Genomic DNA, 52,506 nt, shown 5'->3' on the forward strand with positions numbered 1-52,506 from the left:
CGGAGGGGGGAAAGGTGGCGCTGCGAAGCAGCGACGGATTGGGGGAACCACCTGGCAATCAAGCCTCAGGTCGATCACTCACGCCAGTCACAGAGGTTGTGTGCGTAGCGTAGCCCATTTTGTGGGGCCGGGAACCCAGGCTTGCGAAGGCCGCGCGCTTGGCGATTGGGGAAGCGCCGCCGGCGATTGCGCACGACGTCAGAGTGCCGCTATCCCTTATCGCCGCCGCTGCCCCACAGCGCGCGCTGCAGCAAGCCCGGCGCGCGCTTCTTCGGCGCGAGCTCGACATCGCTCACCAGCCGCGCCCCGCCCTCACGCCTCTCCAGCGTGATCTTTCGCGTGTGGAAGGCTTCCAGCTCGGCGCGGTGGGCGACGCTGATGATGGTGACCTGGGGCAGCACCTTGATCACCGTCCGCATCATCTTGTCCTGGCTCTTCTCGTCCAGCGCCGAGGTCGCCTCGTCGAGCACCACGATGTCCGGCGCGTGCAGCAGCAGGCGGGCAAAGGCGAGACGCTGCTTCTCGCCGCCCGACAGCGTCTGGTCCCAGGGCGCCTCTTCCTCCAGCCGGCTCTTCAGATAGCCGAGGCCGACCTTGTCGAGGGCCGCATTGATCTCTTTCGTCTTCCAATTCTCGGCGGGGGCGGGATAGGCGGTGGCGCGGCGCAGCGTGCCGGACGGGATGTAGGGGCGCTGCGGCAGCATGAAGAGGCGCTTGCCCGGGTGGAAATCGACGCTGCCGCTGCCCCAGGGCCAGAGGCCTGCGATGGCGCGCACCAGCGTCGACTTGCCCGAACCGGATTCGCCCGAGACCAGCACGCGCTCGCCGGGCGCGATCTCCACCTCGGTTTCCTTGACCACGGCGGTGCCGTCGTCGAGCGTCACGGAAACATTGTTGAGGCTGAGCATCGCGCCGTCTGCGGTCTCGCCGCGCTGGATGCGGCCGAGCTTGTCGTTCTCCTCGGCGCGCTCCAGCCCATCCAGCGACATCATCAGCGAGGCGATGCGGTGGGCCGAGGCGTTCCAGTCGGCCAGGCGCGGATAATTGTCGACCAGCCAGCCGAAGGCGCCCTGCACGATGGCGAAGGCGGAGGCCGCCTGCATCACCTGGCCCAGCGTCATCGAGCCGTCGAGGAATTTCGGCGCGCATAGAAGCACCGGCACCACCGGCGCGAACAGGCTGGAGCCTTGCGAGACCAGTGCCGTGCGCATGTGCTGGCCGGTGAGCCGCGCCCAGCGGCCAAGCACGCCGGCGAAGGTGCGGTCGATGCCGGCGTTCTCCTCCTCCTCGCCGCCCAGCAGCGCGATGCTTTCGCCATTCTCGCGCACGCGCGTCAGCACGTAACGGAACTCGGCCTCGGCCTGGTTCTTGTCCTCGGAAAGCTGGACGAAGCGGCGGCCGATGGCGAACATCGAGGTCGAGGTGATCGCTGCGTAGATGACCGCGGTGACGACGAGGAAGCCGGGCACGGTGATGGTGGAACCGCCCAGCGAAAAGCTCAGCGCGCCGCCGATCGTCCACAGCACCACGATGAAGGTCGAGGCCGACAGGAAGGCGTTGAGGACACCGGCGATGAAGTCGACCGGCGATTCGGTGGCGATGCGCAGATCCTCGGTCAGGCGGGCCTCGGGGTTGGCATGGTCGCCCTTGACGAGGTTGAGCTGGTAGTAGCGGCCGCTGGCCAGCCAGCGCTGGATGACGGCCGTGGTCAGCCAGGAGCGCCAGCGGCGCTGCATGGTCATGCGCAGGTACACTTGCGCGACCACCAGGCTGATGCTGCCGGCGACCAGCGGCAGGAAGACGGCGCTCAACCAGTAGACGGTGTGCGCGTCGCGCAGCTCGATGGCGTCGAAGATGGCGCGGTTCCAGCGGTTGATGCCGTATTGGAAGCCGACATTGACGCAGATCAGCGTGAGCAGCCCGATCGTCAGCGGCCAGGCAAGCCTGTCGCCGCGCAAACCCCAATAGCCGCGCCCGCTGATCCAGAAGCGCCGCAGCAGATATCTCTTGCGCGCCCGCACGGCCTCCTCGGGCGAAAGCTCGGGATCCGGCTCGATCGCCTCGGGCGGCGGCGACCCGGCATGGCCGATGGCTTCCGGCGCGGCGTCAGCGGATGCCTTTTCTTCGGCCTCGCCGGCCTGCGGCTTGCGTTGCTGTGCCTTGTCGTCTTTCAGCCGGTCTTCGTGCCGTGTGTCTTCCCGCGCCCTCTGCGCGCGCGGCTTCGGGGCACCGCGCGGTTCCGACTGGCGCGGCTTGTCCTGGCGCGGCGGCGCCGAACGCGGCTTGCTTGCACCGCGCTGCGTGGCGCTGTCGGCCGGTTTCGGTTTGTGCTTGGCCGGGGACATCGCGCCACAACGGCCCAAAAATCAAAAGGTTTCACGCGGGTCGCGGCTACCCTGTCCTTCCGATGCCGGTTGCCCGCCAAGTCAATGAATGCCCTTGGCGGTGGCCAATCAGGCGGCGCTGCCGCTCTTGGGCGTGCGCCGAGGCTCGAAAAGGGCCTCGGTGGCGGAACTACCGGTCGCGTCGAAGGCGAGCGCATCGCCCAGGGGGAGCGCGGCCGAGAAAAGATAGCCTTGCCCAATCACGCAGCCCAGCGAGCGCAGGATCATACGGTCGGCGTCGGTCTCGACCCCCTCGGCCATCACCTCGATGCCCAGCGTCCGGCCGAGGCCGATCACCGCCTCGACCACGGCCTGGTCCTCGAGGGATTTCGCCAGGTCGCGCACGAAATCCTTGTCGATCTTGATCTTGCGGATGCGGCTGTCCTTGAGTGAAACCAGGGTCGAGAAGCCGGTGCCGAAATCGTCGAGCACGATCGATATGCCCGCATCCGCCAGGCGCCCGACCTTTTCGTCGACCCGGTCGCGGTCGACCGGCGCCTCCTCGGTGATCTCGATCTCGAGCATCGCGGCAGGCACGTCCTTGGCCTTCAGGCCGTCGAGGATCATGTCGTCGACATTGCCGGCCTCGAGCTCGCGCGGCGAGAGGTTCATCGCGACGCGAACATCGCGGCGCCCATGCTTCACGAGCTCCGCGATGATGGCGCAGCAATTGAAGAACACCGTCTCGGTCAGAAGCGAAAGCAGCCCGGTTTCGCGCGCGGCAGTGACGATCTCGGGTGGCGAGATGGCGCCATGGACATCATGGTGCCAGCGCAGCAGCGCCTCGAAACCGACCACCGCGTTGGTATCGAGCCGCACCAAAGGCTGGAACCAGGAGCAGAGCGTGCCGGTTTCGATGGCGCCGCGCAGGTCGCGCTCGATGCAATTCTTGCGTTCCAGCGCGGCGTCCAGCCCGGCGTCGAAGAGACAATATTCGTTCCTACCGCCGCGCTTGGCGGCATAGAGCGCGAAATCCGCCTTGAGCAGCATCTCGGTCAGTCGCGGCTTTTCCGATTGGTAGATGCCGATCGAGGCGCCGACGCGCACCGAATTCAACTCCGGATCCGGATTGGCGATGGCAGCGATGATGGCGGATGCAAGCTCGCCGGCCGCTTGCTGCGACCTGCCGGCGGAGAAAAGCAGCACGAACTCGTCGCCGCCGATGCGCGCGATCGTGGCACCTTGCGGAGCGTGGTCCTCGATCCGGCGCGCCACCCTGACCAAAAGGTCGTCGCCGATGTTGTGGCCATAGGTGTCGTTGACGGATTTGAAGCCATCGAGGTCGATCAGCATGGCCACGAACGGGCCGTCGGAGAGCCCGAGCTTGGCAATCGCCTGCTCCAGCCCATAGCGGTTGAGCAGATTCGTCAGCGGGTCGCGCCTGGAGTTGCGCTCCATCTCGGCGGCGAATTCGCGCGCCTCGTATTTGAGCCGGCTCGTCTCGCGGAAGCGGAATTGCCCGAGCAGCGCGCTCCTGACCATGCCGCCAAGGAAAAGCAGCACGGTGAAGGCGAGCACGTAATTTTCAACGCCGCCCTTGGCAAGCACGCAGCCGGCGGCGGTGAGGAGCGGCAGGATAATGAAATTGATCGAAGCCGGCGCATAGGAGGTTCCGTAGGTGACCGAACCGGCCGAAGTGCCGGCGAGCACGATCAGATAGAGCGGCGCCTGGCTGGTCGTGTATCCGTCGCTCAGCAGCGCCAGAAAAGACCAGGCGACACCCGAGGCAAGCGCCATCAGGCCATAAAGCGAAAGCCGGGCGCCCACCGCCCTCGGGTTGTCACCGGCGGCTTCCGATTGGGTGACGGCAAGCGCCACGCGCGCGCCGTTGATCAAGGCGATCGCCACGAACCACAGCACCGCGGCGAGGCCGCCCCCCGACAAGAGCTGCACCGCCAGGATCAAGGCCGAGAGCACCGTGCCGATCGGCATCGAGATGAAGACGCCCTTGCTCAGATCCGCAAGCTGGTCGCGCAGGATGCCGGCTTCCACGGCTTCGCTCCTTCCCTCGGATGAGGGACCCGACACCAGCCGCTCGTCATGCCTTTTCATGTCTCTAATGGGTAGGCGAGCGGAATGAAAATCGTGTTAAGGATTTCAGCGGTTTACGTGGCATTTCTTGCACGAATTCGCCGATGGACTATTTGAAATGCTCGGCATGGCACGGCGCGAGAAAAGCCCTATCGTGTTTGGTGTGACCCGCAAGCCGATCGGAGCCCCAACCCATGACCCTGACCAATCGAGACATCGTCGAGCTCACCGAATGGCGGCGCAAGCTGCACCGCCACCCGGAAATTTCGAATGAGGAGGAAAGGACCGCGAAAGAGGTGGTGAATTTCCTCGCCGATACCGGGCCGGACAAGGTGCTGACCGGGCTCGGCGGCCATGGCGTGGCGGCGGTCTATGACAGCGGGAAGGCCGGCCCGACCGTGCTGTTCCGCTCGGAGCTCGACGCGCTGCCGATCGCGGAGCTTTCGGGCGTCGCCCATGCCTCCGAGGTGCCGGGCAAGTCGCATATGTGCGGCCATGACGGGCACACCGCGATCCTGGCCGCGCTCGGTCGCCAATTCGGACGCGAAAGACCGGCGCGCGGCCGCGTCGTCCTGATGTTCCAGCCGGCCGAGGAAACAGGCAACGGCGCGGCGGGGGTCGTCGCCGATCCGCGCTTTGGCGAGATCCAGCCGGATTTTGCGTTTTCGCTGCACAACCTGCCGGGCGTGCCGTTCGGCGAGGTGCGGCTGAAGGCCGGCACCGTCAACTGCGCCTCGCGCGGCATGCGCGTCGTGCTCGAGGGCAAGACAGCGCATTCCTCGATGCCGGAGACAGGTGTATCGCCGATGCCGGCGGTGAGCGAGCTGATGCCGGCGCTGCCGGCGCTCGGGCGCGGGACCTTCACCGACGACGATTTCGGCATGGTGACCGTCACCCATTGCGCGATGGGCGAAGCCGTGTTCGGCATCGCGCCCGGCTATGCCGAAGTGTGGGCGACGCTGCGCACCCGCCGCGACGAGCGCATGGCCGAGCAGGTCGCCGCGGCGGAGGCGCTCGCGGCAAAAATCGCCGCGAAGCACGGCCTTGCCGTTCGCTTCGACTATCACGAGATCTTCCTCGCCAGCGTCAATGCGCCGGACGCTGTGGAGCATCTCAACCGCGCGCTCGACGCGGAAGGCATTGCGCGCAGCGAAGACGCGCTGCCGATGCGCGCCTCGGAGGATTTCGGTATTTTCGGCCACAATGCGAGGTCGGCGATGTTCTTCCTCGGCGCCGGCGAAAGGCACCCTTCCCTGCACAACCCCGACTATGATTTCCCGGATGATCTTATCCCGATCGGCTCGCGGATCTTCATGCGCGCGGCGCGCAATCTTTTGGGCTGAGCGGACGGCGATGATGAGCTGTCCGAACGACGCCGATCGCCATGCCGCCTAGTGTCGGGCCCGATTTCTTCGCCCGCGACGCGGTTATCGTCGCGCGCGCCCTGATCGGCGCCAGGCTTGGGCTCGCCGGCGTCGGCGGGATCATCGTCGAGACCGAGGCTTACCGGCCCGACGACCCCGCATCGCACAGCTTTCGCGGCCGCACGCCGCGCAACGCGCCGATGTACGGCGTGCCCGGCGACGCCTATGTCTATCGTTCCTATGGGCTGCATTGGTGCCTGAACGCGGTGTGCCTGCCGGGCAGCGCCGTGCTGATCCGCGCCATCCAGCCGCAATCCGGCATCGCCGCGATGCGCGAGCGGCGCGGAACGGATGACGACCGGCTGCTCTGCTCCGGTCCCGGCAAGCTCTGCCAGGCGCTGGACATCGACGGTTCGCATAACGGGCTCTCGCTTACCGCGCCGCCGTTCGAGTTCGCCCGTTCCGAGGCCGACCCGGCCGCAATCCTCGCCGGTCGCCGGATCGGCCTCACCAAGGGCGTGGAAGCCGAGTGGCGCTTTGGCCTCGGCGGATCGGCCTATCTCAGCCGCAGGTTCTGAGCCGCGACCTATCCGTTCCCTGTCCCCGTCACGGATCATTCGCGGCCAGCGCGCGTTTGAACAGATGACGGAGGATCGGACAATGGCGACCGACAAATACGAACGCATCAAGCGCCGCGCCTATGAGATCTGGCAACGCAGCGGCGAAGCGAATGGCCAGGACGAGGAGCACTGGCATCAGGCTTGCGAGGAAATCGAGCGCGAGGACAACGGCTTGGGCGAACAGCCGGGTGCTGCGATGCCCGGCGCGGTCACGATACCGGCCGGCAATCCGGACCGGTCGGCGGCCGAGGCGCTGGCGCGCAAGGCCCTGGCAAATCGTCCGGACAAGCCGACCGCCGACGATCCGGCGCCGAACAAGCGCAGCCGGCGCAAAGGCTGACCCGGTCATGGTCAAAAACGTCGAACAGGCATTGGACGACGCGTTGCTGGCCATGCGCATGCTTCGCAAGTCGATCGTCGATCACGGCCATCTGGAAGCGATGGCCGATCTGGATGCCGCGATGGAAACCGCGATCGCCGTGGCGGAGCAAAAACGCATCGACATCGAGCGGGCAAAGTCGACATGAGCAGCGACGCGGCCGCGGTTCTCGGCGGCCGATCGTCCTGTCTCGGCCGCGGGCTCAAACTTCCCTGCTGTCGAAGAGGAACATCTGGACCCCCGATTCATCGGGTGCGTAAAGCCGGCGGTCCGCCCCGGCCGCCTTTCCCTCCGGGCTTGCGAAAGCCCTCTTCATCGCTTCGAGATCGTCAAAATAAATTGTCCCGATCAGGTAGACATCGGATGGGCCGGCCACCACCGTGATCGGCCCCTGGCTGACCTCGTATTTCCTCAGACCCGGGATTTTCTTGGCCAGCGGTATGTGCGTCTCGAAATAATGCTTGTCGAACGCCTCCGCGTCAACCGGCTGCTTGTAGATGACGACCATTCCAGCCATTGCGGTTCTCCTTTTTCGGTGGGACGGAACCAAGGACGAAATGGTGGGGGCAAACGGAACGGGACGTTGAAAAAATCTCGGGAGCGCCGAAGGACGACGATGGCGGCTATCCCGCCCTGCCCGTTGCTTTTCGCTATCTCGCTTGTGCGAAGGAGCGTTCTGTGTTCTCTCCGCCTTGAATTAGCAGGGACTCAAACGATGAGAATTGCGGTGCTCGTTGCGCTCTGCGCGGCAGCGGCGGGATGCGTGTCCTCTGCCGCCGATAATGGCGCTTCGCTGTCGCAGCAGGATCCGAAATGGGCATCGCCGGAATGCCAGCAGGCCCGCGCCGCGGCATCGGACTACGCCCAGCGCGAGAAGGACCATCCCGGCTGGGGGTTCGGTGTGCTGCTTGGCCCTTACAGCATGGGGATGGTGGCGGCGGTCAAGGAGCATGAGCACCAGCAGCGACGGCTTCTCGCCCGCCAGATGCACCTGCAATGCTCGAGCCAGCCGCTGCCGAAGGAGCTCGATTTCGATCCGGCAAGCTACGCGCCGAAGAAAACGCATTATCCATAGAGGAAGGACCGCGGGTTCCGGTTATTCTGGCCGCTCCGCCGCGGCCTTGCCATCGAATGCATAAGTGAGGATCGCCACCCCCGTCGCGGTCGACACCTGGTTGGACAGCTTCAGCATCGAGGGCGCCTGCCCCGGCTCGAAAAGGCGCGAGCCTGTGCCCAGCACCAGAGGGTGGACCATCAGCACCAGCTCATCGACAAGCCCGTGCCGCATCAGCGCGCGCAGCAGCTTGCCGCTGCCGAACACAATCAGCGCCTCGTCGTGACCTTGCTTCAGCGCGCGCACCGTCTCCCCGGCATCGCCGGCAAGCAGCGCCGAATTCTCCCAGCGCGGCTCATAGCCGGCGTCATGCGAGGCGACGAACTTCCGTGCGCCGGTCAGCGCCCCGGTCATCGGACTGGCCGGCTGACGAACAGCCCAGGCTTCGTGAAGATCCTCATAAGTCGTCCGGCCGGCGAGCAACGACCAGCCGCCGGCCATGGCGCGTCCGATGACCTCCTGCATCTTCGAGTCGCTGCCTGGATTGCCCCAACCGCCGTGCGCAAAACCATTGCGTGTGTCTTCGTCGGCGCGCCCCGGCGCCTGGAAGACACCGTCCAGCGTCACATGTTCGATGGCGACGATGCTTGCCATTTCAGCCTTCGCTCCAGGCTTTCAGCAGCGGCCCGTCGCCGCCGAAGAGCGGATCCTTGTCGGGCCGGCCGACCGTCGGGATGCTGCGCAGCGCCTCGGCATGCTGCTCGGGGTCGCGGCACAAATCATAGGTGCCGAAGGGCGGATAGGCGCCGACGACGAGAAGATCGGCGGAGCCGGACAGGCGCTGATGGCCGGTGCCGGCCGGCAGGACCGCCACGTCGCCCGCCTTCACCTCCAGCACCTTGCCTTTATCGCCGCCGAAGCGGATGTCGGCGGTGCCGCGCGCGATGCCCAGCACCTCGTGAATGCGCGAGTGATAGTGGACGAAGTCGTAGATGCCGTTGCGCCAGCTGTCGCCCCAGCCATTGGCGCCGAAAATATCCTCGAAAACGGCAGCCGGATCGCTTTCGTCCGGCAGCTGCACGGCGCCGGGATAGAAGAGCATGGGCCAGCGCGGATGATTGGGCACCAGCCCATCATCGGCGAAGCGGAAGGCGAGCGGTTCCTGTTTGTCGACAGATTGTGCCATCCTTGCGGTTTCCTGCATGGTCTTAATGGGACCTAACGGTTTCCCGCGGGTTTTGCTCCGGCCAGTCTGAGGAGGTCACAATGACCGCATTTCGTCTTCCGGCAATCGGCCTTCTTGCATCGGCACTTGCCTTTACCGCCGTCGCCGCCGGCAACGCCGAGACGATGGCGGTGATCGTCGCAGCGCTTCGGCATCGAAAATGATCTAGGCCTGCCGCAGGCACATTCAGCCCGTAGCAAACCGCTACGTGGGACGCCGCCCATTGATAGATTGCGTGCGGCTTCTAACTGAATTATAGATGTCGTACATAATCTAAAATATGGAGGTCGACGATGCGCGTGAGCCGCATTCAGGCTGAGCGGAACCGGCAAACCGTGATCGATGTCGCAAGCCGGCTTTTTCGAGAGCACGGCTTTGACGGTATCGGCCTTAAGGACCTGATGAAGGGCGCCGGGCTGACCCAAGGCGCTTTCTATAAGCAGTTCGCGTCAAAGGAGGACCTTGCCGCGCAAGCTTCCAGGCGCGCGATGGAGAGCGCTGCCGACAGATGGACGGCGGCGACCGCAGCGAATCCCGGCGATCCGCTTGGGGCGGTGATCGAGTTCTATCTCAGCATGGGCCATCGTGAGGAAAGGATGGACGGCTGCCCGGTCGCGGCGCTCGGGTCGGATGTGGCCAGACAGGGGACCGAGGTGAAAGCGTCGTTCGAAGTCGGCATCAAAGCATATCTTGAAGTGCTCGGCAGGATGATTGCCAGGACTGAGAAGGAGGAAACCGGTGAAAAAGCCATGGCCGTCCTCTCGACGATGGTCGGTGCGGTGGTTCTCTCGCGCGTCGTCAATGATCCCGACCTCGCCCAGGCCTTTCTGGATGCAGCGGCCGAACAGGTTCGCGACACCGTCAGCGTCTGACCGGCGCGGGCTGGCTACTCAGTTCGATAGGAGAATAGATGCGACGGATTGTTATCACGGGCATGGGCGCGGTCACGCCCCTTGCCGCAAATATCGAGGCGTCGTGGTCGCGTCTCCTGGCCGGCCGCTCGGGCATCCGAAGGCTTCCTGAGGACATGGTGGAAACCCTGCCGACAAAGATCGGCGGAACGGTTCTTTCCCTGGAGGAGGATCCCGAGGCCGGCCTCGATGCGAATGCCTTCCTGGCGCCGAAGGATCAGCGCAAGATCGATCGCTTCATCCTATTCGCGCTGGCGGCGGCGGAAGAGGCGCTTGCCCAGGCGGGATGGAAGCCGGAGTCGGAAAAGGATCGGCTTCGCACCGCGACGATCATTGCTTCAGGTATCGGAGGGTTCCCCGCCATAACCGAGGCGGTGCGGACCGTCGACCAGCGCGGCGTTCGGCGTCTTTCGCCGTTCACGGTGCCGTCTTTCCTGGTGAACCTCGCCGCCGGCCACATCACGATTCGTTACGGCTTCAAGGGCCACATCGGCGCGCCGGTAACGGCGTGCGCCGCCGGCATTCAGGCGATCGGCGATGCGGCGCGCATCATCCGCGCCGATGAAGCCGACATCGCCGTGTGCGGCGGCACGGAAGCCTGCATGAACGTCGTCAGTCTGGGCGGCTTCGCGGCGGCACGCTCGCTTTCAACCTCCTTCAATCACCGTCCCGATCAGGCCTCGCGTCCGTTCGACGTCTCTCGGGACGGCTTCGTCATGGGCGAAGGCGCCGGTATCCTGGTCATCGAGGAATTGAACCATGCACTGGCGCGCGGGGCACAACCGCTCGCCGAGGTCGTTGGCTACGGCACGACGGCGGATGCGCATCACGTCACGTCCGGCCCTGAAGACGGGGACGGCGCGCGCCGCGCGATGGAGATCGCGATTGCCCAGGCCGGCATTTCACCGCACGAGGTCCGCCATCTCAACGCGCACGCGACCTCCACGCCGGTGGGCGATCTGGGAGAAATCGAAGCGATCAAAACCGTCTTCGGCACGGATTTCTCCATAGCCGTCAGCGGAACGAAGTCGGCGACCGGACACCTGCTCGGTGCCGCCGGCGGGATTGGCGCGATCTTCACCATCCTGGCGCTGAGGGACCAGGTGGCGCCGCCGACCCTCAATTTGAGCGCCCCCGATCCGGCCGGCGACGGAATAGACTTCGTCGCAAACCGGGCCCGGCCGATGGAGATGGACTACGCGATCGCCAATGGCTTCGGCTTCGGCGGCGTCAATGCCAGCGTGCTGTTCCGGCGCTGGGACAAGCACGGCGTAAACGGTCGAGCCGCTCGTGGTTGACGCTCTTTGCTCCAGCCTTTCCTGCTTTCCAGTCCAACCAAAGAAAGTGATCTCCATGAACAGGACCAATCCTGGCGTTGCCATTGTCACAGGGGCATCCAGCGGAATCGGGCACGCAACGGCCAAGGCGCTGCAGAGCGCCGGCTTTCGCGTGTTCGGAACCAGCCGTCGCGCGGCCTCCAAGAAAAGCGACGGTATTACCATGCTGACCTGCGACGTGACCGATGACGCCTCCGTGGCGAAGCTGATCGATGAGGTGCTGGCCGATGCTGGGCGCATCGACGTGCTGGTCAACAATGCCGGCATCGGCCTGCTCGGCGGCGCGGAGGAATCCTCGACTGCACAGGCCCAGGCTCTGTTCGACGTGAACGTCTTCGGTGTCATCCGTATGATCAACGCGGTGCTGCCGATCATGCGACGTCAAGGAAAGGGCAGGATCGTCAACTTGAGCTCAGTGCAGGGGTTCATCCCCGCCCCCTATTTCGCGCTTTATTCATCGACCAAACATGCCGTTGAGGGGTATTCCGAATCGCTTGACCACGAAGTGCGGCCGTTTGGAATTCGCGTCGCATTGGTCGAGCCGGCCTATACGCGTACCTCCTTCGAAGACAACCTCGCCAAGCCGGACCAGTTGCTCGAGATCTATGACGCCGCGCGCGCCGGCATGACCGTAGCCGTGCGGAAGGCAATGGACAAAGGCGATGCGCCCGAAGTGGTGGCCGACACCGTTCTGGCGGCTGCGATCGATCCCGCTCCGAAGCGGCGCTATGCGGCGGGAAAGACAGCGCGCCAAGTCAGTTTCCTGCGCCGTTTCGTCCCCGCATCGGCATTCGACAAGAGCCTGCGAAAGCAACTCGGGCTGCCGGCCTGACAACGGAGCCTTTCACTCCAGCCACCCTGCCTCCTGGTCAAAGCGCCGGCAGCAATTAGCTGTTCGTCACTGACCGCATATAGGCATTCCCTATTGCAATCCCCGGAAGAGAAAGGTTGCTTAGAATCTCCGGGGAAACGAAATCGTGAATAGAGGCGTGGTGCGGCTTCTTCCGAAGCCCAAGGTTTCAATATTCATTTTGCGGATGCGGGCATACGGGGTCAACTTTGCTCGCCCGGATACTGGCTGCGCATCCGGAAATTTTCTCTGTCCGCTGCGAGACAAGCGCGTTTGTCTCACGCGATGGGGCGCGATGGACCAAGCTAAGCGCGGTTTTGCTGCAGGCAGCCATTTCACGCCGCAGCGTCTGGGTCGAAAAGACCCCGAACCATATCCACTATACGAGGCAGATCATCCAGACGATCCCGGGCGCGCGCTTCATCGTCGTCACGCGTGACGGCAGGGACATCGTGGCCTCGCTCGGGAAGCGTTACGAGGGCGATTTCGACAAGGCTTTCCAAAGATGGATCGCCGACAGCAAGGCCTCGATGGAGCGTATCGAAAAGGGCGAAAGCATCCTGTGGCGTTATGAAGACTTCATCGAATCGCCTGCGCTTTCCATCGAACGGCTATGCCGCTTCATCGGCGTGGCCTTCGATCCAGGCATTCTGAACTATCACCAACAGCCCGTCATATGGGGGCGCGAAAAGGCGGTGCGCACGCCGCATTCCGCTCGCCGGCACGCCCAGGTGAACCAGCCGATCACCGACTATCGGCAAAGCTGGCGATCCAGCCTGCCTATGAACTGGCTTGCCGTTTCGACGCCGGCGAAGCGCGGGAAATCATGGGCTATTTCGGATCCGCGCCGGCCGAGCGTCCGGCGGGTGTCGATCACCAGACCTAAGCGTAGTCGAGAAGCGACCTTTTGTGCTGCGACAGATCGGAAGCAACTGTCCGAGAAGCAGCAGCCTGCGCCGACGTATTGGCGAGCGCCCGCGCCTGCCATGAACCAGCAACGTCTTCAGCATGGATTGGGCGCGCCCGGTAATCAGCACCGACCGCCGAGAACTGGTGGCGGCCCGACTGATCCGCGAATTCGCACAGCAGCCGGCTGCCGATCGCATAAAAACCCAAGAAATTCGACCAATGCCGATCCGGTCAACGGCGGGAACGCGTATCGCAGGCCAAACTCGACGATGCGCCGATAAAGACGCTTGACTCACCCTCCCCCTTACGGACAAGTTGCGTTGTCAGACATCTTACATACGAGAGGGAGGTTTCGTGAGGAGATTTATCGCTTGTTTCGCGCTGGCTGCCGGCGCGCTCGCATTTGCGTCGGCAGCGTGGGCGGGAGAAACCCTGGATCGCGTCACAACCAAGAAGGCCATGGTGGTCGCGACCAACAGCGGCTGGCCACCGCAGAGCTTTCTCGACGAGAGCAACCAGTTGGTCGGCTTCGACATCGACGTCTCGAAAGAAATCGCCAAGCGCCTCGGCGTCGAGGTCAGCTTCGAGACGCCCGATTGGGCGACCATGACCGGCGGCCACTGGCAGGGCCGCTATGATCTTGGCGTCGGCTCGGTGACGCCGACCAAGGCCCGGGCCAGGGTGATCGATTTCGCCGGCATCTATTATTACAGCCCTTATGTCTATGTGGTCCACAAGGACAGCAAGGCAAAATCGGTGAACGATCTGAACGGCAAGGTGATCGGCGTCGAGACCGCCACCACTTCGGAAGATTTTATCCGCCGCCAATTGGAGATCGACGCTCCCGGCCTTCCGCCAATCGAATACAAGCTGCAGCCTGGCGAAATCCGGACTTTCGCCGATTCCATGCTGCCCTTCGACGATTTGAGACTTGGGGACGGCGTGCGGCTCGACGCGGTCATCGCGCCCGAGCAGACCGCGCAAAACGCCATCAAGAACGGTTATCCGCTGCGCATCATCGAGGGCGACTACGCCTTCCGCGAGCCGCTGGTGGTGATCGCCGACAAGGGCGATGCCGAGTGGACCACCAAGATCGGCGGCATCATCGACCAGATGAAGAAAGACGGCACGCTCGCCACGCTGACCACCAAGTGGTACGGCAAGAACTACAGCGCCGATTGACGCTCATCGCGGGCGGCCCCTCAAGGCCGCCTGCTTCCGTCAGAACCTATCATGACTTATCCCGACACCTATTATCGCCGTACACTTGCCGACGAGAAGGTCAGACCACCGCTCGCGGGTCCGGCCGAATGCGACACGGTCATTGTCGGCGGCGGACTGGCCGGTCTGACGACGGCGCTGCAGCTGGCGCGCGCCAGGCAGCAGGTCGTGCTGCTCGAAGCCGAGAGCATCGGCTTCGGCGCCTCGGGCCGCAACGGCGGCTTCGTCAGCCCCGGCTTCGCAACCGGCAGCGACAAGATCGCCGCGATGGCCGGCGCGTCGGCGGCACGAGAGCTGCATCGGCTGTCGATCGAAGGCGTCGATTTCGTGCGGCAGACGATCAAGGATCTCGACATCACGGTAGCGAAGCTTCGCCCCGGAATCATGGGCGTGCTGCGCCATGACGGCGGCGCCGAACTGAGGGCTCATGCAGAGAAACTGGCGCGGGATTTTGACTATCCGCTCGAATATCTCGAGCGCGACCAGGTGCGCGCTGTGCTGCGTTCCGAGCGCTACTACCAGGGCCTGCGCGATGGCAACGCCTTCCACATGCATCCGCTGAACTATCTGCGCGCCATCGGGGCGGAGATCGAGCGGCTGGGCGGCAGGATTTACGAGGGCTCCAGCGCGATCGAGGCTAAACTCGATGGCCCGCACAAGACGCTACGCACCGCAAGCGGCGAAGTACGCGCGCGGCAAGCGGTGTTTGCCACCGGCGGCTATACAGGGCCGCTGGTCGGTCGGCTGAAGCGGGCCATGTTGCCGATCGCGACCTATGTGATGCTGAGTGAGGAAGCCCCCGATCTCATCGCCGGCGCCATCGCGACGACGGATGCCGTCGGCGATAACCGCCGGGCCGGCGACTACTACCGTGTCGTGGAGGATGGAAAGCGGCTGCTCTGGGGCGGGCGCATCACTACGCGGGCCGCTTCGCCGGCGGCGCTGGCCAGGGAATTGCGCCGGGAGATGGTTGGAACCTACCCCCAGCTCACGGCGCTCAAGACCGAACTAGCCTGGTCGGGGCTGATGGCCTATGCCCGCCACCTGATGCCCCAGATCGGGCAGCTGCAGCCAGGCGCCTGGTATCTCACCGCGTTTGGCGGGCACGGTATCAACACGACGGCCATAGCCGGCAAGGTGGTCGCCGAGGCGGTACTCGGCCAGTCGGACCGCCACCTTCTGTTCGCGCCGTTCGGACTGGCCTGGGCAGGCGGACCGGTGGGCCTTGCCGCGGCGCAACTCACCTATTGGAAGCTGCAGGCGCAAGATTGGTGGCGCGAACGCCCCCGCTAACCAGAAGGGATATCAACAGGTGATCGGCAGACTGCTGCTCAATTATCCGGACGCCACGCGCCGCATCGGCGTGTGCCTGGCGCTCGCCGCTTTCGCCGCGGGCCTCTACGGTCTCGGCATCAAGGCAGACTGGATCGGCAAGCTGATCCCGAGCTCGATCGAATGGCTTGCGGCCAATCCCGCGGTGGCGCGAGCCGTCTCGGCGGTGCTGATCGCGCTGATCGTGGCCGCCAACTGGAAGGCGCTGCAGCAACTCGGGCGCAAGCAGCAGATCGTGGCGGTATGGATCGAGCTGTTCGTGCTGCTGATGCTGTTCTTCTATTCCTTTGACCTGTCCTTTTCTTTCATCGCCCGGAAGATCGGTTTCCTCATCTCGCAGGGCGTGGTGACCACGCTCTATATTTCCGCCATTTCGATCGCCATCGCGACGATCATCGCCTTCATCGGCGCCATAGCCAAGCTCTCCAAGAACGGCATCGTCTATGGCCTGGCAACGTTCTACACTTCACTGTTCCGCGGGCTGCCATTGCTGATGCAGATCTACATCATCTATCTCGGCCTGCCGCAGGTCGGTTATGTGATCGGGGCCGTGCCTGCCGGGATCATGGCGCTGTCGCTTTGCTACGGCGCCTATATGACCGAGATTTTCCGCGCTGGCATCGAAAGCATCCCGCGCGGCCAGACGGAAGGCGCCACCGCACTTGGGCTCAGCCCCAACCAGACGATGTTCCTGGTGATCCTGCCGCAGGCGATGCGCGTCATCGTGCCGCCGACGGGCAATCAGTTCATCGCGATGCTGAAGGATTCCTCCCTGGTCTCGGTGGTCGGGGTCTGGGAGATCATGTATCTGGCGCGCACGCAGGGCCAGACCGAGTTCCGGCATATCGAGATGCTGATCACCGCCTCGATGATCTATTGGCTTTTGTCCATCGGGCTCGAATTCCTGCAGTCCCGCATCGAGGAACGGTTCGGCCGCTCGCTCAAACGCTGAGCTTCAATGGGGCATCCCCTCCTGGGGAAAGCCGCCGAGATGGCAGCAGGCCAGAGCGGCATGATCGCGGCCGCTTTCGAGGCATTGCACCAGCGGCTTCCTCGCCAGCCAGGCATGCAGGAAACCGGCGATGAAACTGTCGCCGGCGCCGGTCGTGTCGACGACCTCGACCGGGCGGATGCCGGTCTCGGCGCGCTCGCGGGCCGTCAGCGCCATCGACCCCTCGGCACCGCGCATGATGACGGCGCAGCCTGCGCCGCGCGACAGGAGATCGGCGGCCATCGCTTCCGCCACGTGGCGATTTTGGCCGGTCGAGCAGAAAACTATGCTCAAACCCTCCACACCGAGATCGGCGGGATCGGCGTTGACCGAGATATCCTGCGAGACGCTGACCCCGGCCCGCGACAGGCGCCTGCGTAAAGCGCCGCCGTCATCCAGCCAGCCGATATGGACGTGATCCATCGTCCCCAGGATCGCCAGTTCGACCTGGTCCGGCGCATAGCCGGCGCAGGCGCCGAAATCCTCGGCAGCGATCAAACGCTCGCCGGACGGCAAGACGTTGATGTCGGTCCAGGCGGTGTTGCGCTGGCCTACGCGCAGGTGCTTGACCGCCACCCGATTGGCTTCGAGCTCAGCGCGGGTGCGTTCGCCCTCTGCGTCGCGGCCGACCGCGCCGAAATAGAAGCTGTTATGGCCAAGCCGCGCGAGCTGGACGGCAACGTTGAGCGCGTTGCCGCCGACCAGCGAGCGTCCAATCGGCGCTCCGAGGCGGTCGATGCAGTTGTCGCCGACGGCGGCAAATCGAAAGCTGCTCATATCCTGCGCTGCGATCAAGCTGACGCCGATAGCTAAGCTCAATAGGCAACGCGCTTATAGTAGCGGCGCGTCGTCAACGGGTGGTTACGGATCACCTCGAGATGCGCGCTGACCCGTTCGAGGGCGGTCGCGAGCACGATCGGCGAAACCAGCGCGCGCACATCCGGCGAAATGCCGGGCAATTCAAAATCGGCCGTGTCAAGCACCGTCAACTTGTCGGTATAGGCAGGCGCGAATTTCTCGACGCGATCGGCCAGCGGCCGGGCGCTGTCCTCGCCCTTGAAGAGCACGACACTGACGTCTTTGTCCACCAGCTCCAGCGTGCCGTGGAAAAAGTCTGAAGCATGCACGGGGCGGGTCCGGATCCACTGCATCTCCTCCAGGATGCACATGCCGTAATACCAGGCCTGCGGCCAGACATTCCCGGCGCCGGTTATGATGTGATAGTCGGAGGCGGCCAGTTTGTGCGCGAAGCCGGCGGCTTCCTGTTCATAGCTCCGCTTCACCTCCAGCAACAGTCGCGGCAACTGCTCCAGTTCGGCGAAAATCCGTTCGGATTCGGCGAGCTCGCCGCGATGCTTCAGCACTGCAAGCGCGATGAAGAGCGACTGGAGATAGAAGGATTCGCAGGACGTGTCGTCCTCGGCGAAGTTGACGAAAACATGGTCCCCGCCCTTGCCGAGCGGCGTCTCCTCATGTCCGACCAGCGTGATCACCGTCGCCCCGACGTCCTTGATCCGGGACAGCAGTGCCACGCTTTCCTTGGTCGTGCCGGAGAGCGAGGGCAACACGGCAATCGATTTGTCGGTCAGGTGCACGGATTGGACAAGCTGCAGCTCGGCGGTGATGTCGACGAAGGCCGGAAAGCCAGATCGGCGCTGCAGCAATTGCGCCGCCGGATGCATCAGGATCGCTGCACCGCCGGTGCCGAGAAAGAAGATGTTTTGCGCCCCGGCGGCGAGGCACTGCGCCACAACGGCTTCAATGCGCTCGCGCAAGGCCACCGCCCCCGATTGGATGCGCATAAACCGGGCTTCATCGAAATTGAGCATCGTTCCCTCGATCAGTTCAGTTGTAAGACAACTGACATCTGAGGGGGCACATTTCAAGAGAAATTTTGCGGATAGGTTTGCATGCGTTGCCTATACGACATGCGATCGCCACCGGATGCCTCCGCTTGACCTGGGCGCGATTGTCCGACAACAAAAGGAGAGTTGGCACAATGGGGAAGAGGGACTTGGACGAGCCGCTTCGGGACGCGCGCACATTGGCGGTTCAGTTACGCGACCGCATGGCCGACCTCATCAGGACCGAAGGGCTCAAGCCCGGCGACCGGCTGCCAACGGAATCCCAGTTGACGCAGCGCTTCCGCATCTCGCGCCCTGCCCTGCGCGAAGCGCTGAAGCTTCTCGAACAGGACGGCATCATCTCCGTCACTCATGGTCTCGGCCGCTTCGTGACCGCGAACTCCGCCGTCCAGGTCGACCGTCCAATCACGGTGTTCGAAAGCGTGACCGACATGTCGCGCCACTATGGCTACAACACCGTCAACAAGGTTCTTTCCATCGCCGAGGAAACGCCCGATCCATTGATCCAGCAGCAATTGCGGTTAGCGGACGGAGAGCGCGTCATCCGGCTTGAACGGCTGCGGTTGCACAACGATCTGCCCCTCATCTATTCACTCGACTACGTACCGCGCAGCCTTTTGCCGGGGCGCCTTTTCGACATCGAATGGAGCGGCTCGCTGCTCGCCCTGCTGGAAAAGCACCGCCATCAGCCGCGTATGTCGGCCGCCTCCGTTGCAGCCGTAACGCTGCCCGACGAAATCGTGCAGCGCAACGACTTGCGCGACTTTGGGCCAGCCCTGCTCATTACGGAAACCTGTTTCGATGGGACCGGAACCCCGGTCGTCCATGCCGCCGTCTATCACCGCGGCAGCCATTTCACCTTCAGCTTCGCACGAAAGTGAAAGCTCAAAGGGTGGCGATGACCAGTGTCAGGTGCCATGCAGATGTCGAGGGCCGTGACTAGCGCGGGAGCAGCCGGGAGACCTTGAGCCGCGGCGCGAAGAAACAGCGCAGATAGGGCTGGTTGGTTATGACGTAATGGTTCTCGCAGATATGGTATCGGCCGTCCGGCGATTCCTGCACGCGGTCAGGCGGGATGTTGAAGCCGTCGGGTAGATAGACATAGCCGCCGTCGGTCCCGGATTGCACGGCAGACTCGGGGATGGGGCGGCAATCCGTGCCGCCGCAACATTTGAAGTTGGTCACCGGGTCGACCTTGTTTTCGTACCAGTCATGGGCGTCGGCGCCTGTCGCGGCGACAATCCACATAGCTGCGACGATGACCCTTCGCATGGCGTTCCTCGACGGTGCGGAGGCGCTGCTCATTCGAGCATCATCTATATTAGCGTTCCGCCGGAAACGCCATTGGCCGCGAAGGTCTGGAAGGCGACGCCGGCCCTTGTGGACGGCAATAGGCGAAGCCGGAACCTTCAAATCGAGGTCCGGCTCTGCCGCTCACACCAGCCTTTGCCCGCCGTCGATGTGGACGGTCTCGCCGGTCATGAACTCGGTCTGCATGAGATAGAGATAGGCCGGCGCGATATCGGCGGGCCTGGCGATCTTTCCCACCGGCAGTCGGGCGCCCATCTGCTCGAAATAGCCTGATTTGGCGGCGCCGACGATCTCGTCCCACATTTCGGTATCCACCCACCCGGGCGAGACGATGTTGACGCGGGTTGGCGCAAGTTCCAGCGCCAGCGCCCGGGCGAAATAGGTGAAGGAGCCGGCGACCGCCGCGACGACAGAGCCGCCGGGGACCGGCGGACGGTCCTTGTTGATGCCGGAGGTGAAGATCATCGAGCCAGCCTTGTTCAGCGTGCGCACGGCGTGCTTGGCCAGCATCGCTGCGCCGATCAGCTTGCCGTCGACAAATTGGCGCACGAAATCCATGTCGGTCTCGCCGATCGGATAATTGGGCGGCGGCGTGCCGGCCGTCGCCACCAAATGATCGAAAGCGCCGGCTTGCTCGAACAAGCCGGACACCTCGGCCTCATTGGCCATGTCGGTGGCGATGCCTGTCACGCGCCCTGCCCCGCCGAGCCGCTTTTCGGCGGCCTTCAGCTTTTCGGCCGAACGGCCGGCGATCACCACCTCCGCGCCGCTTTCAAGCGCCGCTGCCGCGACGCCGAAGCCGATGCCGGAGCTGCCGCCGACGACGATGATCTTCTTTCCATTGAGCGATGTCATGGTGAGATTGGTCATGGGTCTTCTCTGTCTTTCCGCGATGGGTTCAAAATCAGGCGCGGCCGGCGTGGGCTGCTTCGATATCGGCGAGGATGATCTTCTTCATCGAATACATCGCCTGACGCGCCCGGTCGGCCTTGGCGCGGTCGGGGTCGTTCATCAGGCGCAGCGCCGGTTCGGGAATGACCTGCCAATAGACGCCGAACTTGTCCTTGAGCCAGCCGCAGGGCTGCTCCGAGCCGCCGCCGGCGGTCAGCGCGTTCCAAAAATAATCGGTTTCGGCCTGGTCCTTGGTTTCGATGTAGAGCGAAATCCGCTCGTTGAAGGGCGGCACTCCGCCGGCGTTGAGCGCGGTGAAGCGCTGGCCTTCGAGCTCGAAATCGAAGATCGCATGCGGCTTGTCGGTGAACTCGATGGTCCGCAGCGCGCAGCTGTTCTTGAAGACCGAGAGATAGAAATCTCGCGCGGCTTCGGCATCGAGGTTGAACCAGAGGAAGGGATGAACGGTGGCCATGATGTCCTCGCAGGTTTGATCTGAAGTGAGTATTGATCACAAATTCTGTGAGGATTTTTGATTGGAAAAGGCTCGACAGACAAACCAAAATTCGGCAAGTATTTGTTACCATAACTCACAAATGGCTTTGTCGACATGGCCCGCAGACTGCCGCCACTCAACGCCTTGCCGGCCTTCGAGGCCGCTGCACGGCATTTGAATTTTTCGCGGGCCGCCGACGAGCTCAACCTCACCCATGGCGCGATCAGCCGCGCCGTGAAGCATCTCGAGGATCAGCTTGGCGTGCAGCTTTTCGAGCGGGCGACACGCTCGGTGCGGCTCACTCCTGTCGGCGAGCCTTATGCGGTCGCCGTGCGCGAGGCGCTCGACCAGGTCGCGCTGGCGACGCAAACCGCAACCTCGCGCCATTCCGGCTCGACGCTCAACGTCAGCACCTCGGACGGCTTCGCCGGAAAATGGCTGGTGCCGAGGCTCTACCGCTTTCACCGCGCGCATGGCGATATCGACGTGCGCGTCTCGACCACCGGGCGACTGACCAATTTCCGCGGCGACGGCATCGACGTCGCCATCCGCTACGGCGCCGGCCACTATCACGGGCTGACGTCGGAATTTCTCACCGGCGAGGAAGTCTTTCCGGTCTGCAGCCCGAAGCTTCTGGAAGGGCCGCATCCGCTCAAGCAGCCGCAGGACCTCAAGCACCACACGCTGATCCGCGACGGCTACCGCATCGACTGGGCCGCGTGGCTGGCCAGCGCCGGCGTCGAAGATGTCGACCCGAATAGCGGGCTCACTTTCGATTCAGCCACTTTCGCGGTGGAGTCGGCCGTGCAGGGCGAAGGCGTGGTGCTCGGCCGGACCATGCTCGTCTCGGCCGATCTCGCCACCGGCAGGCTGGTGCGGCCCTTCGATCATGCGCTGAAGGCGATCTCCAGCTTCTATCTGGTCTACCCGCCGGAGGCGATCCACCAGCGCAAGGTGAAGGCGTTTCGCGATTGGCTGTTTTCGGAGATCGAGCCGCTTTAACGGGCGAGCTCCGGGCTCGACAGCCAAAAGCCGGACGGCTTTCCGCCAACTCGATTCGCCTTGCGAAGACCGCTGGGCGGATAATGCCGCCGCGGAGCGCCTAGCCAGTCAAAACCGAGTTGAAACTTTCGGCGGCCCTTCTAGTTCGGTTGGAAGGAGGATCTTGATATGACTGAACCCGGTGAAGGGAGTTCCCACGGTCGAATTGACGACAAGCAGCTCGTCATTCTGCTGAAAGAGAAAACCGGCATCTCGGAGGCCCAAGCCAGAAGGCTGATAAAGGCCGTTGGGCGCGACCGACCGTCGCTTCTGCGAGAAGCACGCATGATAAGGGCGCGTGTTCAGACGTCCACCTCAAGTCGCGTGTGACCGGCTGAATGCGGCGGATGCCCGCCGGATCTGGCGGCGGCATTTCGCGACCGGCTGCTTCGAAGATCGACCCGGCTGAAGCAAAGCTCGCCGGAAATTCCCTGCTTGCGAAGACGTGCTTGTTGCGCGATGCTCCGCAAAATGGCTGGCGAATATCTGGACCACAAACTGGAATGCCCGTTTTGCGGCACCATTCGTCTGCAGATCCCGGCCGATGCCCAGCCAGCAACACCGATCCATTGCGCCGAGTGCGGCGCATATCTCGGCACGTGGGACGAGCTTCAAACCGACTTCGAGCAGCAAGGCGGTACCGACGGCGTGTTCCGGCTGGATAAGGGACGTATCCAGAAGCTTAATTCCAGCCGATGATTAGCCGCAGCTGACGCAGCCGTCCGGGCTCAGAAAAGCGCCCAACAGGGCAACCGACGGCATGGGCGGGGGGTGTTGGGGAGCCGCCGGTTACCAGGACAAGGGGCCATGGAATAAGAAAATGCGCAGGCCCTGAGACCATAATGCCAGTTCTCTGCATTCATGGGAACTGGTTTCCAGCTTAAAATTCAAACATATATGGGAGAAGGCGCACACTCGTGATGATCTTCGTGCGGCTCCTCGCGACAGGAACCACATCGGCCGTGCCGCGTCATAGAGACAGGCTCTTGCCGCGATCCTGGAGTGACGTCGATGATCAGGCTGCTTGTTATCGCTGGATTGGCGCTCGTGCTCGCGTGCGGCGGGACGCTGGCAGCCAAGCTCGACCTCGCCGCTGTCAACCAGGCGCAATTCAGCGAGGGCGAGCCGAAGGGCGTCGATCCGATGGTGCTCAGAGCGCAGATCCTTCTCGATCGCGCCCGCTTCTCCCCCGGCCTGATCGACGGCCGCCTTTCCGACAATTTCTCCAAGGGCGTCGCAGCCTTCCAGGCGGCCAACGGACTGCCCTCCGACGGCAAGCTCACCCGCGAGACCTGGGACAAGCTCGCGGCGACTTTCGCCGGGCCGGTGCTGATAAACTACGAGGTCACGGCCAAGGATGTGCGCGGGCCGTTCACCAGGCGCATTCCCGCCCGTATGGAGCGGATGGCGCGTCTGAAGCGGCTCGGCTATCGCAACGCGCGGGAAAAACTGGCGGAGCGCTTCCATGTCAGCGAACAGTTGCTGAGGCTGCTCAATCCCAAAGCCGATTTCAGGAAGGCCGACACCACGTTGGTGGTGCCCGATGTCGGCCGTGGCGATCCTCCCGCGGCCGTCGCCAGCGTCGAGGTCGACAAGGGTGCCCGCCAGGTGCGCGCGCTCGATGCTTCGGGCAAAGCGCTCGCGGTCTATCCCGCCTCGATCGGCAGCGAGGAAAAGCCGGCGCCGAGCGGCACGGCCGAGGTCAAGCGCGTGGTGCACAATCCGACCTATCGTTACAATCCGAAATTCGCCTTCAAGGGCGTCAAGAGCAAGCGGCCGTTCACCATCGCCAAGGGGCCCAACAATCCCGTCGGATCGGTATGGATCGATCTCTCCATCGAGAGCTACGGCATCCACGGCACGCCTGACCCGGGCAAGATCGGCACCACCTTCTCGCATGGCTGCATCCGGCTGACCAACTGGGACGCCGAGGACCTCGCCGCCATGGTCAAGCCGGGCACCAAAGTCGACTTCAAGGACGAGACGGCGCAGGACGGGCAAGTGCAGTGAGATGCCGGGTCGCGATCCGCCAATCGCGATTGCTGCATAAGCTCAATTTATCGTCATCCTCAGTTTTTCAGAACGTTACACCGCCTTGCCTCGCCTGTAGCTTCGACGGCGCGGTTTGGAGAATGGTCTGGGTTTGGTGGTTCGATGCAAGCACATGCGCGGGTGGTGATCGTCGGCGGCGGATGCGTCGGCGCGGGTATTCTTTATGGCCTGGCCAAGCGCGGCTGGACCGATGTCGCGCTCCTCGAGCGCACGCAGCTCACCGCCGGCTCGACCTGGCATGCGGCGGGGCTGATTCCGTCCTATTCCCGCAACATCAATGTTGGGCGGATGATCAAAAAGACGATCGAAATCTATGAGGGTCTCGAAGCGGAGACCGGGCAGCCGGTCGGCTGGCACAAATGCGGGCAGTTGCGCATCGCCAACTCGAGAGACCGACTCGACGAGTTCAAGAGCTATATGAGCGTCGCCGAGGTGCAGGGGATGCGGGCGCAATTGCTTACCCCCGATGAGGCGCGCAAGCTCTGGCCGCTGCTCGACAATAAGGACATGCTCGGCGCGCTCTACCATCCCGATGACGGCCATATCGCGCCGGCCGATGTGACGCATGCCATGGCCAAGGGCGGGCGGGATCTCGGCGCAAAAGTCTATCTCAACACCGAGGTCACCGGGTTCAAGCGGACCGCTTCCGGCGAATGGCTGGTCGAGACCAACAAGGGCGACATCACCTGCGAGCACGTGATTTGCGCCACCGGCAATTACGCGCGCCAGACCGGCGTGCTGCTTGGCTTGGAGATCCCGGCGATCCCCATCCTGCACCAGTACTGGATCACCGAGGCGGTCCCGGAGGTGGTGGAGCGCAAGCGCGCCGGCCGGCCCGAAATGCCGATCCTGCGCGACGAGGGTTTTGAAGGGTATCTGCGCGAAGAAGGCGACGGGCTGATGTTCGGTCCCTATGAGCGCACCGAACACCTCAAGCTCTTCGCCGAGGACGGCGTTCCCGACTGGTTCGGCGCCGATCTGCTGGAAGAGGATTTCGAGGCGGTGTCGTGGAACTGGGAGCAGGCGCTGCAGCTGGTGCCTGCGCTCGGGCGCGTCGGCATCAAGGCCAATGTGCGTGGCCCGTTCCAGATGACGGCGGACGAGCTGCCTTTGATGGGGCAGGCTTGGGGCCTGCCCAATATCTGGCTGGCCGAAGGCGTGCCGGGCGGCATTCTGTGGGGCGGAGCGATCGGCTACTATTTGTCGGAGCGGATCGTCGAAGGCGGCAACAGTATCGACACATCCGATCTCGACCCGCGCCGCTTCGGCGACTACGCCAACAAGGAATGGGCGCGCGAGAAGGTGCGCGAGGCGTGGGGCACGCATGCCGAGCAGAAATACCCGGGACAGGACATGCCCGCTGCTCGGCCGCAGAAGACCGCGCCTTCCTATGACAGGCTGACGGAACTGGGGGCGGTCTGGGGCGTACTCAATGGCTGGGAGATGCCCAACTGGTTCGCGCGCGACGGCGTTGAGGCCAAGGACCAATATAGCTGGCGCTGGACGCCCAAGGGAAACCTCGTCGGCGAGGAAGTACAGGCGGTACGCAACGCCGTCGGCCTGGTCGAGATGACGCCGATGACCAAGTTCGAGGTGTCAGGTCCCAGCGCGGCCGCCTGGCTGGACCGGATCATCGCCAACCGCCTGCCGGCCGTCGGCAAGGTGACGCTGGCGCATCACCTCACCACCAGCGGTGGCGTGCAGGCGGAATATATGGTGGCGCGGCTTGGCGAGGACCTGTTCTACCTGATCTCGACGCCGCGTGCCGAACGCTGGAACTTCGACGACCTTTCAAGACTGCTTCCCGCCGACGGCAGCGTATCCTTGAAGAACGTCACCAACGACCGCGGCTGCTTTACCGTCGTCGGGCCGAACGCGCGGGCCGTGCTGCAGCCCCTCACGGAGATCGACCTTTCCAACGAAAGTTTTCCCTGGTTCGGCGTCAAGACCGGCAGCGTAGCCTTGGCAAGCGACGTGCGGCTGCTGCGGGTGAACTATGAGGGCGAGCTCGGTTGGGAACTCTATCACCCCCTGCCCTACCAGCGGCGATTGCTCGACGCGATCCTCAAGGAAGGCGAGAAGCACGGCATGCGGCTGGTCGGGCTGCACGCGCTGGAGTCGCTCAGGCTCGAGAAATCCTATCGCGCCATGTATCGCGACATGAACCCGGAGCTCAACGCGCTGGAGAGCGGGCTGGAGCGCTTCATCCGGCTCGACAAGGGCGACTTCGTCGGGCGCGACGCGGTTCTAAAATACAAGGAGCGTAACGACCAGCGGCGATCCGTGACGCTCAGGATCGAGACCGACGGCGCCAGCACGCTTGCCAATGAAGGGCTCTATAGCGACGGCGCGCTGGTTGGGCGCATCACGTCGGGCGGCTACGGCTACGCGCTCGGACATGACGTGGCGCTGGCGCTGCTGCCTGAACCGTTTTCGAAACCCGGCACCAAGCTCGACGTCGCGATTCTGGGCGACTGGAAGGTCGCCGAGGTGATCGCGGATTCGCCTTACGATCCGACCTCGGCCAGGGCGCGGATGTAATAGGCGGGGCCTACAAAGGCCCGTTGCCGACGTGTCCTTCGGAGGGAAGCCGTATGCGTATCGATCGGATCAACGTCTATTCGGCGCAATTGCCGGTCAAAGGCGGCGTCTACCGGATGGCCAGCGCCGATGTGGAGGCGCTGGATTCGACGCTGGTCGAGATCGTTACCGATGACGGTTTTGCCGGCTGGGGCGAGACCTGCCCGATCGGCCCGGTCTACCAGCCGCATCATGCGCTGGGCGCCCGCGCGGCGATCGCCGAAATCGCGCCGGGGCTGATCGGTTCGGAGATCGCCTCGATCCGGCTTCTGGCCAAGCAGATGGACGAGCGGCTCAACGGCCACGGCTACGCCAAGGCCGCCTTCGACATGGCGTTCCTCGACCTGCTCGGCCAAAAACTCGGCGTGCCGGTCTCGACGCTGCTGGGCGGCGCGCTGACCGACCGCGTGCCGGCCTATTATTCGCTGATCGTCGGCGCCCCGGACGAGACGGCGAGGATCGCCGCCGACAAGGTGAGCGCCGGTTACCCGCGCCTGCAGGTCAAGATCGGAGGCCGCAACCTGGAGGAAGACGTCGCCGTCGTTCACAAGGTCTGGGAAGCGGTCGGTTACAAGGCTCGGCTAGCGGTCGACGGCAACCGAGGCCTGACGGTGGCCGCAGCGATCCATCTCGACCGGGTCTGCCAGCAAATTCCCTTCGTCTTCGAGCAGCCCTGCAACACGATGGACGAGATCGCGACGCTAAAAGGCCGCATGACGCATCCGGTCTATCTGGACGAGAGCACCGAGGATCAGAACGCCGTGCTGCGGGCGATCTCGCTGGGCATCGCCGACGGCTTCGGCTTCAAGGTGACGCGCCTGGGCGGATTGACGAAGATGACCACGGTGCGCGACCTTTGTGCCATCCGCTCGCTGCCGCACAGTTGCGACGACGCCTGGGGCGGCGACATCATCGCGGCGGCGTGCGTGCATCTGGCCGCGACCGTCGAGCCGCGCCGCATGGAGGGCGCCTGGATCGCCCAGGAATACATCAAGGGCCATTTCGACCAGAAGCACCCGGTCGTCATCAAGCAAGGGCACATCGCCGTGCCGCAACGGCCGGGGCTGGGCGTGAAGCCGGAGCCAGGCATGTTCGGCAAAGCGGTGGCGATATACGGGCCGTAAGGGGCAAGCGGCGGGCAGCCAGGCTTACTATTCGGATCGGAATGGCCGCGGACGTGGCCGATATTTTCAGCGCCGTCCCCCACCCCGTCTCGGCTTCGCCGAGCCACCTTTCCCCCCTCCGGAGGGAGAGGAAATGCTGACCGGCAACGTCGCGACCTCGGCATTGCTATTTCCTCTCTACTTGGCGATTGCCATTGCTCGCCCCCGGCGATTGGCGTTCCTCTCCCTCCGGAGGGGGGAGAGGTGGCTCGGCGCGCAGCGCCGAGACGGAGTGGGGGAACCACCTGCGCGATTGTCGCCACGCCCGGCATGTTGACCGGCAGCACAGCACCCGATCACCTTCGCGATGCCACGGATCGTTCCGCCCAGTCCTGCGTTCTTGTGACACGCAAGGAGGAACGGCGATGGACGACGACGATCGGACCGAGAAGATCAGGCAGCGTGCCTATGAGATCTTTCAGCGCGAGGGCGGCATCCTGGGCAATCATGAACGGCACTGGCATCAGGCGGAGTTGGAGATCGACCGCGAGGCCGCCCTGCCGATGACGGCAGACGATGCGCTGCCAGAAACGCGCGAGATCGACAGCGCGGATGTGCTGACGGTGGAGGCGCTTGCCATGCGCACCGGCATTTCGGGCGACGAGGCGCAAGAGCTGCTCGACAGGCTGGGCAACGACCGCGCTGCGATCGAGCAAGCGGCGCGCGATCTGCAAGCACGCAAGCGCGGTGTCGATTAGTGGCACTGCATTGAGATTTTGACCGGTCGGCCCTGTTTGCGTTGGCAGGTGGTACGCGTTGGAGATTGGCCGAAACGCCCATCGCGATCGACATTCTATGGTCTGCGCCGCGTCGCTTCGCTCCCTGCTCCGCCATGGAATGACGAGGTTGGGGCGGCCTCCACCAATCCCCGGCGTTTGCGCTGATTTCACGGAAATGAACGGAAAAATCTTGCACCAAGAGGCGGTTGGCCAGCCAATCGGACCGGCCACAGGTGGCACTCTCCATCCGGGTTGACAGGTCGGACGCACCGTCCTAATTTTCGCGTTAGTGGCTACTAACGCGAAATACTGGACTGCGCTCGGCGATCAGACGCGACGCACGATCTTCGAACTGCTGGTCGACCGACCCAGTTCGGTCAGCGGGCTCGCCAATGCGCTGCCCGTGACGCGGCCGGCCGTCTCGCAGCATCTGAAGGTGCTCAAGGATGCCGGGCTGGTGGCCGATACGCGCTCCGGCAAGGAGCGCATTTACCGGATCGATCCGGACGGGCTCGCGGCGTTTCGCGCGGAGATCGACCAGTTCTGGGTGAAGACGCTTGCGGCCTACAAGCTGGCCATCGAGCAACCGACAAAGGACGAGACATGATCAAGCAACCGGCACCTGCTCCCGTAAGGCATTCCGTCGTCGTCGAGGCTCCGATCGCGCGCGCCTTCAAAGTGTTCACCGAGGATTTCGGCAGCTTCAAGCCGCGCGAGCACAATCTGCTTGCCGTGCCGATCGCGGAAACGATCTTCGAGCCGCGCGTCGGCGGCCACGTCTACGACCGCGGCGTCGATGGCTCAGAGTGCCGCTTCGCCCGCGTGCTGGCCTACGATCCGCCCGACCGGCTGCTTCTGAGCTGGGACATCAGCCCGCGTTGGCAGATCGAAACCGACCTCGCCAGGACGAGCGAGTGGGAGGTCCGCTTCACGGCCGAGGCGGAAAACCGGACCCGGGTCGAAATCGAGCACCGCCATATCGAACGGCATGGCCAAGGCTGGGAAGGCGTGCGCAGCGGAGTCGACGGCGATCAGGGCTGGCCGCTCTACCTGCAGCGGTTCCAGGCGCTTTTTTCCCGGGCGGCCTGACAGCGGCACCCCTGGGGGCATGGCCCGCATGGTGGCGATCGGAGGAGCACTGGAAACAATGGAAGCCTATTGGTTGAGCACCCTCGGCGTGCTTGCGCTCTGCCTCCAGTCGGTCGCGCTGGCGATCTACTCAGGCTCGTCCAAGGGTTTTGCCGGCAAGCTTTCAGGGCCGGTGATCCCGGCGGACGACGACAACTCTCTTTACCGGATCGATCGCGTCCACATGAACTCGGTCGAGGCGCTCGGGCCCTTCGTCGTGCCCGTGTTGCTGGCGATGATGGTTGGCGTCGAGCCGGTGACGCTCGCCGTGCTCGTCTGGGTTCACTTGGCGCTACGTCTCGTCCACATGATCATCTACCTGCGCGGCGGAAATGCCGCCAAGGGCGGCAGCGTCAGGACGATCCTCTATGTCTCCGGAGCGGTGGTCACGCTTGTCCTCGTCCTCGTGACGGGCTGGGCAGCGCTTCGCTGAGCAGCGCTCGCTTTTCGCTCCGTCGGCGGAACCCTCGCCCCGATCAGAGGTTCATCCCTGTACAACCACAGGAGATGCGCCATGGACCACACCAGCCACGTAAGACTGACCAACGCCGAGCTGACGCCCGACATCCTCGAAGGCGCCACCATCTACGGCCCGGATGACGAGAAGATCGGCTCGGTCGACCACCTGCACGGCAGCCAAGTCGTCATCGATGTCGGCGGCTTTCTCGGCATCGGCGCCAAGCCGGTGGCCGTCACAGCCAGCCAGCTCGATTTCATGCGCGACGAGGACGGCGACGTGCATGCAGTCACCAGCTGGACGAAGGATCAGCTCAAGGCGATGCCGGAGCATCGCGACTGAACAGGGACGCTTCGCGACTGTGAATCAATCAAGAGAATTCGGCCCGGCAATTGCCGGGTCGGGTTTTTTGCGGGGCGCGGTATTCGTTTATCGCCTGACGAGCGTCACGCGGATTGCCGTCGCGTCAAAAATGTGTGGCGGGTTCCCTCTGGAGCGGCGAGAAAGCCCAGGACAGGTCGGCGATTTCGTGGGGCGATGAACCGCTTCAAGGATCAGCGGCGCATGCTCGCAAGCAGGCAAATACACAGCCCCGCGTTGAGCGTTGCCGCGAGCGCCAGCGTGGTCAGGATAAAATTGGCGCCGCCCGTGCCAAGAAGCAGCGCTCCTACGGACGGAGCCGCCGCCTGGACGATGAGGCTGGGCGTCGCGAGCTTGCCCATCAGCACCGCGTATTGCTGCGGATCGAACAGCACCAGCGGCAGCGCGCCGCGCGCGATCGTATGGATGCCGTTACCCGCGCCATAAAGGATCAAGGCGAGAGCAACGAAAGTCTGGCTCGTCAGCAGCAGCCAGATTCCGGCGGCAAGCAGCGTTACGGATGTCAGCATCGTCCAGATCGGATGGTGCCGGTTGCGGCCGATCAGCAGCTCCGCCACCCTAGCGCCGACTTGTGAAGGGCCGATCAGCGCGCCAAGTCCGACGGCGGCTGCCAGGCTCGCGCCGCGCAATTGCAGCAGCGTCAGCAGATGCACGGAGAGCATGGACGCGACCAGTGCGGCCAAGGTCTGAATGGAGGCCAGCAGAATGAAGCGCGCCCGCGCTCTGCCGGTGGCCGATGCCTCTTTCGACCTGTCTTTGACCGGCGCAGGCGCGGCGGCCGGAGGCGACGGTATTATCCACAGATGGAGCGGCAAGCAGATTGCCAAATGGATCGCGGCATAGGCAAGGCAGGCGGTGCGCCAGCCGCCATGCTCGACAAGGAAGGCGCTGATCGGCCAGCAGACGGTGCTGGCAAAGCCGCCGAAAAGCGTCAGGTTGGTGATGGCGCCGCGCGCGCTCTGTCCATAGAGGCGGCCGAGTGTGGCGAAGCCGGCATCGTAGAGGCCGCTCGACATGCCCAAGCCCATGAGCAGCCATGCAGCCAGATAAAGAGGATAGTCGGTCGCCGTCGCCAACAGCGAATGCGCGGCCGCCAGCAGCAACGAGCTGGCGGCAAGCACCGGCCGCCCACCGTGGCGCTGGATCAGCCGCCCGGTGACGGGGGACACCAGCCCGGCAAGCAGGAGCCCGCAGGATAGCCCGGCAACGACCGACGCGAACGACCAACCGGTATCTCTAGCAATCGGCGCGGCAAGCACCGCGGGCAGGTAGTAGGATGATCCCCAGGCGAGAATCTGCGTGATGCCAAGAGCCGTAACGAGGACGCGGCGGTTGTGTACGATGGGCGCGGTGGCTTCCAATCAGGCTTGCCCTGGCGGATAGGCGACCTTCTCGCCATCCTCCTTGACGAACTCCCGCACCGGATTGTCGAGCAGCGGCAGCACCGCTTCCGACGGCCGGCACAGTTTTGTCCCTTTCGGCGTCTCGACGATGGGCCGGTTGATGAGGATCGGATGGGCGAGCATGAAATCGATCAGCTCATCGTCGCTCCATTTCGGATCGGCGAGGCCGAGTTCGGCGTAAGGCGTGCCCTTCTCCCGCAACAACTCGCGCGCAGAAATCCCCATCGCGGCGATCAGTTCGAGCAGCCTTTCGCGGCCCGGCGGCGTCTTGAGGTATTCGATCACGACAGGGTCTTCGCCGCTGGCGCGGATCATGGCGAGCGTGTTGCGGGAGGTGCCGCAGTCGGGGTTGTGATAGATCGTGACCGTCATGGCTCTGCTTTCAAGGGTTGTGGAATGGCCGCGGGCCGCAGCAGCCAGCCCATCAACGCGAGCGCGGTCAGGGCACCGAGCAATTCGGCGACGACGAAGCCGGGCAGATCGAGCGGCCTGATGCCGGAAAAAGTGTTGGTGAGTGAGCGCGCCACGGCGACGGCGGGATTGGCGAAGGAAGTGGATGCCGTGAACCAATAGGCCGCTGTGATATAGAGCCCGACCAGCCACGGCACGGCCCGCCGCTCGAAGCGAAGGCCAGCGAGAATGACGGCGACAAGGCCGAATGTCGCGACCACTTCCGAGAACCATTGCGCCGGCCCGGCACGCAGTTTCGTCGCGACCTCCAGCGCCGGCAGGGCGAACATGAGATGCGCGGCGATCGTGCCGGCGATTCCACCGACGACCTGCGCGAACAGATAGGCAGGGAGATCGCGAGCAGGCAGCGACCGGTTGAGACAAAACACCAGCGAAACGGCCGGATTGAGATGCGCGCCGGAGATCGGCCCGAGCACGGTGACCAACACCACCAGCATGGCGCCGGTTGCTAGCGTGTTGCCAAGCAGCGCCAGCGCGGTGTCATGCGTCAGCGTCTCGGCCATGATGCCGGAGCCAACGACGGTCGCCACCAGCAGACCGGTGCCCAAAGCTTCAGCCGCGAACCGGCGCGGCAGATCGAAAGTGTTCATCGGTCGACCCTGGATTGGACAATGGGGAGTTGGGTAGCGGGCGTGACGGTCATTGCCGGCTCTCCTCGCCCGGCTGGCAGCAAGATGCCGCAAGCGCCGGCGCGCAGATTTCCGGCCGGCCCGAGCAGCAGTCCTCCATCAGGAAGCGGATCAATCCGGACAGCGCGTCGAACTCGGCGCTGTAGACGATCGAGCGGGCATCGCGCCGCGCGGTCACAAGACCGGCGCGCTCGAGTTCTTTGAGGTGGAAGCTGACATTGGACGGCGAGACCTCGACCTGCTCGGCGAGCGAGCCGGCGGCAATGCCTTCCGGACCGGCAACGACCAGCAGCCGCAGCAGGCGCAGCCGTGTTTCCTGCGACAGCGCGCCAAAGGCGGTCAGGGCTTGACGTTCATCCACGTTTCAACAATCCTTGAAATATTGAAATGAGGAATAGCCGACATGCTCTCTTCTGACAATCGGAAAAACATCGCTCCTATGGATCCCTCCGACCTGACCATCGGCGATCTGCTGATGGCGCTGGCCGATCATAAGGACAGGCCACTGGTGTTCCGCTATGACGGGCGGCCGGTAAAGCCTGGCTACCACGTCACCGAGGTGAAGGCGGGACAGTTCGCGGCGCTGGATTGCGAAGCGAATCCGGAATCATGGTCGGAGATATTCGTCCAGCTGTGGGACGTGGACCAAGGCGGACCGGTCCATATGCCAGCCGGCAAGTTCGCCGCGATCATCCGCAAGGTTTCGGACCATGTCGCTCTCGATCAGGCGGCGAAGCTGACCTTCGAGGTCAGCGACGGCGTGCGCCCCATCGAACTGCACCGGGCAGCCCAGCCGAGCCTTGTTGGCGGGACGGTTGAGGTCGAGCTGTCGCCACGGCCGTCAAGCTGCAAGCCGCGCGACCGCTGGCTGGAAGAACAGAAGGCAGCGAGCGGGTGCGGAGGGAGTCGCTGCTGTTGAGCCCGCTAATGGTGACGCGCCGCCCTGATCAGAACCGGATCATGCCATTGGCCTGCAACAAATAGAGGCCCACGAGAACGATGGCGATCAGCGCCACCCAAACGGCTGTCTTGCTCATCCGCGCAATCCCTGTCGATCGGCGATAGTGAACGCGCGCGCCACGGTTGTGTTCCCGATATGCCGGGCTGCACATCGCCTAGGCAGGATCAAGTCACGAATTGCTGGACGATGCGCGTCCGTGCATAGTGGCGGCAATGGCGCCTGGTCGATGAAGATGGCTATGGATGACAAAGCGGACAATCCGGGCGTGGTGGTGTTTCCGCCGCTGCTCTTTCTCGTGGCGCTGATCGCGATGCTGGCGCTGCGCTATGTCTGGCCGCTGGCGATCGGCGGTCGCCCGCTGACCATCGTGCTCGGCGTAGTGCTGGCAGTACTGGCGGTTGCGATCATCGCTTGGGGACGCTCGACGATGTTGCGCGGCGGCACCAATGTGAACCCGACGCTGCCGACCACCGCGATCATCACCGGCGGCCCGTTCGGCTTCACCCGCAACCCGCTCTATGTCGGCTTGATGGGACTGCTTCTCGGAATCGGGCTGCTCTTTGACAGCTGGTGGGCCGTCATCGCGACCATCGCGAGCTTCCCCATCCTGCATTACGGCGTGGTGCTGCGCGAGGAGGCCTATCTGGAACGCAAGTTCGGCGAACCCTACCGCGCCTACAGGGCGAGCGTGCGCCGCTATTTTTGAGCATCAGTCCTTTGGCGCGTTGCTGTAGAGCGCCACGCCGACGCGGTCGTTGCGCCGCCACCGCACCAAAGCGCGATAGGCCGTATCGTCGGCCGGGACCTCGAGCAGAAAGCGGTCCGGAATCTCCACATTGGCACCGACGCGCAATTCCGCGCCCTGCTCGTGCTGATTTCTGACCGAGCAGCCGATCCTGACGCCGGCGGCGATGATCGTGGCTTCCTTGAGCACGAATTCGCGCGCATGAAGACGGCGTTCGATCTCGGGAAAATTGGCCATATCCGGCGGGCTCCTCAGGCAAGGCTCTCCTCGCCATGGGAAAGCACGATAGCAACGAGGCGTTTCCGTTCCGTTAGCGATTGCTGAAACGACCAGGCCAGTCGGGCCTGACGGCTGTTGTAGCTTTCCCGAAGCAGCGTCGGTTGCCTTGTTGGATGCGCTCGTTGTTACCATGACGGAGTTGAACGAGCGCACCAGCGCAGCATAGCTGCTCCAATCTATCGATTGGGGCAATGATCGGGGGCGCGACGCGAAAATCTAACCCGCTTGTGGATATGGAACCCGATGGCTTGTCTTCGGCTACTAATACGAGCTCAAACGTGCTTCGCTCATTAAAGCTGGGGGTGGAGATAATGAAACTTAGGTTCGCTTTCGCGACATTCGTAGAAATTTCGTTCGCGTGTTCGGCTGCTTGGGCCGCGAACTCAAATATCGAGTATCTGGCAGGACTGCCCGACACCAAGTTAAATTTGGCCGCTACAATCGCCGGCAACCTCGTCGGTGTGATGAAAAAATGCCCGGCGCTGAGGCTAAATGAAGATGGAAAAGCTATGATAGCTGTTCCTGTCCTCTTGTACGATGGGATAGACAAACACCTGACGCCCAAGTCCTCTAAGTTCAAGAAGGCTATACGTACCTATGAAAGAGCATTTGCTATAGCGGCTCAGAGAGGGAGCAATTGCCAGGCTGAGAAGGCCAGATACCCACACCTCTACCGGTAGAACGTGATGAGCAGAATCTTTGGTGTTGCCGTTCTTTCCGCCTGCCTGATCTGCCCTCCCGTGACATGTGTGGCCTCCCAAGGGTCTAATTTACGTCCAGAAGAACAGAATGCTGAATGCACGCCCCTCCAGGAAGCGAATGAGCGGATCATTAAGCTTCCGCTTATTCAGATGACATCCCGGTTCCATAGATTTGGTGACCATGCCCAGTTTGTTCATCGGGAACTGATCTACACCGCCGACATGGAGTATTCACGAGACAAACCCTACGGACGGTGGATCGCAAAGAGGATCCCCCCGAAGCAAGCCGTGCCGAAAAACGAAGATGGGTCACTGATTAACAGTAATTGTCATCGCCTCTACAACGCCACGATAGGCAGAGTCCAGACAATTGTTTTTCAATTTGACAAGACGCTCAAAAGCGACGGGCAGTGGTATCGCTGTAACATTTGGGTTGAATCACCGAATTATAGACCGCTAAAGGCAATTTGTGAGGGGCCCTTTGAGTGGACGAGACGCTGGTTCTATCAGTCCGATATAAAATTACCCGATGTTAAACCGGACTTTTAGCCTCCGGATCGGCGCCGCCTCACCGTCGCGTCGACCGTTTCCCTGACCGTCTGCTGGCTGCGTATCGTGCCGTTCGCGCGCGGGGGCTAATAGTCCCCGACTGTTCGGCCGGCGACCACGCCGCTCGCGCGCAGCACCCAGCGGCGGCCGTCGCTGCGGAACTCGGTGAGCGACAGCGGCTCGATGTCGATCTTCCAGACCGAGGAAAGCGGCGCGCCGAGCACATGCGCCATGGCGGCGCGGATCGGCATGGCATGCGTCACCGCGACGGTGTGACCGCTTTCGCCGGCCAGCCGCTCCATCAGCGCAGCACCCCGCCGGGCGACGTCGGCGAGCGATTCACCGCCATGGGGCGCCGCGTCTGTACCGGCGAACCAGGCCGCCATACCTTCGGGATCCTCGGCCTGCACCTCTTCGAAACCTTTGCCGGCCCAGCGCGCGAAATCCTGCTCGGCAAGCAGCGGCTCGACCGTCGCGTCAAGGCCGAGCGCCTCCGCCGTCCGCCGCGCGGCCAGCGCCGGGCTTGTCCAGATACGGTCGGCGCGACGCAGCGAAGCGGCCAGCGCGCCGGCGCGATCGAGGGCGCGCGGCTCCGGCGGCTCATCGTTCGGAAAGCGGCCCTTGCGCATCCCGGGCGTCGCTCCGCTTGCGATCATCGTCAGGCGGACAAGCATGAAAAACTCCGTGGCACAGCGAAAAACAGGCCTCACGAAGCCGTGCCGCCATTACATGTCGTTGACAGGCGAACGAAGTACTGACAAGTGTCTTAATGCTATACGGGATTGGAAGCCGGTGCGAGTCCGGCACGGTCGCGCCACTGTGATCGGCACCAGCCGAAAGTCAGGCCTTATTCCGCAGCACTCGATCAACGGGACGCAGTATCCCAAGGGAGGTCAATATGTCCGACACCACCTTCGCCCCCAGCTACGGCCCGGTTGCGATTCCGGTCCGCGAGCTTCTGCCCTGGGCCATCCTCGGCGGGCTGCTTTTGATGCTGGCGATCTATTTCGTCGGCGCGGAAGAAGGCGCCACCTCGCTGATTCGCGGCACCTATGTGCACGAATTCGTGCATGACGGCCGCCACCTGCTCGGCTTCCCCTGCCACTAAAGCGGTTCAGCATCGCTGAACCCGCTTTCGATTCTGATCCAACGCAATTCCGGACGGAAAACCGCTGCGCACTTTTCCTGGAATTGCTTGGTTGGCTTAACGCAATTCCGGACGGAAAACCGCTACGCACTTTTCCTGGAATTGCTTGGAGGGATTGGTGACATGGTTGGAAAACTTTTGCTGCGCGGCATGCTTGTCGGGCTGGTCGCCGGGATTCTGGCGTTCGCCTTCGCCCGCGTCTATGGCGAGCCGCAGGTCGACAAGGCGATCGCCTTCGAGGAACAGCAGGCCCCGGCCGCCGGCGAGGCGCCGGAGCCCGAGATGGTCAGCCGCGCCACGCAAGCCGGCATCGGCCTGGCAACCGGCGTGCTGGTCTATGGCGCCGCGCTTGGCGGGCTGTTCTCGCTGGTCTTCGCCTATGCCCATGGCCGTCTGGGCTCGCTCGGTCCGCGCGGCACCTCGGCGCTGATCGCGGCACTCGGCTTCCTGGCCGTGATCGTGGTCCCCGGCCTCAAATACCCGGCCAGCCCGCCCGCAGTCGGCAATGCCGAAACGATCGGCTACCGCACCGAGCTGTTCTTCATCATGATTGTCGTCTCGATCGCGGCGATGGTGGCGGCGGTCGGCCTGGCGCAGCGGCTGTGGAACCGGCTCGGCGCCTGGAACGCCTCGATCGTCGCGGGCCTCGCCTTCCTCGTCGTCTTCGCGCTGGTGAAGGCGGCGCTGCCCGACATCAACGAAGTGCCGGAGAACTTCTCGGCGACCGTGCTGTGGCAATTCCGCGTCGCCTCGCTCGGCATCCAGCTGGTGCTGTGGACCGTCGTCGGGCTCGGCTTCGGCGCGGTTGCCGAACGCGTGGTCGCGGTGCGCGACCAGCGCAGCCCGGCACGCCGCTACGCCTGAAATCCGATGCGTTGGCCGCCACGGTTCTGCGCCCTGGCGGCCAAAGCGGCTCAACGGTCGGTACGACCGCAGAGCCACTTTGGTCTTTCCTTTTCTCGCAATTCCGGACGGAAAACCGCCGCACACTTTTCCTGGAATTGCTCGGTTGCGGCGCTGCTCGCATTTCTGGCCGCCACATCCGCGCAGGCGCATGGCGGATCCTCGGCCCAGCCTCCTCCCGGCATCCAGATCCCCAGCCTGACCCACGGCCAGATGGCCGTCATCGCGCGCTATCGCGGCGAGATCCTCGACCTCGCCCAGCGCCAGACCGCGACCGACCCGACCTTCCGGCGGCTCTACAATCACGGCAATCTGCAATTCACTTATTGCCTCTGGGGCCTGATGCCGGGCAGCCTCGGCGACGAGGAAAGCCCGTTCAACGAATGCAGCCACGCCTATCTCGCCACCGCCAAGGCGCTGCTCGCCCATATGGCGATGATGCCCGCGGCCGGGCGCGAGGCGAAGACGCTGATCTCGGACATCGATGCCGAGATGGTGCGTAGCGGCGCGTCGTGGATCCTGTGCCAGTACAGCGGCGAGGCCTTCAGCACCGGCGCGGTCGTCGAGCCACGCTGGCGCGACATCTTCTTCCACTTGCCGAGCCTTGCGGTGATCCTCGCTATGGTGGCGGCGCTCGGCGCCGCCGCATGGTCGATTTTCCGTTCACCCGCTCCGCGAGCCGGCGCTGCTTAGAACGGTTCAGCGTTTCACGGAATCACCGAACCGCTCCCGGTCTTGCGTGTGATCGTTTTCAGGAAAGCCTGAACGCGCAACCATGTCAGCTCGGCTGCGGACGCATCGTAATCCGGCAGCGCTTGATCGGTGTAGAAATGGCCGATCCCCGGATAGGTGAAAATTTCTGCCCTGACGTGGCAGCGCTTCGCCGACGCCGACCAGTCGGCAACTTGTTCCGGCTGAGCAAATGCATCTGGGTCGGCGACGTGGACCGCGACCGGGATGTGTCGGCGAACATTGCTGGGAATATCAGCAAGGCCATGCAGCAGCACAATGCCGGCGGCAGCGACTCGTTCTGACCAAACGGCACTGATCACGCCAGCTCCCATGGAATGGCCAGCGAGCACCGCGTCTGGAGAAGTCTGGAGGAGCGCCACCCTGGCGCGGTCGCAGATGGTTTCCCACCCAACATTGCTCATCAAGTCAAGCCCGTCGTCGACCGATGCCGCAGTCAGCCCTGCGTAGAGGTCCGGCACCACAACATCGTACCCCGCGCTTCGCATGCGCTCAGCAGCTTGATGCTCCACCGCCCGAAGGCCGAGCGCCGAGTGAAAGAGTACAATAGCAGCCATCCGCTGTCCCTTCGGCGTCGCCTGGCCGATCGCGTTGAGCTCGGGCAATGATCGTCTTTTATCCGGCTTATCGAATCCCCACCACCAGCCATGCCCTTTCCGAAGCCTTCGCCGTCACATCATCCATGCGCGCGCTCGTGATGGTGGCCTTTCGGTTCGGCCATGGCGAAGGGCAGATCCTCGGTGTCGGGACCGGCCGCCAGTTGCAGCCTGGCGCTGAATTCATGCGGTTCGGTCGGCGCGACCAGGCTCTGCAGATAATGATGGTCGCCGCCGACCGGAGACAGCGGCAGGCTTTCGACCGCACCGTCCGCCCTTTCAATAGCGACGTTCGCCCGCAGGCCCTCGGCGTGACGCGACAGGCGCAGCCGCATGCGCTCGCCCTGCGGCGTGTCGACGATTTCGAGCAGCCCGCTGGCTAGCTTGCCGTCGACAAGGAACGGATCCGGCGCATGATGGTGGCCGGCCTCCGTCTCCAACTCGGCAAAGTGCACCGTGGCGACGTCGAGCGCCGGGATGTGCGCGAAGAGCTCGGCCTTGAGCGATGCGGCGATGTTGTTCGCGGCGGCAAGCAACAGGCCGTCATTGACCGCGATCGTAACGTCGACATGCAGCTTGTGGCCGAGCCAACGGGCCTTGACGTCGGCTACCTTTTCGATCCCGGCGACATGGTCGGCAGCATGGTGAATCTGGTCAACGAGGCCGGGCTCGACGCCGTCCAGCATGCGGGTCAGCACCGAGCGCGCCGATTGCCAGACGATAGCGAAAATGGTGACGGTGATGAGCAGGCCGATGATCGGATCGGCGAGCGGAAGGCCGAGCCAGACGCCGGCCGCGCCGGCAACGACGGCAAGGCTGGTGAGGCCGTCGGTGCGGGCGTGATAGCCGTCGGCAACCAGCGCCGCGCTGTTGATCTGGCGACCGACGCGGATGCGAAAAACCGCCACCGCTTCATTGCCGAGGAAACCGATGATGCCGGCGACGGCCAACCAGCCAAGGAAATGCACCGGCTGCGGGTTGAACAGGCGATTGATCGCCTCGTATCCGGCCACCAGCGCGCTGGCCAGGATGATGAGCACGATGATGATGCCAGCGAGATCCTCGACCCGGCCGAGGCCGTAGGTGAAGGTCCTGGTCGGTTTGCGGCGCACGAGCACAAAAGCGATCCAAAGCGGGATGGCGGTGGTCGCGTCGGCGACGTTGTGGATGGTGTCGGCAAGCAGGGCCACGCTGCCCGAGAGCATCACGACGACGATCTGCAGCGCGGCCGTGACCGCGAGGATCACGAACGACCACTTGATCGCCCAGATGCCGCGGTCTGTGGTGGCGATAGTCCCGTCGATCACGCCATGAGTATGGCCATGCGGCCCATGGTGGTCGTGGCCGTGGCCGCCATGATGTCCGTGCGCACCGAAGCCGAACCAGTCGAGCGCTTTTTCCCACATCGCCGCCTCATAGATATTTGGTGAGCTGCTTCAGCTCTTTGAGCGTGTCCCTGGTCGGTTCGCCGCCTTCGACAAGGCAATGCTCCATATGGTCGTGGATCAGCTCGCGCTTGGCATTGCCGACCGCGCTTTCGACGGCGTGGAGCTGTTGCGCGAGGTCAAGACAGGACCGACCCTGCTCGAACATGGTGAGCACGGCGGCGAGATGGCCATGCGCTCGCTTGAGCCGGGCGATGATATCGGGATGGGAGCTGTGTATCGTCATGGCAAACATCCTATCCCCCTGGGTAGGATATTGCCAATACGCCTCGAACTCTCGAGGCTAGCCCGCGGCAGGGCTGGACTCGCCGCCCAGCCGAACGTGCCCGCTAGCAGATGCTCGCCGACGCAGCAGGTCCTCGGCCCGCGGGGCAGTCTCTGCCGCGAAATCCCGATTTCATGTGATCAACCGGCTGCGGCGAGCGGCAGCCCCCCGGGGCAACCAAATGCTTGGTTTGCCGTTTATTTTAGCGGCTGCCGCCACCTACCGTGGGGCCAGGCGGCTCTGGCGGCCAGAGACCGCGCGAAAGGAGGCCGCAATGACACGGCCCGCAGTGGAGATAGGCGACCGGGTGGCTGTCATCGCCACCGTGATCGAGCGCATCAAGGACCGCGTGATGCTGAAGCTCGACGGCGATGGTCATAATTATTCGATGGCCGAGCCCAATGCCAAGCCAGGCGACAAGCTTAGACTCGAAGGCGACGTCGTGCATGTCGACGAGGATCTCGGACGCACGACCGTGCAGGTGCTGGGACGCGTGACGATCGACACCAACTCGGTCGAAATGGTGACGAGGCGTTGCGACCTCGACCATATCGGCTCGAACGTGCCCGGCCACCCTCGCCCGCGCACCCCGCCGAGACCACACGGGTAAAACCGATGGCTGCGGCGCGATCCTCCTCGCCGTGAAGCGGTGGACTGCCTTAGTGACGCTTGAAATACTGCACCTCGCGTTCGTGCTTTTCTGCCGCTTCGCGGGACTTGAAGGTGCCCAGGTTGCGGCGCTTGCCGGTTCTGGGATCGACTTTGCGCGAATAGAGCCGGTATTCACCAGATTTCAGCTTGCGGATCATGGCGGGTCTCCTTGTGAACCAGGACTCTAATCCGCCTGAGGCCTTCGCGGTTCCGAGCAGGGCCATGCCGCCCGGTCGCGGCCCGCCGGCAAAAAAGCGCTGCTGTCGGTGAACCATTTCACGGACGCAAACGACCCAATGTCGGAAGCGACACCGTAACGACACGATTGAGTCGGATTATTTGTATTCAAATGACTTTCGCGACGTTATGCGGATGTCGCTGAAGTGCCGGATCTGAGGAGGGTGAGATGGTTACGGCGAAGCTTCACGGCGTTGAACTCGTCAGGGGCCAGAAGTGGACGGTGCGCGTCACCGCCTACGGCACAACGCTCATCTTTCCATTCGAAGCCGAGCAATATGCGCGCTCCTATGCCGATGGCCAGGCCTTCCGCCTCGGCGTAGAGGTTGTCGAACTCAAGGATTGCGCCTGAGGGGCCGAGCCGGCCATCGCTGAATGGCCTCAAGACCCGCACAGCTATAGAATAGGCGCATGTCGGCTATCGACTCGGCAAAGCAATGGGCGCGAGGGATCAAGCGCGATGTGGTGGCGCTGTGGATTGCGGCCCGCGATCCGCGTGTCCCCTGGTATGCAAAAGCCACCGCGGGTGCGGTTGCGGCCTATGCGCTGAGCCCCGTCGACCTTATCCCGGACTTCATCCCCATCATCGGCTACCTGGACGACTTGGTGATCGTACCTGTCGGCATCATGCTCGCGGTCAAGCTGGTCTCGGCCGATTTGATGCAGGAATTCCGCGAAGAGGCGGTGCGACGCGAGAAGCCGGTGAGCAAGGCCGGGCTCGCCTTCATGATCGCGCTCTGGGTACTGGCGGCGCTGGCGCTCACTTGGCTGTTCTGGCCAAAGCCGGCCTGAATGCTTGGGGCCCGACCAGACGGCCTCGATTGCATCGGCCTGTCGCGGCCATCTTTAGATTAGCGACATCTTGTATTTGTTGTAAATCAGGCTCATGCTTTTGGCGCGCGCGAAGCCACATGCGCAGTGTGCAGGTCAAAAAGGGCCAGGCGTGATGCAATTCGCAGTTTGCTACGACCACAGCGGGTTCGATCTGGCGCGGTCGATCCTCCTCGATGTCACGGCGTTCTTTGCGCTGATGGCGCCATTGGCGATCGCGCGACTGATCGAGATATCCCGACAGGACGCCGCCCGGCTACAGCCCGCCTGAAGCCTGAAAGGCACGGAATTCCTAACCGTCGCCGGCGACCTTTCGGATCGGCAGGTCGCCGAGCAATGCCGAACAGTCGATCACCTCCTGGAAGTGAGCCTGCGGATCGAGCACGAGCCATGAAGCGTGGGTGCGAAGATCCTTCAGCCTGGCATTCTTTTGCGCACGCGCCAGGCGCTCCGCCTCGGAAGCCTGAAAAGGGCTTTCGGCCTTGTGATGGTGAGGAGTCCTCGACATCGCGGCGGAAAACGCGCCGACTCCCCTTTTCGTTCCGCGAAAGCGGATGACCCTCTGCGCATTGCAATGACCCGTGGGGCCAGGCTGGCGGCACCGCGCAACGCTGCTACCGATGCGACAAACGAGCGGAAAGTGCCGGACCGGCGGTTGGGGTAGCCCGGCTTGCCTTGGCGGTAAAAGAGTACGGCTCTTTGACTGGCAAGCCGGGCTGAAGCGCCGACCTTTGGGTTTCCTTGGGGGGAGCCGGCGCAGGGATAGAGTGTCGGTTTCCCGCTGCGCCCGCAATTGTTGCTGAGGTCCTACGCGCCGGCGCAATGGTCCGACCGGTTGGAAGCCGCGGTGCCGCAATTCCAAGGCTGAAAACCGCGCAGACCTTCCTGGAATTGCTTCAGGCGCCCGAGCGCTCAAACTCGTGTAAGACGGCCGTCTTCTTGAAGCGCTCTTTTGACGAAAAGCTCGGCGTGTTGCGCCCATTCCGCTTCCGCGACGTCATTCTCGCGAACGGACTGCCTGAAAGCTTCCCGCAGTGCCTCGAGCTCAAAAATCGACAACCGCTGGTTTCTTTTTTGCTTTTTTTCGCCGACGTCCATACTGCGTTGCCAACAGCGTGATGAAGCCCATTGTATATGCGGCGGTTGTTCGACCCATCAACAGCTTGATCCTGACTTCTTTTGGGGGCAAATTTTTGCCGCGACGTCCGCAGTTCATGTCGGGAAAGAGGGCCCGCCCGCCGATATGGACGGGTTGCAAGCCGGGCCGCCCGCGAGAGGTCGCCGCTATATGTCTACATCCACAACGATCGATGAAGAGACCGCGCCAGGCCAAAGCATCAGCGGTGTGGCGCTTTATCCCGCGGGGCATATGCCGTTGGTCCGGAGCCGGGGCTTGATTGGTGGTTGCGGCATTGCAAAAGAACCCGCGATTTCAGGTGGCAGCCGGCCCGCGTCTTCTCCGTCAACAGGAATGGCGCTGGCCTTGCCGCCCGGCAGAGCAAGCAGCCTTCTTGCTTGCGAATCAAAGCCCGCCCGTCGGCGTGCGCCCAAACCTGCTCTACCATTAACCTTCCCCACGGGCACGGACCAAGGTCGGTGTCGCAATTGCCTCCCCTCACCTATACTGTCGCGGACGGGTGGGTGAATGGTGCCGATGTTTGGGAGGTATTTAACACGACCTGCACGAATCTGGAGCGGGCTCTCTCTGGCCTGGCAGTTCGTGATCGCGGGCGGTATCGGCCTTCTGGCGGTGATGCTCGTGGTCGGGCTGTGGGTGACATCGCAGATCCGTGACGGGGTCCTGCACAATTCCGCCGCCACCACCGCGCTCTATGTCGACAGCGTGATCGCACCCTTGTTGCCCGATATGCGCAAGAGCCAGGAACTCGACGACACCGTCAAGCGCGCGCTGGACGAGACGCTGGGCCAGGGCGCGCTCGGGAAAAGGCTGGTCTCGTTCAAGCTGTGGCGGCGCGACGGAACGATCCTCTACTCCAAGGATGCCAGCCTGATCGGCAAGCAGATCAGGCCCAACGCAAACCTCATCGCCGCTTTCGCCGGCAACGTCATGGTCAAATACAACAGGCTCGAGGACGAGGAAGACGACAAGGAGCGGTCGATGGGCGTTCCGCTCCTCGAAATCTACAACCCGGTGCGCGAGCCGTGGTCCGGCGAGGTCGTGGCGGTCAGCGAATTCTACGAATTATCCGGCGACTTCGAGGAATCGCTCCACTCAGCTCTGCTGTGGACATGGCTGGTAGTGGCGGCCGCCACCGCCGCGGCGCTTGCCCTGCTCTCCGGCATCGTTTTCCGCGGCAGCCGCACCATCGTCACGCAGCAGGCTGCGCTCGAGGCCAAGGTTTCCGAATTGCAGACGGCCTTGGCGCAGAACTCGTCGCTGCGCCAGCGCGTTCAACGCGCCTCGCGCCGCGCCACAGCGATCAACGAGCGGTATCTGAGGCGCATCGGCGCCGACCTGCATGACGGACCGGCGCAACTGGTGGCGCTTGCCGCGCTGAGGATGGACAGCCCGGCGCTGGTCGACCCGGCCACGTCCAGCCAGCTGCGCGAAGCCGAGATCGCCGGCATACACAAGACGCTCGGCGAAGCGATGCGCGAGATACGCGGCATCTGCAACGGGCTGGTGCTGCCGCAGATCGAGGCGCAGGCCATCGCCGACATTTTGCGGCTGGCGGTAGCCGAGCATGAGCGCCGCACCAGCACCAAGGTGTTGCTAACCCTGCCTGAGCGCTTGCCGGAACTCGGCACCTCGGAAAAGATAAGCGTCTATCGCTTCGTGCAGGAAGGCCTGAACAACGCCTTCCGGCATGGCAAGGGCAAGGGCCAGCAGGTCAGAGCCACGACGAAAGGCGGCAAGCTTTTGGTCGAGGTGATGGATTCCGGTCCCGGCTTTGACCCGGCCCGAAGCGAAGGCCTTGGGCTTGCGGGTCTCAGGGAACGCATCGAAAGCATAGGCGGGCAGTTCGAGACGCTGTCCGGCCCGGAAGGAACAAGACTGGTGATTGCCTTGTCTGTCGAGGAGCAACCGTGAGCACATCCATCCGCATCGCAATAGTGGACGACCACCCCCTGTTTCGCGAGGGCGTGGCGCGCAGCCTCGGCGAAATCGGCGGCTTCGAGCTTGTCGGCGAAGGCGCCAGCGCCGAGGACGCCGAAAGGCTGGCGCGCGCCAGCGCGCCCGATATTCTCCTGCTCGACATCAGCATGCCAGGCGGCGGTCTCAACGCGCTCGCCAGTATCCTTTCAGCGATGCCCGAACAGAAGATCGTCATGCTCACGGTATCGGAGACCAATGCCGATGTCGCCCAGGCGCTGAAGGCCGGCGCGCGCGGCTATGTACTGAAAGGCGTCGGCTCCAAGGCGCTGGCCGAGATCCTGCGCGATGTCGCCAACGGCCAGAGCTACGTATCGCCGAGCCTTTCGGCCAGGCTGCTCTCCGACCTTTTGCAGCCCACCGGCAGCAAGCCCGATCCGCTCAGTCAGCTCACCGGCCGCGAGGCCGAGATCCTGAAACTGGTCGCCGAAGGGCTGAGCAACAAGGAGGTAGCCGCCCGGCTGTCGCTGCAGGAGAAGACGGTCAAGCATCACATGACCAGGGTGCTCGCCAAGCTCAACGTGCGCAACCGCACCGAGGCGGCGCTGCTGATGCATGAGGCGAGGGAAAGGCACTAAGGTACTGGGGAATTTAAGAATTGAGGAATTGAGGAATTGAGGAATCGGGGGAACTGGATAAGAGAGGACTCTTCAGTTCTTCAGTTCTTCAATTCCCCAGTTCTTCAATTCTCAACGCTCACAAGTTCAGCAGGCGCGACAGGTCCTCCTCCGTCGCTTGCCGTTCGATGATGGTGCGGCCTTGCGCATCCGTCATCTCGAAACGGCCGTTCTGGACCTGCTCCTTCATACCGTTGCGATGAATGACGGTGACCTTATCGCCGTCGATCGAAAGCGTGTCGCCGGTCGCGGCATTGGTGTAGCTATTCTTGCCGCCGGGATTGGTGTTGCCCTTGCCGCTGTTGTTGCCCGGCCCGGCATTGGGGTTGCTGCCGCCGGCATTGCTGTTCCCGTTGTCGCCCTGGCCGTTGCTGTTGCCGTTGTCGCCACTATTGCCGGAATTCGAGCCGCCGGCGGAGCCGGAATTCGAACCGCCGGCCGATCCCGAATTACCGCTGCCGCCGCCTCCACCACCGCCGTTCCCCCCGTTGCCGCCATTGCCGTTACCGGCGGCGGTGGCTGCGGCAATCCTCGGCGCGCCGTCAAAGGTGATGTGCCAGGGCGCAAAGATCAGCGCCAGCGCGCTAAACACACGCAGCGCGAGCCAGGCGAGCCTGCTGAAGGGGCGGTTTCGCATATCTTCTCTTCGTTCCGGTCCCACTTCCGCATGGCTGAAGCTCGCTCACGGCACAGACGAGGCGGAACCGGTGTGTTGATCCGGCGAGAATTCACATTCCGGCGAGGCGACGAAAGCGGCCCACGACCCTTGCCCCCACCCGTCGGACCATTTCCGGCGCCATAGCTGACCAATGTCGCAACGGACAGGCTTTCCCGGCGCAAAAAATTACCCCCGCACGAAGGCGGGGGCAAGGTGAGTAGCCAAGTTCCATCGCAAGACGATCAGGACCGCAGAGACGAAGCAAAAGGTGGCAACCTGATTTTGCAGCGCTGACCTTCGGTCCCTTAAGATCTAATCCGGATAAAACCTCACTCCCACAAACTCTGTCTCACAAATTCTTCAGGCGATTGAGATCGGCCATGGTGGCCCTGCGGTCGACGATGGTGCGTCCGTACTTGTCTTCCATCCTGAACCGGCCGTTCTCGATTGTCTCCTTCATTCCATTGCGGTGCGTGACCTGGATGCTGCTGCTGGTGGCCTCGACCTTGTCGCCGGTAACGGCGTTCACATGACTATCGACATCCGCGGTGCCTGCCGCGCTGCTGCTCGCGCCGTTATTGCTCTTGCCGTTGTTGCTGCCGCTATTGCTGTTTCCGTTGTTGCCGCCGCTATTGCCGTTTCCACTGTTGCCGCCGCTATTTCCGCCACCGTTCCCGCTGTTGCCGCCGCCGCTTCCGTTTCCACCACCGCTGCCGCCATGACCACCGCCGCCTTTGTCGGCATAGGCCTTGGTCACGACGAGACCATCGACGGAGAGACTGACAGGCGCGACGACAAGCGCCAACGCAGCCAGCGCTGGCAAGACTAGCCTGCAGCCCCCGCGCGATGTGCGCATTCGGTTCTCCCCATGCCAGCCCTTCAGCCCGTCGGCCGAACTACCCCACCGGCAATATCGCAGCATAAGCATCCCCAATCAGCAGTGCATAAGGAAGTGGCCCACGACCCATGTCTTGTCCATTCGGACCTATTGCAATTTTGTTATAGGACTTAGGTCTTATTTCAACCACCGGATGCGGTCGGATGTTGCCGCCACGGGGTGTTTTTCCAAAGCCAACCAATCCCTTACCGAGCTGCGGGTGCCGAAGCGGTTCACCGTTTCACGGAAATGGCAAACCATCGCACGTCCTTGTTTCGAAGCAGCTCAGGATAGATTACCGCTGCGAGGCGCCGAGCCTGCCGTTTCGCGCATTTTCCGGGATTGCCCCGGTCCGAAAGATGGATTCAGGCCGGCAAAGGCACCGGCCGCCGCGCCGCGACCGCCGTGCCGAAGGCGGCAGCAATGACGGCAGCGACGCCCGCGCATTGCAATAGGTTGAGCTTCTCGTGCAGAAACAGGAAGCCGGTCAGCGCGCCGCCCGCCGGCTCCAGGCAAACCAGCATGCCGTAGACCTTGGCCGGCATGCGCGCCAGCACCAGCATTTCCAGATAGAAGGGCAGCGCGCTGGAGAACAGGCCGACCACGGCCGCGCCCGCCATGATGTGCGGGTCGGCGAGATAGGGTTGAGCTGCGCTGAAGCCGAAAGGCAGCGCCAGCACAGCGGCGATCGCCATGCCATAGGCGGAGGTGCGCACGCCGAGCTCGGCGCCGGCCTTCTGCGCGAAGATGATGTAGAGCCCCCAGCAGGCGCCCGCTGCGAGCGCCAGCACCACCCCCAGCGGATCGAGCCCGCTTCTGGCATCGGCAAAGGGCGAGAGCAGCACGATGCCGGTTATCGCCAGCGCCACCCAGACGAGGTCGAGCAGGCGCCGGGAGCCGAGCATAGCGACGAACAGCGGCCCGGTGAATTCGAGCGCCACGCAGATGCCGAGCGGAATGCGCTGGAGCGCTGCGTAGAACAGCATGTTCATGGCACAGACCGTGATGCCGTAGGCGGCGAGCCAAGGCAGGGTTTTCCGCGAGGGCAGCACCTTCCAGGGCCTCAGCACCGCAGCCAGCATCAGCGCGCCGATGGCGAGCCTCAGCATGGTCGTGCCTTCCGAGCCCAGCACCGGGAACAGCCCCTTGGCAAAGGCGGCGCCGACCTGAACGGACAGGATGGCGCCGAGCAGCCCCAGAACGGGCATTGCGCCGACATGGGTTTCCGGCTTCGCGGTCTGCGTCGAGGTCAATCCTGGCTCCATCCCTGGTTCGGGAATGGAGATAGGGCGCGGGCACCGCGCTGTCGTGAGGCAGTACGGGGCGGATGGTGGGACAAGAGAGTGAGGTTTACGCCTTCGTCATCCTGGCGCGGAGCAAGGAGCGAAGCGACGCGCGCAGGGTCATGCCATGGCGCTAACGCGTTGCAACGCGTACGGAATTCTGGACCGCCGCGCGAAGGTAACGCCGTGAATCCTGGGGTCAAGCCGAGGATGACGAAGCGTAAGCGCAGGCCCCACTCGGCCGCTGCGCGGCCACCTCTCCCCCGCCTTTGGCGAGGGAGAGAAATGCGCCGGCGTTATCCCGCCATGGCGAGCGGCGCGGCACTCTTGTTGGGGATCTGGATGTCGATCTCCAGCGTCGACATGGTTGCGCCGCGGTCCATCGAGACCTGGAGGTAGTCCTGGTCGATCTGGACATGCTTGGCGATGACCGCCATGATCTCCTCGCGCAGGATGGAGACGAGATCCGGCTGGCCGCGGCTCTGGCGCTCATAGGCGAGCAGCAGCTGCAGCCGCTCGCGCGCCACCGGCGCGCTGGTGCGCCGCTTGAAGAGATCGAGGATGCTCATGCGGCCCTCCTTCCGAGAAGCCGGTCGAGGAAGCCCTTGCGTTCGAAGGGGACGACCACCGGCAGGTCCTCGCCTTCCAGGCGTCTTGCCGCTTCGAGGTAAGCCTTTGCGGCACCATTGAGCGGTTCCGAGAGCGTGACGGGCGAACCGAGATTAGAGGCCCGCAGCACATCCTGGCTTTCCGGGATGATGCCGAGCAGCGGCGTCGAGAGGATCTCCAGCACGTCGTCGATCGACAGCATCTCGCCGCGCGCGGCGCGCGCCGCGTCATAGCGCGTGACCAGCACGTGTTTTTGCACCAGCTCGCCCTGCTCGGCCTTCATGGTGCGAGCGTCGAGCAGGCCGATGATGCGGTCGGAGTCGCGCACCGACGAGACTTCCGGATTGGTGACGATGACCGCCTCGTCGGCGAAGCGCATGGCGAGCTGGGCGCCGCGCTCGATGCCGGCCGGGCTGTCGCAGAAAACATAGTCGAACACCGATCGCAGCCGGGCGATGACTTCCGCCACGCCCTCTTCGGTCAGCGCGTCCTTGTCGCGCGTCTGCGAGGCGGGCAGCAGGTAGAGAGTCTCCAGCCGCTTGTCGCGGATCAGCGCCTGCGAAAGCTTCGCCGTGCCCTGGATAACGTTGACGAGGTCGAACACCACGCGGCGCTCGGCGCCCATGATGAGGTCGAGGTTTCTCAGGCCGACGTCGAAATCGACCAGCGCCACCTTCTTGCCTGTCCTGGCCACGGCGGCGCCGAGCGCGGCCGTCGAGGTTGTCTTGCCGACGCCCCCCTTGCCCGATGTGACCACGACTACCTTGCCCATATATCCAGCCTCCATTGGCGGTTTTTATTCTCTGGCCGTGCCAGGCACGGCGGGATCTTTCGCTTTTGGTGCACATCGTTCTCCCAAGACCGCTGCACTTGGGGCGACATGCACCGACAATCTTCGCACGCGAAACCGGTCCGAAGCTTGCGGCCAAGAACTCAGCCGAGCGGCACCACGCACAACGCATCATTGTCGAGGAAGGCCTGCACGGCCTTGCCGCGCGAGGTGCCTTCCATCTCCTCGGCCGTGGTGTACCAGCCGTCGACGGCGAGCAGCTCGGCCTCGTTTTTGCGGCAGAAAATGCGGGCCGAAATATTGCCTTCCGAGCCGGCGATCGCCCGACCGCGCAGCGTGCCATAGACATGGATCGAACCGCCGGCGACGATTTCCGAGCCGGACGCAACCGAGCCCAGCACGATCACGTCGCCATGCGGATGGAAGACCGACTGCCCGGAGCGGATCGGCGCCTTGATCATCAGCGTGCCGGCGGCAGGCGCCGGCACGGCGCCCTGCCCTGGCCTTTCCGGTTCGGCCTGGGCCGGCTCGATCCTGACCGCTTCCAGCCTTGCCAGTTCGGGATCCACCGGCTCATCACCGGTCGCCTGCAGAACCTCGGCAGGCGCCGCCGCATGGATCGTTTCCCGGGTCACCTCGGCCCGCTCCCCGGCGACGGCCATTTCCAGCTCTTCCGCCCGCGCCTTGCGCGCGGCCCGGCCAAGCAGCCCCTCGGCGGTCGCCTCCTTGGCGGCGGCCAAGAGCGGCGGCAATTCAGACCCGAGCTCGGCGCCTTCGAGCTCGATGGCATAAACGCGGATGCCGCGCGAGCCGAGCACGCCGACAAGTGCTGCGATCTCCTCCGGCCCCGGCTGCAAGGTGTTCAAATCCAGCACCACCGGGCGGCCGTTGAAATAGCCGGGCGAATTGGCGATCCAGTGATCCAACCCCTCCAGCCAGTCGGCGATCGGCGCTTCCGGCGTCAGCGTGAAAGCGACGAAAGAACGGGCGCGAAAGCGGATCGATTTGTTGTGCAAAGGGGCGGCGAAGGTCACGTCCGGCGAATCCTTACTCAATGGTTAAAGGGTGCCGGGCTAATGGTTAACAAAAGGTTAATTTTAGGGATTGGAGCCGTTAATAGCTGACGCGGCTAACTGCTGTGGCCGGGCGGTCACAAGACCAGCCGCCGCCCCGCAATTCGCCGAAGATCGAGGCTCCGACAAGCCAGGCGTGTGAAGCGCCTAATATACGAAGCGACGCGCGCGGACCATCTTCTTGCCCGGAACTTTCCACTCTCTTCAGGGAGGAGACGGGCATGGGCAT

At 63.7% G+C, this 52,506-nt stretch carries 65 protein-coding genes and 1 riboswitch (1 of these 66 only partly in view); of the genes, 38 read left to right on the plus strand and 27 right to left on the minus strand.

The window, feature by feature from the left end; genetic code table 11:
* Positions 1-209: 209 nt before the first annotated feature.
* Entirely contained in the window at positions 210-2,345 is a 2,136-nt protein-coding gene (locus LB515_RS19700; RefSeq protein WP_224638419.1) for an ABC transporter ATP-binding protein/permease, read from the minus strand.
* Positions 2,346-2,453: 108 nt separating this feature from the next.
* The gene (locus tag LB515_RS19705) at positions 2,454-4,376 is read right to left on the minus strand and encodes a putative bifunctional diguanylate cyclase/phosphodiesterase (RefSeq protein WP_224524658.1); all 1,923 of its coding nucleotides are present in this window, start codon (positions 4,374-4,376) and stop codon (positions 2,454-2,456) included.
* A 233-nt stretch (positions 4,377-4,609) separates the two neighbouring features.
* Here LB515_RS19705 and LB515_RS19710 point away from each other — a divergent pair, with 233 nt between their 5' ends.
* The 4 genes from LB515_RS19710 to LB515_RS19725 all read left to right on the plus strand — a co-directional run bounded on the left by LB515_RS19710 (position 4,610) and on the right by LB515_RS19725 (position 6,926).
* On the plus strand, positions 4,610-5,758 hold the full coding sequence (locus LB515_RS19710; protein WP_224708702.1) for an amidohydrolase: 1,149 nt from the start codon (positions 4,610-4,612) through the stop codon (positions 5,756-5,758).
* Positions 5,759-5,799: 41 nt separating this feature from the next.
* On the plus strand, positions 5,800-6,357 hold the full coding sequence (locus tag LB515_RS19715) for a DNA-3-methyladenine glycosylase (protein ID WP_095768239.1): 558 nt from the start codon (positions 5,800-5,802) through the stop codon (positions 6,355-6,357).
* Positions 6,358-6,439: 82 nt separating this feature from the next.
* A complete protein-coding gene (locus tag LB515_RS19720; protein WP_224708703.1) occupies positions 6,440-6,739 on the plus strand; it encodes a DUF2934 domain-containing protein in 300 nt (99 codons plus the stop codon).
* A gap of 7 nt (positions 6,740-6,746) precedes the next feature.
* Positions 6,747-6,926, plus strand: coding sequence for a hypothetical protein (locus LB515_RS19725; RefSeq protein WP_224634543.1), 180 nt, complete (start codon positions 6,747-6,749; stop codon positions 6,924-6,926).
* Between the two features lie 54 nt (positions 6,927-6,980).
* On the opposite strand, the gene LB515_RS19730 is transcribed toward LB515_RS19725, so the two are convergent.
* Positions 6,981-7,295 carry an EthD family reductase gene (locus LB515_RS19730; RefSeq protein ID WP_224708704.1) on the minus strand — a complete coding sequence of 105 codons (315 nt, stop codon included), beginning with the start codon at positions 7,293-7,295 and terminating at the stop codon, positions 6,981-6,983.
* A gap of 198 nt (positions 7,296-7,493) precedes the next feature.
* Here LB515_RS19730 and LB515_RS19735 point away from each other — a divergent pair, with 198 nt between their 5' ends.
* Positions 7,494-7,853: a hypothetical protein gene (locus LB515_RS19735; RefSeq protein WP_224524662.1), complete on the plus strand. Its 360-nt coding sequence runs from the start codon at positions 7,494-7,496 to the stop codon at positions 7,851-7,853.
* A 21-nt stretch (positions 7,854-7,874) separates the two neighbouring features.
* Here LB515_RS19735 and LB515_RS19740 read toward each other — a convergent pair whose 3' ends face one another.
* Both LB515_RS19740 and LB515_RS19745 read right to left on the minus strand, forming a co-directional pair.
* Positions 7,875-8,486, minus strand: coding sequence for a dihydrofolate reductase family protein (locus LB515_RS19740; protein ID WP_224708705.1), 612 nt, complete (start codon positions 8,484-8,486; stop codon positions 7,875-7,877).
* 1 nt (position 8,487) lies between these two features.
* Positions 8,488-9,018, minus strand: a complete 531-nt coding sequence (locus LB515_RS19745) for a cupin (protein ID WP_224708706.1) — start codon at positions 9,016-9,018, stop codon at positions 8,488-8,490.
* An 80-nt stretch (positions 9,019-9,098) separates the two neighbouring features.
* Here LB515_RS19745 and LB515_RS28195 point away from each other — a divergent pair, with 80 nt between their 5' ends.
* The 8 genes from LB515_RS28195 to LB515_RS19780 all read left to right on the plus strand — a co-directional run bounded on the left by LB515_RS28195 (position 9,099) and on the right by LB515_RS19780 (position 16,569).
* On the plus strand, positions 9,099-9,221 hold the full coding sequence (locus LB515_RS28195; protein ID WP_263490347.1) for a hypothetical protein: 123 nt from the start codon (positions 9,099-9,101) through the stop codon (positions 9,219-9,221).
* A gap of 129 nt (positions 9,222-9,350) precedes the next feature.
* Positions 9,351-9,929 carry a TetR/AcrR family transcriptional regulator gene (locus LB515_RS19750; protein WP_224708707.1) on the plus strand — a complete coding sequence of 193 codons (579 nt, stop codon included), beginning with the start codon at positions 9,351-9,353 and terminating at the stop codon, positions 9,927-9,929.
* A gap of 38 nt (positions 9,930-9,967) precedes the next feature.
* Positions 9,968-11,266, plus strand: coding sequence for a beta-ketoacyl-ACP synthase II (gene fabF / locus LB515_RS19755; RefSeq protein ID WP_224708708.1), 1,299 nt, complete (start codon positions 9,968-9,970; stop codon positions 11,264-11,266).
* Between the two features lie 55 nt (positions 11,267-11,321).
* Positions 11,322-12,137, plus strand: coding sequence for an oxidoreductase (locus LB515_RS19760; RefSeq protein ID WP_224708792.1), 816 nt, complete (start codon positions 11,322-11,324; stop codon positions 12,135-12,137).
* A 335-nt stretch (positions 12,138-12,472) separates the two neighbouring features.
* Complete coding sequence (locus tag LB515_RS19765) at positions 12,473-13,345, plus strand: sulfotransferase (RefSeq protein ID WP_318012635.1); 873 nt, start codon at positions 12,473-12,475, stop codon at positions 13,343-13,345.
* A 73-nt stretch (positions 13,346-13,418) separates the two neighbouring features.
* Positions 13,419-14,246 carry a transporter substrate-binding domain-containing protein gene (locus LB515_RS19770; RefSeq protein ID WP_140847683.1) on the plus strand — a complete coding sequence of 276 codons (828 nt, stop codon included), beginning with the start codon at positions 13,419-13,421 and terminating at the stop codon, positions 14,244-14,246.
* A 51-nt stretch (positions 14,247-14,297) separates the two neighbouring features.
* Positions 14,298-15,578, plus strand: coding sequence for an NAD(P)/FAD-dependent oxidoreductase (locus LB515_RS19775; protein ID WP_224708710.1), 1,281 nt, complete (start codon positions 14,298-14,300; stop codon positions 15,576-15,578).
* A gap of 19 nt (positions 15,579-15,597) precedes the next feature.
* Positions 15,598-16,569, plus strand: a complete 972-nt coding sequence (locus LB515_RS19780) for an amino acid ABC transporter permease (RefSeq protein ID WP_224708711.1) — start codon at positions 15,598-15,600, stop codon at positions 16,567-16,569.
* 3 nt (positions 16,570-16,572) lie between these two features.
* Here LB515_RS19780 and LB515_RS19785 read toward each other — a convergent pair whose 3' ends face one another.
* Entirely contained in the window at positions 16,573-17,385 is an 813-nt protein-coding gene (locus LB515_RS19785; RefSeq protein WP_224708712.1) for a PfkB family carbohydrate kinase, read from the minus strand.
* A 38-nt stretch (positions 17,386-17,423) separates the two neighbouring features.
* Entirely contained in the window at positions 17,424-18,437 is a 1,014-nt protein-coding gene (locus tag LB515_RS19790) for an SIS domain-containing protein (protein ID WP_224708713.1), read from the minus strand.
* Between the two features lie 185 nt (positions 18,438-18,622).
* On the opposite strand from LB515_RS19790, the gene LB515_RS19795 reads away from it, so the two are divergent.
* Complete coding sequence (locus LB515_RS19795; RefSeq protein WP_140700344.1) at positions 18,623-19,354, plus strand: GntR family transcriptional regulator; 732 nt, start codon at positions 18,623-18,625, stop codon at positions 19,352-19,354.
* Between the two features lie 58 nt (positions 19,355-19,412).
* Here the strand turns inward: LB515_RS19795 and LB515_RS19800 are convergent, their stop codons facing one another.
* From LB515_RS19800 to LB515_RS19810, 3 genes are all read right to left on the minus strand, one after another.
* Positions 19,413-19,745 (minus strand): hypothetical protein, encoded by a 333-nt coding sequence (locus LB515_RS19800; protein WP_224708714.1) that lies wholly within the window; start codon positions 19,743-19,745, stop codon positions 19,413-19,415.
* Positions 19,746-19,907: 162 nt separating this feature from the next.
* Positions 19,908-20,654, minus strand: coding sequence for an SDR family oxidoreductase (locus LB515_RS19805; RefSeq protein ID WP_224708715.1), 747 nt, complete (start codon positions 20,652-20,654; stop codon positions 19,908-19,910).
* A 34-nt stretch (positions 20,655-20,688) separates the two neighbouring features.
* Positions 20,689-21,150, minus strand: coding sequence for a VOC family protein (locus tag LB515_RS19810; protein ID WP_224708716.1), 462 nt, complete (start codon positions 21,148-21,150; stop codon positions 20,689-20,691).
* A gap of 135 nt (positions 21,151-21,285) precedes the next feature.
* Here LB515_RS19810 and LB515_RS19815 point away from each other — a divergent pair, with 135 nt between their 5' ends.
* The 10 genes from LB515_RS19815 to LB515_RS19860 all read left to right on the plus strand — a co-directional run bounded on the left by LB515_RS19815 (position 21,286) and on the right by LB515_RS19860 (position 30,653).
* Positions 21,286-22,173, plus strand: coding sequence for a transcriptional regulator GcvA (locus LB515_RS19815; protein WP_224708717.1), 888 nt, complete (start codon positions 21,286-21,288; stop codon positions 22,171-22,173).
* Between the two features lie 510 nt (positions 22,174-22,683).
* Complete coding sequence (locus LB515_RS19820) at positions 22,684-22,911, plus strand: hypothetical protein (RefSeq protein WP_095768463.1); 228 nt, start codon at positions 22,684-22,686, stop codon at positions 22,909-22,911.
* Positions 22,912-23,223: 312 nt separating this feature from the next.
* Positions 23,224-24,222: a L,D-transpeptidase gene (locus LB515_RS19825; RefSeq protein ID WP_224708718.1), complete on the plus strand. Its 999-nt coding sequence runs from the start codon at positions 23,224-23,226 to the stop codon at positions 24,220-24,222.
* Positions 24,223-24,366: 144 nt separating this feature from the next.
* Positions 24,367-26,805, plus strand: coding sequence for an FAD-dependent oxidoreductase (locus LB515_RS19830; RefSeq protein ID WP_224708719.1), 2,439 nt, complete (start codon positions 24,367-24,369; stop codon positions 26,803-26,805).
* 53 nt (positions 26,806-26,858) lie between these two features.
* A complete protein-coding gene (locus LB515_RS19835) occupies positions 26,859-27,968 on the plus strand; it encodes a mandelate racemase/muconate lactonizing enzyme family protein (RefSeq protein WP_224708720.1) in 1,110 nt (369 codons plus the stop codon).
* Between the two features lie 404 nt (positions 27,969-28,372).
* Positions 28,373-28,705 carry a DUF2934 domain-containing protein gene (locus tag LB515_RS19840; RefSeq protein WP_095770208.1) on the plus strand — a complete coding sequence of 111 codons (333 nt, stop codon included), beginning with the start codon at positions 28,373-28,375 and terminating at the stop codon, positions 28,703-28,705.
* Between the two features lie 310 nt (positions 28,706-29,015).
* Positions 29,016-29,333, plus strand: coding sequence for an ArsR/SmtB family transcription factor (locus LB515_RS19845; RefSeq protein ID WP_224708721.1), 318 nt, complete (start codon positions 29,016-29,018; stop codon positions 29,331-29,333).
* Entirely contained in the window at positions 29,330-29,815 is a 486-nt protein-coding gene (locus LB515_RS19850; protein ID WP_140847962.1) for an SRPBCC family protein, read from the plus strand. The genes LB515_RS19845 and LB515_RS19850 overlap by 4 nt, the downstream gene beginning before the upstream one ends.
* Positions 29,816-29,873: 58 nt before the next feature.
* The gene (locus LB515_RS19855; protein ID WP_224708722.1) at positions 29,874-30,287 is read left to right on the plus strand and encodes an MAPEG family protein; all 414 of its coding nucleotides are present in this window, start codon (positions 29,874-29,876) and stop codon (positions 30,285-30,287) included.
* An 81-nt stretch (positions 30,288-30,368) separates the two neighbouring features.
* Positions 30,369-30,653 (plus strand): hypothetical protein, encoded by a 285-nt coding sequence (locus tag LB515_RS19860; RefSeq protein WP_040980340.1) that lies wholly within the window; start codon positions 30,369-30,371, stop codon positions 30,651-30,653.
* Positions 30,654-30,865: 212 nt separating this feature from the next.
* Here LB515_RS19860 and LB515_RS19865 read toward each other — a convergent pair whose 3' ends face one another.
* Genes LB515_RS19865 through LB515_RS19880 form a run of 4 tightly spaced genes read right to left on the minus strand, consistent with a single transcriptional unit; the run spans position 30,866 to position 33,556 of the window.
* Positions 30,866-32,053: an MFS transporter gene (locus LB515_RS19865; protein WP_224708723.1), complete on the minus strand. Its 1,188-nt coding sequence runs from the start codon at positions 32,051-32,053 to the stop codon at positions 30,866-30,868.
* Entirely contained in the window at positions 32,054-32,467 is a 414-nt protein-coding gene (gene arsC, locus LB515_RS19870; RefSeq protein WP_140544977.1) for an arsenate reductase (glutaredoxin), read from the minus strand.
* Complete coding sequence (locus LB515_RS19875; protein ID WP_224708724.1) at positions 32,464-33,156, minus strand: aquaporin; 693 nt, start codon at positions 33,154-33,156, stop codon at positions 32,464-32,466. Before LB515_RS19875 ends, arsC begins: the two co-directional genes overlap by 4 nt.
* Positions 33,157-33,205: 49 nt before the next feature.
* Entirely contained in the window at positions 33,206-33,556 is a 351-nt protein-coding gene (locus LB515_RS19880; protein WP_095770080.1) for an ArsR/SmtB family transcription factor, read from the minus strand.
* A 42-nt stretch (positions 33,557-33,598) separates the two neighbouring features.
* Here LB515_RS19880 and LB515_RS19885 point away from each other — a divergent pair, with 42 nt between their 5' ends.
* Both LB515_RS19885 and LB515_RS19890 read left to right on the plus strand, forming a co-directional pair.
* On the plus strand, positions 33,599-34,114 hold the full coding sequence (locus LB515_RS19885; protein ID WP_224708725.1) for a DUF6428 family protein: 516 nt from the start codon (positions 33,599-33,601) through the stop codon (positions 34,112-34,114).
* A 280-nt stretch (positions 34,115-34,394) separates the two neighbouring features.
* The gene (locus tag LB515_RS19890) at positions 34,395-34,862 is read left to right on the plus strand and encodes a methyltransferase family protein (RefSeq protein WP_224638391.1); all 468 of its coding nucleotides are present in this window, start codon (positions 34,395-34,397) and stop codon (positions 34,860-34,862) included.
* Positions 34,863-34,865: 3 nt separating this feature from the next.
* On the opposite strand, the gene LB515_RS19895 is transcribed toward LB515_RS19890, so the two are convergent.
* Positions 34,866-35,138 carry a PilZ domain-containing protein gene (locus LB515_RS19895; RefSeq protein WP_140846743.1) on the minus strand — a complete coding sequence of 91 codons (273 nt, stop codon included), beginning with the start codon at positions 35,136-35,138 and terminating at the stop codon, positions 34,866-34,868.
* 353 nt (positions 35,139-35,491) lie between these two features.
* Between LB515_RS19895 and LB515_RS19900 the strand changes: the two genes are divergently transcribed.
* Positions 35,492-35,860: a hypothetical protein gene (locus LB515_RS19900; RefSeq protein ID WP_224543946.1), complete on the plus strand. Its 369-nt coding sequence runs from the start codon at positions 35,492-35,494 to the stop codon at positions 35,858-35,860.
* 656 nt (positions 35,861-36,516) lie between these two features.
* Here the strand turns inward: LB515_RS19900 and LB515_RS19905 are convergent.
* Entirely contained in the window at positions 36,517-37,104 is a 588-nt protein-coding gene (locus LB515_RS19905) for a histidine phosphatase family protein (RefSeq protein ID WP_224543948.1), read from the minus strand.
* Between the two features lie 83 nt (positions 37,105-37,187).
* Positions 37,188-37,337, plus strand: a riboswitch (adenosylcobalamin (AdoCbl) riboswitch).
* Here LB515_RS19905 and LB515_RS19910 point away from each other — a divergent pair.
* The 3 genes from LB515_RS19910 to LB515_RS19920 all read left to right on the plus strand — a co-directional run bounded on the left by LB515_RS19910 (position 37,329) and on the right by LB515_RS19920 (position 39,173).
* Positions 37,329-37,538 (plus strand): CbtB domain-containing protein, encoded by a 210-nt coding sequence (locus LB515_RS19910; RefSeq protein WP_095770085.1) that lies wholly within the window; start codon positions 37,329-37,331, stop codon positions 37,536-37,538. Its footprint overlaps the riboswitch before it by 9 nt.
* Positions 37,539-37,700: 162 nt before the next feature.
* Entirely contained in the window at positions 37,701-38,441 is a 741-nt protein-coding gene (locus LB515_RS19915) for a CbtA family protein (RefSeq protein ID WP_224633258.1), read from the plus strand.
* Positions 38,442-38,693: 252 nt separating this feature from the next.
* A complete protein-coding gene (locus LB515_RS19920) occupies positions 38,694-39,173 on the plus strand; it encodes a hypothetical protein (protein WP_224633257.1) in 480 nt (159 codons plus the stop codon).
* A gap of 14 nt (positions 39,174-39,187) precedes the next feature.
* Here LB515_RS19920 and LB515_RS19925 read toward each other — a convergent pair whose 3' ends face one another.
* The 3 genes from LB515_RS19925 to LB515_RS19935 all read right to left on the minus strand — a co-directional run bounded on the left by LB515_RS19925 (position 39,188) and on the right by LB515_RS19935 (position 41,506).
* Entirely contained in the window at positions 39,188-39,835 is a 648-nt protein-coding gene (locus LB515_RS19925; RefSeq protein WP_224708726.1) for a dienelactone hydrolase family protein, read from the minus strand.
* A 71-nt stretch (positions 39,836-39,906) separates the two neighbouring features.
* Positions 39,907-41,232, minus strand: coding sequence for a cation diffusion facilitator family transporter (locus tag LB515_RS19930; RefSeq protein WP_224633256.1), 1,326 nt, complete (start codon positions 41,230-41,232; stop codon positions 39,907-39,909).
* Between the two features lie 7 nt (positions 41,233-41,239).
* Positions 41,240-41,506 (minus strand): metal-sensing transcriptional repressor, encoded by a 267-nt coding sequence (locus LB515_RS19935; RefSeq protein WP_318012314.1) that lies wholly within the window; start codon positions 41,504-41,506, stop codon positions 41,240-41,242.
* Positions 41,507-41,810: 304 nt separating this feature from the next.
* Here LB515_RS19935 and LB515_RS19940 point away from each other — a divergent pair, with 304 nt between their 5' ends.
* Positions 41,811-42,146 carry a hypothetical protein gene (locus tag LB515_RS19940; RefSeq protein ID WP_224633255.1) on the plus strand — a complete coding sequence of 112 codons (336 nt, stop codon included), beginning with the start codon at positions 41,811-41,813 and terminating at the stop codon, positions 42,144-42,146.
* 49 nt (positions 42,147-42,195) lie between these two features.
* Here the strand turns inward: LB515_RS19940 and LB515_RS19945 are convergent, their stop codons facing one another.
* Positions 42,196-42,345: a hypothetical protein gene (locus tag LB515_RS19945; protein WP_095770090.1), complete on the minus strand. Its 150-nt coding sequence runs from the start codon at positions 42,343-42,345 to the stop codon at positions 42,196-42,198.
* A 248-nt stretch (positions 42,346-42,593) separates the two neighbouring features.
* Here LB515_RS19945 and LB515_RS19950 point away from each other — a divergent pair, with 248 nt between their 5' ends.
* The 3 genes from LB515_RS19950 to LB515_RS19960 all read left to right on the plus strand — a co-directional run bounded on the left by LB515_RS19950 (position 42,594) and on the right by LB515_RS19960 (position 43,526).
* On the plus strand, positions 42,594-42,776 hold the full coding sequence (locus tag LB515_RS19950; protein WP_036258067.1) for a hypothetical protein: 183 nt from the start codon (positions 42,594-42,596) through the stop codon (positions 42,774-42,776).
* 59 nt (positions 42,777-42,835) lie between these two features.
* Positions 42,836-43,216 carry a YkvA family protein gene (locus tag LB515_RS19955; protein ID WP_224633254.1) on the plus strand — a complete coding sequence of 127 codons (381 nt, stop codon included), beginning with the start codon at positions 42,836-42,838 and terminating at the stop codon, positions 43,214-43,216.
* Between the two features lie 154 nt (positions 43,217-43,370).
* Positions 43,371-43,526 carry a hypothetical protein gene (locus tag LB515_RS19960; RefSeq protein ID WP_181170782.1) on the plus strand — a complete coding sequence of 52 codons (156 nt, stop codon included), beginning with the start codon at positions 43,371-43,373 and terminating at the stop codon, positions 43,524-43,526.
* Between the two features lie 21 nt (positions 43,527-43,547).
* Here the strand turns inward: LB515_RS19960 and LB515_RS19965 are convergent, their stop codons facing one another.
* Positions 43,548-43,763: a hypothetical protein gene (locus tag LB515_RS19965; protein ID WP_224543958.1), complete on the minus strand. Its 216-nt coding sequence runs from the start codon at positions 43,761-43,763 to the stop codon at positions 43,548-43,550.
* Between the two features lie 314 nt (positions 43,764-44,077).
* Between LB515_RS19965 and LB515_RS19970 the strand changes: the two genes are divergently transcribed.
* The 3 genes from LB515_RS19970 (at position 44,078) to LB515_RS19980 (ending at position 46,948) form a co-directional block, all read left to right on the plus strand.
* On the plus strand, positions 44,078-44,374 hold the full coding sequence (locus LB515_RS19970) for a hypothetical protein (protein ID WP_224633253.1): 297 nt from the start codon (positions 44,078-44,080) through the stop codon (positions 44,372-44,374).
* A gap of 535 nt (positions 44,375-44,909) precedes the next feature.
* Entirely contained in the window at positions 44,910-46,307 is a 1,398-nt protein-coding gene (locus LB515_RS19975) for a sensor histidine kinase (RefSeq protein WP_224607395.1), read from the plus strand.
* A complete protein-coding gene (locus tag LB515_RS19980; protein ID WP_224524745.1) occupies positions 46,304-46,948 on the plus strand; it encodes a response regulator in 645 nt (214 codons plus the stop codon). The genes LB515_RS19975 and LB515_RS19980 overlap by 4 nt, the downstream gene beginning before the upstream one ends.
* Before the next feature lie 118 nt (positions 46,949-47,066).
* Here LB515_RS19980 and LB515_RS19985 read toward each other — a convergent pair whose 3' ends face one another.
* The 6 genes from LB515_RS19985 to minC all read right to left on the minus strand — a co-directional run bounded on the left by LB515_RS19985 (position 47,067) and on the right by minC (position 52,238).
* Positions 47,067-47,624 carry a hypothetical protein gene (locus LB515_RS19985; RefSeq protein WP_224524747.1) on the minus strand — a complete coding sequence of 186 codons (558 nt, stop codon included), beginning with the start codon at positions 47,622-47,624 and terminating at the stop codon, positions 47,067-47,069.
* Between the two features lie 370 nt (positions 47,625-47,994).
* The gene (locus LB515_RS19990; RefSeq protein WP_095770097.1) at positions 47,995-48,501 is read right to left on the minus strand and encodes a hypothetical protein; all 507 of its coding nucleotides are present in this window, start codon (positions 48,499-48,501) and stop codon (positions 47,995-47,997) included.
* Between the two features lie 386 nt (positions 48,502-48,887).
* Entirely contained in the window at positions 48,888-49,775 is an 888-nt protein-coding gene (locus LB515_RS19995) for an EamA family transporter (RefSeq protein WP_224708727.1), read from the minus strand.
* Positions 49,776-50,101: 326 nt separating this feature from the next.
* Positions 50,102-50,374: a cell division topological specificity factor MinE gene (gene minE, locus LB515_RS20000; RefSeq protein WP_042638296.1), complete on the minus strand. Its 273-nt coding sequence runs from the start codon at positions 50,372-50,374 to the stop codon at positions 50,102-50,104.
* A complete protein-coding gene (minD, locus tag LB515_RS20005; RefSeq protein ID WP_095770099.1) occupies positions 50,371-51,186 on the minus strand; it encodes a septum site-determining protein MinD in 816 nt (271 codons plus the stop codon). Before minD ends, minE begins: the two co-directional genes overlap by 4 nt.
* Before the next feature lie 161 nt (positions 51,187-51,347).
* Positions 51,348-52,238, minus strand: coding sequence for a septum site-determining protein MinC (gene minC / locus LB515_RS20010; protein WP_224708728.1), 891 nt, complete (start codon positions 52,236-52,238; stop codon positions 51,348-51,350).
* A 260-nt stretch (positions 52,239-52,498) separates the two neighbouring features.
* Between minC and LB515_RS20015 the strand changes: the two genes are divergently transcribed.
* Positions 52,499-52,506 carry the 5' portion of a hypothetical protein gene (locus tag LB515_RS20015; protein ID WP_224708729.1) on the plus strand. The gene runs 433 nt beyond the window's last position, so 8 of the gene's 441 nt are visible here — the first part of the coding sequence; the start codon lies at positions 52,499-52,501; its stop codon lies off the right edge, out of view.

The organism is Mesorhizobium sp. CA15, from assembly GCF_020165215.1.
Taxonomy (GTDB): Bacteria; Pseudomonadota; Alphaproteobacteria; order Rhizobiales; family Rhizobiaceae; genus Mesorhizobium.

What these genes read in the sequence shown, in the direction of transcription:
- LB515_RS19955 (WP_224633254.1), top strand. Translation starts at nt 42,836, where the DNA reads ATGTCGGCTATCGACTCGGCAAAGCAATGGGCGCGAGGGATCAAGCGC.
- LB515_RS19840 (WP_095770208.1), top strand. Translation starts at nt 28,373, where the DNA reads ATGGACGACGACGATCGGACCGAGAAGATCAGGCAGCGTGCCTATGAG.
- LB515_RS19740 (WP_224708705.1), bottom strand. Translation starts at nt 8,486, where the DNA reads ATGGCAAGCATCGTCGCCATCGAACATGTGACGCTGGACGGTGTCTTC.
- LB515_RS19715 (WP_095768239.1), top strand. Translation starts at nt 5,800, where the DNA reads ATGCCGCCTAGTGTCGGGCCCGATTTCTTCGCCCGCGACGCGGTTATC.
- LB515_RS19930 (WP_224633256.1), bottom strand. Translation starts at nt 41,232, where the DNA reads ATGTGGGAAAAAGCGCTCGACTGGTTCGGCTTCGGTGCGCACGGACAT.
- LB515_RS19810 (WP_224708716.1), bottom strand. Translation starts at nt 21,150, where the DNA reads ATGGCCACCGTTCATCCCTTCCTCTGGTTCAACCTCGATGCCGAAGCC.
- fabF (WP_224708708.1), top strand. Translation starts at nt 9,968, where the DNA reads ATGCGACGGATTGTTATCACGGGCATGGGCGCGGTCACGCCCCTTGCC.
- LB515_RS19830 (WP_224708719.1), top strand. Translation starts at nt 24,367, where the DNA reads ATGCAAGCACATGCGCGGGTGGTGATCGTCGGCGGCGGATGCGTCGGC.
- LB515_RS19730 (WP_224708704.1), bottom strand. Translation starts at nt 7,295, where the DNA reads ATGGCTGGAATGGTCGTCATCTACAAGCAGCCGGTTGACGCGGAGGCG.
- LB515_RS28195 (WP_263490347.1), top strand. Translation starts at nt 9,099, where the DNA reads ATGACCGCATTTCGTCTTCCGGCAATCGGCCTTCTTGCATCGGCACTT.
- LB515_RS19970 (WP_224633253.1), top strand. Translation starts at nt 44,078, where the DNA reads ATGGTCCGACCGGTTGGAAGCCGCGGTGCCGCAATTCCAAGGCTGAAA.
- LB515_RS19720 (WP_224708703.1), top strand. Translation starts at nt 6,440, where the DNA reads ATGGCGACCGACAAATACGAACGCATCAAGCGCCGCGCCTATGAGATC.
- LB515_RS19710 (WP_224708702.1), top strand. Translation starts at nt 4,610, where the DNA reads ATGACCCTGACCAATCGAGACATCGTCGAGCTCACCGAATGGCGGCGC.
- LB515_RS19825 (WP_224708718.1), top strand. Translation starts at nt 23,224, where the DNA reads ATGATCAGGCTGCTTGTTATCGCTGGATTGGCGCTCGTGCTCGCGTGC.
- LB515_RS19860 (WP_040980340.1), top strand. Translation starts at nt 30,369, where the DNA reads ATGGACCACACCAGCCACGTAAGACTGACCAACGCCGAGCTGACGCCC.
- LB515_RS19940 (WP_224633255.1), top strand. Translation starts at nt 41,811, where the DNA reads ATGACACGGCCCGCAGTGGAGATAGGCGACCGGGTGGCTGTCATCGCC.
- LB515_RS19760 (WP_224708792.1), top strand. Translation starts at nt 11,322, where the DNA reads ATGAACAGGACCAATCCTGGCGTTGCCATTGTCACAGGGGCATCCAGC.
- LB515_RS19915 (WP_224633258.1), top strand. Translation starts at nt 37,701, where the DNA reads ATGGTTGGAAAACTTTTGCTGCGCGGCATGCTTGTCGGGCTGGTCGCC.
- LB515_RS19900 (WP_224543946.1), top strand. Translation starts at nt 35,492, where the DNA reads ATGAAACTTAGGTTCGCTTTCGCGACATTCGTAGAAATTTCGTTCGCG.
- LB515_RS19875 (WP_224708724.1), bottom strand. Translation starts at nt 33,156, where the DNA reads ATGAACACTTTCGATCTGCCGCGCCGGTTCGCGGCTGAAGCTTTGGGC.
- LB515_RS19775 (WP_224708710.1), top strand. Translation starts at nt 14,298, where the DNA reads ATGACTTATCCCGACACCTATTATCGCCGTACACTTGCCGACGAGAAG.
- LB515_RS19905 (WP_224543948.1), bottom strand. Translation starts at nt 37,104, where the DNA reads ATGCTTGTCCGCCTGACGATGATCGCAAGCGGAGCGACGCCCGGGATG.
- LB515_RS19985 (WP_224524747.1), bottom strand. Translation starts at nt 47,624, where the DNA reads ATGCGAAACCGCCCCTTCAGCAGGCTCGCCTGGCTCGCGCTGCGTGTG.
- LB515_RS19750 (WP_224708707.1), top strand. Translation starts at nt 9,351, where the DNA reads ATGCGCGTGAGCCGCATTCAGGCTGAGCGGAACCGGCAAACCGTGATC.
- minE (WP_042638296.1), bottom strand. Translation starts at nt 50,374, where the DNA reads ATGAGCATCCTCGATCTCTTCAAGCGGCGCACCAGCGCGCCGGTGGCG.
- LB515_RS19945 (WP_095770090.1), bottom strand. Translation starts at nt 42,345, where the DNA reads ATGATCCGCAAGCTGAAATCTGGTGAATACCGGCTCTATTCGCGCAAA.
- LB515_RS19950 (WP_036258067.1), top strand. Translation starts at nt 42,594, where the DNA reads ATGGTTACGGCGAAGCTTCACGGCGTTGAACTCGTCAGGGGCCAGAAG.
- LB515_RS19815 (WP_224708717.1), top strand. Translation starts at nt 21,286, where the DNA reads ATGGCCCGCAGACTGCCGCCACTCAACGCCTTGCCGGCCTTCGAGGCC.
- minD (WP_095770099.1), bottom strand. Translation starts at nt 51,186, where the DNA reads ATGGGCAAGGTAGTCGTGGTCACATCGGGCAAGGGGGGCGTCGGCAAG.
- LB515_RS19785 (WP_224708712.1), bottom strand. Translation starts at nt 17,385, where the DNA reads ATGAGCAGCTTTCGATTTGCCGCCGTCGGCGACAACTGCATCGACCGC.
- LB515_RS19910 (WP_095770085.1), top strand. Translation starts at nt 37,329, where the DNA reads ATGTCCGACACCACCTTCGCCCCCAGCTACGGCCCGGTTGCGATTCCG.
- LB515_RS19835 (WP_224708720.1), top strand. Translation starts at nt 26,859, where the DNA reads ATGCGTATCGATCGGATCAACGTCTATTCGGCGCAATTGCCGGTCAAA.
- LB515_RS19735 (WP_224524662.1), top strand. Translation starts at nt 7,494, where the DNA reads ATGAGAATTGCGGTGCTCGTTGCGCTCTGCGCGGCAGCGGCGGGATGC.
- LB515_RS19725 (WP_224634543.1), top strand. Translation starts at nt 6,747, where the DNA reads ATGGTCAAAAACGTCGAACAGGCATTGGACGACGCGTTGCTGGCCATG.
- LB515_RS19935 (WP_318012314.1), bottom strand. Translation starts at nt 41,506, where the DNA reads ATGTTTGCCATGACGATACACAGCTCCCATCCCGATATCATCGCCCGG.
- LB515_RS19885 (WP_224708725.1), top strand. Translation starts at nt 33,599, where the DNA reads ATGCTCTCTTCTGACAATCGGAAAAACATCGCTCCTATGGATCCCTCC.
- LB515_RS19855 (WP_224708722.1), top strand. Translation starts at nt 29,874, where the DNA reads ATGGAAGCCTATTGGTTGAGCACCCTCGGCGTGCTTGCGCTCTGCCTC.
- LB515_RS19800 (WP_224708714.1), bottom strand. Translation starts at nt 19,745, where the DNA reads ATGCGAAGGGTCATCGTCGCAGCTATGTGGATTGTCGCCGCGACAGGC.
- LB515_RS19700 (WP_224638419.1), bottom strand. Translation starts at nt 2,345, where the DNA reads ATGTCCCCGGCCAAGCACAAACCGAAACCGGCCGACAGCGCCACGCAG.
- LB515_RS19820 (WP_095768463.1), top strand. Translation starts at nt 22,684, where the DNA reads ATGGCTGGCGAATATCTGGACCACAAACTGGAATGCCCGTTTTGCGGC.
- LB515_RS19960 (WP_181170782.1), top strand. Translation starts at nt 43,371, where the DNA reads ATGCAATTCGCAGTTTGCTACGACCACAGCGGGTTCGATCTGGCGCGG.
- LB515_RS19790 (WP_224708713.1), bottom strand. Translation starts at nt 18,437, where the DNA reads ATGCTCAATTTCGATGAAGCCCGGTTTATGCGCATCCAATCGGGGGCG.
- LB515_RS19850 (WP_140847962.1), top strand. Translation starts at nt 29,330, where the DNA reads ATGATCAAGCAACCGGCACCTGCTCCCGTAAGGCATTCCGTCGTCGTC.
- LB515_RS19745 (WP_224708706.1), bottom strand. Translation starts at nt 9,018, where the DNA reads ATGGCACAATCTGTCGACAAACAGGAACCGCTCGCCTTCCGCTTCGCC.
- arsC (WP_140544977.1), bottom strand. Translation starts at nt 32,467, where the DNA reads ATGACGGTCACGATCTATCACAACCCCGACTGCGGCACCTCCCGCAAC.
- LB515_RS19975 (WP_224607395.1), top strand. Translation starts at nt 44,910, where the DNA reads ATGTTTGGGAGGTATTTAACACGACCTGCACGAATCTGGAGCGGGCTC.
- LB515_RS19890 (WP_224638391.1), top strand. Translation starts at nt 34,395, where the DNA reads ATGGATGACAAAGCGGACAATCCGGGCGTGGTGGTGTTTCCGCCGCTG.
- LB515_RS19920 (WP_224633257.1), top strand. Translation starts at nt 38,694, where the DNA reads ATGGCCGTCATCGCGCGCTATCGCGGCGAGATCCTCGACCTCGCCCAG.
- LB515_RS19895 (WP_140846743.1), bottom strand. Translation starts at nt 35,138, where the DNA reads ATGGCCAATTTTCCCGAGATCGAACGCCGTCTTCATGCGCGCGAATTC.
- LB515_RS19990 (WP_095770097.1), bottom strand. Translation starts at nt 48,501, where the DNA reads ATGCGCACATCGCGCGGGGGCTGCAGGCTAGTCTTGCCAGCGCTGGCT.
- LB515_RS19805 (WP_224708715.1), bottom strand. Translation starts at nt 20,654, where the DNA reads ATGACCAATCTCACCATGACATCGCTCAATGGAAAGAAGATCATCGTC.
- LB515_RS19965 (WP_224543958.1), bottom strand. Translation starts at nt 43,763, where the DNA reads ATGTCGAGGACTCCTCACCATCACAAGGCCGAAAGCCCTTTTCAGGCT.